Here is a 56,715-nt window from a genome sequence, read left to right as displayed (position 1 = left end):
GTGTCCTCGCGGCGGGCGAGGACCGCCTCGACGCGATCGCCCGCACGCGGATCCCCTACGTCGGCTCGTGCGGCGCGCTCGACATGGTCAACTTCGGTGCGCCCGACACCGTGCCCGACCGCTACTCCGACCGGCTGTTCTACCCGCACAACCCGCAGATCACGCTCATGCGCACCACCGCCGACGAGGTCCGGGCGATCGGCGAGTTCCTGGCGCGCAAACTCAACGCCTGCGACGGGCCGGTCCGCTTCCTGCTTCCCGAAGGTGGCGTGTCGGCGCTGGACGCCCCCGGTCAGGCGTTCCACGACCCCGACGTCGACGCCGTGCTCTTCGACACGCTCGAACGCGAGGTCCGGCAGACCGGAAACCGGCGGCTGATCCGCTCGCCGCACCACCTCAACGACCCCGAGTTCGCCGACGAGCTCGTGGCCGCGTTCACCGACGCGACGAACCCGACATCGGCACAGAGCACGAACGCAGCAAGGAGTTGACGTGCCCCGGATCGACAGGCAGGAACTGCTCACCACGTTCACCGCGATGGCACGGCGCGGCGAGCCGATCGTGGGCGGCGGCGCCGGAACGGGCCTGTCCGCCAAGTGCGAGGAGGCGGGCGGCATCGACCTCATCGTCATCTACAACTCCGGTCGTTTCCGCATGGCGGGCCGCGGTTCCCTCGCCGGTCTGCTCGCCTACGGCAACGCCAACGACATCGTCGTGGAGATGGCCGACGAGGTGCTGCCGGTGGTGAAGCGGACGCCCGTGCTGGCGGGCGTCAACGCGACCGATCCGTTCCTCGACACCGACCGTTTCCTCCGCAGGCTCGCCGACCTCGGCTTCTCGGGGGTGCAGAACTTCCCCACCGTCGGCCTCATCGACGGCACCTTCCGCGCCAATCTCGAGGAAACCGGCATGGGATACCAGCACGAGGTCGACATGGTCGCCGCCGCCCGCCGCGCCGACCTGCTCACCACGCCGTACGTGTTCTCCTCCGACGACGCCCGCGCCATGACCGAGGCCGGCGCCGACGTCCTCGTCTGCCACATGGGCCTGACCACCAGCGGGTCGATCGGTGCGGTGACCGCGAAGACGCTCGACGACTGTGTCGCGGCGATCGACGAGTGGTCCGCCGCGGCCCGCGAGATCCGCGACGACGTCCTCGTGCTGTGCCACGGCGGCCCCATCGCCACCCCGCAGGACGCGGCCTACGTCCTGTCGCGAACGCAGCACTGTCACGGGTTCTACGGCGCCAGCAGCATGGAACGGCTGCCCGTCGAAGAGGCGCTGACCGCGCGCACCCGCGAGTTCAAGGAGCTGGACACCGCAAAGGAGAAGTAGATGCCACGGCCCTATGCCAGCGGAATCGTGCCGGGTGACGTCGACGAGGTGTGGCGGCGCGTCCGCGACTTCAACGGCCTGCCCGCCTGGCACCCCGGGATCGACAGCAGCGAGATCGAACCGGGCCACAGCGCCACCGAGGTCGGCGCCGTGCGCAAACTGACGCTCGCCGACGGCGCCGTCGTACGGGAGCAGCTGCTCGTCCTCGACGACCCCGGCCGCAGTTACACCTACAACATCCTCGACGGCCCGTTCCCCATCCGCAGCTACATCAGCACCATTCGCCTCGCCCCGGTGACCGCCACCGGCGACACGTTCGTCGAATGGTGGACCGAGTACGACGCCGACGCCGCGGACGAGCCGACGCTCGACAAGACGTTCAGCCAGGGCGTCTTCGCGACGGGCATCGCCGGCCTCGCCGGCGGCTGACCTCCGGCGCCGCGTGAGGGAACCGCGCGGCCGGAGAGACGTTCCCCGGCCGCGCGGTGGAATCGTGTGGTGTGGCAGATCAGCTGCCGAACCCGTTGCAGTTGGCGACACCCGCGGCGCCCTCGGCCTCGGCGGTCTTGACCACCTCGCCGTCGACGGTCACCTTGCAGGTGACGCTGCCGCCGCCCGCACCGACGACGACCCGCAGGTCGCCGCCCTTGAAGAAGCCGCTCGTGGTGAGCTCCTCGTTCCAGGGCAGCTGGTTCACGGTCTCGGTGTTGGTCGAGTAGTTGCCACCGCCGAACGAGCTGTAGACCACCTCGGCGCTCGGCGCGTCACCGGTGACCTCGTACTGCACGGTGACCTCGCGGTTGGCCTCCTCGGTCACCTCGTTGACGGCCACGGTCGTCACGATGAACATGACGACCGCGACGCCGATCCCCAGAACGGACACCACGAGGCCCGCGATCGACATGCCCTTGTTGGTGGCCTGCCGGTTCTTCACCCGCACCAGACCGAGGATCGAGAAGATGAGCCCCAGCGCCACCAGCGGCCACGAGATCACACCGATGAACGGCATCCACGAGAACACCAGGCCGATGAGGCCCAGCACGAAGCCCGTGATGCCGAGACCGTTCCTGGCTTCCCGGGGCGGCTCCCCCATCGGAGCCTGCGGCATCTGCGGCGATTGGGTAGCGGACATTCCGCGGTACTTCCTTTCGTAGACGAGACATGTGTCCGCGGTTACCCACAGTTCCCCCGTTTGGGTGACCCGCGTGACTGTGCGGGCGACCGTACGAATTCCGTGTGGCGAAAAAGTGGCAGGTGGGTTGTCCGATTGGGGTAAAAGATCACGTCGGTGCCGGACGCGAACCACTGTGAGCCACGACCCCCACCGAAATATCGGGTCCGGCGCAGTGGTTGTCCTTGACGGGACACCCCGTGTCCCACGTGGATCCCCGACGAAAGGTGCACGCGATCATGACCCCTCCGCTGTCCATCCTCGATCTCGCCACGGTCGGCAGCGGAGAGTCCGTGGGTGACGGGCTCCGCAACAGCGTCGCCCTGGCCCGCCACGCGGAGCAGCTCGGTTATCGCCGGGTCTGGTACGCCGAGCACCACAACATGTCGACGATCGCGTCCTCGGCCACGAGCGTGCTGATCGCGCACGTCGCCTCGCAGACGGAGACGATCCGCCTCGGCTCCGGCGGCATCATGCTGCCCAACCACGCGCCGCTGACGATCGCCGAGCAGTTCGGCACGCTCGAGACCCTGCATCCCGGCCGTATCGATCTCGGCCTGGGACGCGCACCGGGCACGGACCAGAACACGCTGCGCGCACTGCGCCGCGACCCGAGCTCGGCGGAAGCGTTCCCACGGGACGTGCAGGAGCTGCAGGGCTACTTGGGCGAGCAGTCCCTCGTCTCCGGGGTCAAGGCGACTCCGGGCAAGGGCACGCACGTGCCGCTCCACATCCTCGGCTCCTCGCTGTTCGGCGCCAAGCTGGCCGCCGCATTGGGACTGCCGTACGCGTTCGCGTCGCACTTCGCGCCGGACGCACTCGAAGCCGCGGTCGCCGCCTACCGGAGCGAGTTCCAGCCGTCCGACCAGCTCGACGAGCCGTACGTGATCGCGGGCGCCAACGTCATCGCCGCCGACACGGTGGAGCAGGCCGAATCCGACTCCCAGGTCGTCAAGCGCTCGCGACTGCGGCTGCTCGCAGGCCGGGGCCGCACGTTCACCGACGCGGAAGCCGACGCCGTCCTCGACTCGCCGCAGGGCAAGCCGATCATGGACATGGTCCGCTACTCGGCGGTCGGCACGGCCGACCAGGTCGCCGACTACCTCGACTGGTTCGGCAAGCACGCCGATGCCGACGAGCTGATCGTCACTCACCCGTCGCCGACGCTCGAGAATCGGCTGCGGTCCGCCGAGCTGACCGCCAAGGCCACCGGACTGCACCCGCAGTGATCGCCCACGCGGCGTCGCGCTCTGCGACGTCGCGATCCGGGCCGTCGCGATCCGGGCCGTCGCGATCCGAGGCGTCGCGGTCCAGGGCGTCGCGATCGGGGGCGTCTGCCGTGTCGCCGCACACCCCGATCGGTGACCGCTCCTTCGACACCTGCGCCACCGGGTCGCCCTGACCCGGCCGCCTCATCACCCGGGCCGCCGCGGCCGTCATTCCCCGCGGGACACGTTTCCTTGTCGTCGATACGGAAACATGTTCTACTTTTGACGATCCGCGCCCTGTGCGGCCGGTGTTCGAGCACGCTCTCGGAAGGAGCCCCATGCGACGCCCTCTCGCCCGGACGATCGCCGTGCTGAGCGCCGTGAGCGCGCTCCTGTCGACCTCCGTCGCGGCCGCCGACGACACCTCCGGCGCAGCACTGCGGGAGGTGCTGTTCGTGGGGAACAACTGGGAGGGAACGGTCGACGTCCTCGAATCCACCGAGGACTACGCCAAGCTCGGCCGGATCGACATGGTCCCCGACGAACAGGAGCGACTCCGCGAGATCTACACCAACCCCGTCCGGCTGGGCTACTTCCTCGGCATCCGGCATCTCGTCGGCGAGGGCCACGACCAGCTCGTCGACGACATGTACTCGACACCCGACGGGTCGGCGGTGGTGGCCTCACGCCCGAGCTTCGCCGACGTCGTCTCGGTGGACGTCGCCACCGGGGAGGTCAACTGGCGGTTCCCGGTGTCGGGCCACCGCGCGGACCACATGGCGGTCTCCCCCGACGGCGAACGCGTCGCCGTGTCGGCGTCGACGAGCAACACGGTGCACGTCCTGGACATCCGCACCGGCCGAGAACTCGGCTCCTTCACGACCGGCGACAAACCGCACGAGAACGTCTACACCGACGGTGGCCGGTACCTGTGGAACATGTCCATCGGCGATGTCCAGACACCGCTGGACGACCCGGCGATGGACTTCACCAAGGGCGACCGCAAGATCACGGTCGTGGACACCAGGACCTTCGAGGTGGTCCGGGTGATCGACATGCGCGAGCGGCTCGACGCCGCGGGACTGGAGAAGTTCTCGGACGCGGTACGCCCGGCGGTGTTCGGTCCCGACGAGTCGACGTTGTACTTCCAGGTCTCGTTCTTCAACGGCTTCCTCGAGTACGACGTGGCCGAGGACCGGATCACCCGCGTCAAGACGCTGCCGAAGAACCCGGACACCACCGAGAACCGCACGAAGTGGGTCAACGACTCCCGGCACCACGGGATATCGATGAGCCCGGACGGCGGGAAGCTGTGCGTCGCGGGGACCATGGACGACTACGCCACCGTCGTCGACCGGGACACCCTGCGGGAGGGTCCGCTCGTCCCGGCGGGAAAGCCGTACTGGGCCACCGTCAACGGCGACGGCAGTCACTGCGTGATCTCCGAGAGCGCCGACGACAGGGTGACCGCGATCGATTTCGCCACCGGGGAGAAGGTCGCGTCCGTACCGGTCGGCGACCATCCGCAACGGGTCCGTATCGGTCACGTCCCCCGCAACTGGACAAGTCCCGGCCCCGCCTGACCCGTATCTCACCGCGCGGCGAGCTCCGCGTAGACGATCACGTTGGCGCGGTAGCTCTCCGCCTCCTCGTCGTACTCCCCGCCGCAGGTGATCAGCCGCAGCTCGGGACTCGCCGTGTCGCCGTACACCCGATCCGACGGGAACCGCTCCTTCGGCACTTGCGAGACGCGGGTCACCCTGAACCGCACGACCGTGCCGTCGTCGTGGCCGACGCGGATCTCGTCCCCGCTCTCCAGTTCATGCAACCGCGCGAAGATGCCGTCCCTGCCGTCACCGTTGACGTGGCCGAGAACGACAGCGGGGCCCACCTCACCCGGTACGGGACCGTAGCGATACCAGCCGGCCTGCATCGGCCGGTGCAGCGCAGGCACCGCGACCGTTCCGTCGTCGTTGAGTCCGAGCGGGATCAGCGACGAGTGCACGTCGATCACCGGCACGTCCACCCAATCCGGAACCGGCTCCACGGAATCGTCCGGCGCGCCCCGGCCTCCCTGTGCCGACGTCGACGTGGAAACTTCGGAACCGTTGCTGACGCCGACCGGGTGATCCGGTGCCGTACACCCCGCGACCGCGAGAACCAGCGCCAGCACCGGGGAGACCGTGAACCGGCCTCCCCGCGTGCCATGACACCCGTGCACCGACGGACGCCTACCGTTCGCCGGCACTGCGACGACGCAGCAGGACAACGGTGCCGGCACCGATGACCGCGGCCGCCGCACCGCCGACGTAGACCGGTGCGCCATCCCACCCGGCCGGATCGCCTCCGGTCTCAGGGGCGCCCACGGGCCGTTCGGTCACCTGCCGTTCGCCCGCCGGGGCGGTCGCAGTCGGCGTCGGTCGCTCCTGTGGTTCGCGGGTCGGCCGCTCGGTCGATCGCTCCTGCGGTTCGCGGGTCGGCCGCTCGGTCGGTCGCTGCGTCGGCCGCTCCTGCGGTTCGCCGGTCGAGGGAGCGGATCGCGACGGTTCCGCGGTCGGGGCCTCGGCGGTGTCCGCCCAGCCGACGGCGGCCGTCATCGGCAGCGCCAATGCACCGAGCACCGCGGTCGCGGCGAGGGTTCGCCCAAGCTTCATCGATCGTGTCCTTTCTTCCTGTTTCGGGAGGGGTGAGACACACCCTGACTCCGAGTTGTCAAGATCCCGTCCGGCGAATGTGAAGATCCTGTTCGAATCGCGGGAGGAGTTGCCCGAACCAGGCCGCTGCAGCCCTTCGACCGGCGACAATGCCGACAATGTGCGCACAGGTACTGGTCGCGGAAGACGACCCCATGCAGGCCGAGCTGATCCGGCGCTATCTGCACCGCGACGGCCACACCGTGGCGGTCGTCCAGGACGGGCGGTCGGCGATCGACGAGGCACGGCGGCAGCGCCCGGACCTGGCCGTGCTCGACGTGATGATGCCGAAGGTCGACGGCCTCGACGTCTGCCGCGTACTGCGCGCCGAGTCCGACCTGCCGATCGTGCTGCTCACCGCCCGCACAACCGAGGACGACGTGCTGCTCGGCCTCGACCTCGGCGCCGACGACTACGTCACCAAGCCCTACAGTCCTCGGCAGCTCGCGGCGCGGGTACGGGCGATCCTGCGCCGCGCCGGACGTGGGTCCCCTCAGCAGGACGGGGTTCTCGAAGTCGACGACCTCGTCGTCGACAGGCAGCGGCACAAGGTGGTACTGGCGGGGGTGCCGCTGGACTGCACGCCCGCCGAGTTCGGCCTGCTCGCCACGCTCGCCGCCGAGCCCGGACGCGTGTTCACGCGCGGCCAGCTACTCGACCAGGCCCTCGGAATGGACCGGTTCGTCACCGAACGAACCGTCGACGTGCACGTCATGAACCTGCGCCGCAAACTCGAAGCCGACCCGCGGAAGCCGGCACGCCTGATCACGGTGTACGGCGTCGGCTACAAACTGCAGGACGGCGCGGTCGATGCGGCGTCGTAACGACAGCGACGGGCTTTCGGACGGTCGCCGCAAGCTCGGCAGGCACAGTCTGCTCACGCGCCTGCTCGCGCTCGCCGCAGTCGTGGCATGCGCATCGATCGGCGCGACCGCGTGGCTCGCCGCGCAGAGCACGAGCGGCGCGATCAACCGCGAACTCCGCACATCGCTGGCCCACGACGCCACCATCTACGATTCCCTCCTCGGCTACGCCGCGACACATGCCCGGTGGCGGGGAGTACAGGACACGGTCGACCGACTCGCCGACGAGACGGGCCGCAGGATCACGCTGACGACGCCTGCCCGGGTCCCGATTGCCGACTCGGGCGGCCACGACCGGGACGCGCTCCCCCGCACACCGTCCGCGGTGGTCGACCCGCTCGCCGTCGACACCGTGCTCAAGCCGGACGCCACGGCCTCCGGCATCGACCCCCGAGCCGTCGGCCCCTACCGGCTGACCGCGGGCGAACGGCGCAAGCTCCGCGAGGCAGCACGGTCGCGGTTGGCGTGCCTGCGGCGCCACGGCGTGGACGGCACCATCGTCGAACGCCCGAACGGCCGCTCCACCGTCGAACCCGTCACCGCGACATCGCCGCCACCGACGGCGGAGACAAGGGCGCCGGAACGGCCGTCCCGCGACGGCACGCGGTCGCCGGCCTCGATCGCGCAGCTACCGAGGCCGGCGACCGGTTCGCGAACCGAACCACCGACACCGTCACCCAAGTCGGTCTGCGGGCCCGAAGCCGCGGCCACCCGTACCGAGCGCACCGCGAACGAGGCGCTGCTGACGCTCGTCGATGCCTGCCTCGAACGGCAGGGGCGCGGACCGCTCCCGGTCGACGCCTCGGACATCACCTCGGCCGGCGAACTCACCACCACGGGCAGCCACACGAAGCGATGTGTCGACTCGGCGCGGCGGGAACAGCTCGCCTCCCACGTGTCCCCTGCGGCGCAACTGTTCATCACCGCGCCCAACGGGGACGGCGCCGGGCCCGATCTGTCCACTGTGGGCGTCGACAGCATCGTGTGGACCGCGGCGACTGTGCTCGCCGTCACCATCGGCGTCGCAGCGCTGGCCGCGAGCAGGCTCGTCCGCCCGATCCGTGCGATCACCGCCGCGGCGAAGAGGATGGGCGACGGAGACCGGTCCGCCCGCGCCGAAACGTCCGCACGCGGCGAGATCGGCGAGCTCGCGACGGCGTTCAACAGCATGTCGGAGCGCATCGAACGCTCGGAACGGCAGCGCAGAACCCTGGTCAGTGACGTCGCACACGAACTCCGGACACCGTTGGGCAACGTGCGGGGTTGGCTCGAAGCCGCCCAGGACGGTGTCGCCGACCTCGATCCGCAGCTGGTCGCCTCGCTGCACGAGGAGACATTGCTGCTGCAGCACCTCATCGACGATCTGCAGGACCTGGCGCTCGCCGACGCGGGAAAGCTGCACGTGCACCTCGAGCCGGTCGACCTGCGAGCCCTCGTCGAGCAGGTCGTCGCCGCGCACCGGGCGGCGGCCGACAACGGCGGCGTCGAACTCTCCGTGCACGCCGACGACGATGCCGAGCTGTCGGCGGATCCGACCCGGCTGCGCCAGTCGCTGGGCAATCTGGTGTCGAACGCCGTCCGCCACACGCCACGAGGCGGACGGGTCGAACTGCGGGCGCAGGCCATCGACGACGAGTTGCGCATCGACGTCACCGACACCGGCACCGGCATCGACGCCGAATCGCTCCCGCACGTCTTCGACCGCTTCTGGCGGGCCGAGAAGTCGCGCAGCCGCAGCAGCGGCGGCAGCGGGCTCGGCCTGGCGATCACGCACCACCTCATCACCGCACACGGGGGCCGGATCGCGGTGCGAAGCACCGTCGGCGTCGGGACGGTATTCACCGTCCACCTGCCCATACGTCACACCGCGGAGGACTGACCCCGGCCCGTCGCCGTGGCAGGTCCCTGGCACGGCCACCGGAGCCGGGCGTCAGTCGGTGAGCGCCGCGTCGTCGGTGAAGTCCAGGACCAGCCTGCCGCGCACGCCGCCCGCTTCCAGCACCCGGTGTGCCTCCGCCGCCCGGCTTGCCGGGAAGACCCCCGCCACGCGCAGGCCGAGGACGCCCTGTTCGGCCTGGCGGGCGAGCCGGTCCAGCCGGCCGGTGTCGGTCGCACCGTGCACGACCAGCACCGGATGCACCGTGATGCCGCGTTCGGCCTGGTCCTGCCAGCCGCGCAGGGTCACCAGGGTGCCCCCGTCGGCGACGGCCGGCAGTGCACGCTCGTTGAGCAGCGCACCGTCGGCCAGGCCCGGCACCCCGTCCGGGGCGAGCTCCCGGATGCGTGCCGCGACGTCGTCGCCGCGCGTCACGATCTCGTCGGCCCCGAGGCCGCGTACCAGATCCACATCGGACTCCTTGGCGTCCGCGATCACCCGCAGCCCGTCGGCCTTGGCGAGCTGGACCACATAGCCGCCGAACGCGCCCGCCGCGCCGGTGACGGCGATCGTGTCGCCGTGCGAGAGCCCGCAGGCGTCGATCGCCAGCCGTGCCGTCATCGCGTTCATCAGCAGCGTCGACGCGGCGGCGACGTCCGCGCCCTCCGGCGCAGCGACCACCGACTCCGCCGGGACGACGATCCGCTCGGCGTACGCGCCGTGCGAGCCGGACGGCACCACCAGTGCGACGACGGCCTGCCCGAGCGTGAGGCGGTCACCGACGCCGGGGCCCAGTTGGTCGATCACGCCGGCGGCGTCCATCCCGGGCACCTGCGGCGACGCCGCATCCGGCCCCGCCCTCATACCCGTGCGCACCCCCGTGTCCGTCGGGTTCACGGCCGCCGCGTGCACGCGGATCCGTACCTGCCCCGCGCCGGCCTCCGGCTCGGGCAGTTCGAGTGTGTGCAACGCGTCCGGACCGCCGAACTCGGTCACTCCCACAGCCTTCATGTCCGGCACAACAATGATCGACTCGGCGGATATTTCCGCGCGGGCGAACACGGCCACACTGCCACCGCCGCTGTCCTGTTCATCGGCATCGCCCGATTCGTACGTTCCCGGGGTGGCGCTCCCCACCTGCGGGTCCGACCCGATGTCCCGTGATCAGGCCTGCCGGTGCCGGCTCACCGTGTTCGTCATCGCACGCCTTCCGGCCTGACCCACATCTCACCGGTGTGATCGCGCCGTGAGCTTGCGAGTAAAACCGTTGTGAGCCAACGGAAAACGCGGTCGACAGCGTGGTCGGCACCATTGACAGCCGGACTCGGGCGAGGCAGCTTTTGCGGTGACCCGCCCGCGGCGAACCGCGTCTCGATCCGCGCCGACACGGCCGACGCAACCGCTCGCCGTGCCCACGCGGGACCACGACATCGACCGAGAGGTTCCACCACTGTGCGTTCGCTGCCGCGGCCAGGGCCCTCGCCGTCACGCCACGGGGATTCGCCGGCGCAGACGACCGCACCGTCGCCGGAAACCGCACCGACCGCGACCCTTCCGGGGGACGCCGGGTCCGTGAGCGCCGACGCGGCCCGCCGGTTCCGGCCCGACATCGAGGGCCTGCGTGCGGTCGCCATCCTCGCCGTTCTGCTGTACCACGCGGGGCTACCGGTCACCGGCGGCTACGTCGGCGTCGACGTGTTCTTCGTGCTGTCCGGGTTCCTCATGACCCGGCTGATCGCCGACGAGATCGAACGCACCGGTTCGCTGTCGCTCGGCCGCTTCTACGCCCGCCGCGCCCGGCGGCTGCTGCCCGCGGTCGCCGTCGTACTGGCAGCGGTGGCCCTGCTGTCCTGGCTGCTGCTGTCCCCCGTCGACCGCGACTCGGTCGCCGCCGACCTCGTCGCCTCCGCCCTGTACGCGCTCAACTGGTGGCTGTCCGGGCAGGCGGTCGACTACTTCGCGGCCGGCATGCAGGCCAGTCCCGTGCAGCACTTCTGGTCACTGGCCGTCGAGGAGCAGTTCTACGTCGTGTGGCCGCTGCTGCTCCTCGGAGTGGTGTGGCTGGTGCGGCGCTTCGCCGGTGCCCACGGCCCGCGGCGGACACTGCTCGCCGTCGTCGCCGTCGTGGGCACGGTGTCGCTGGTGTACTCGGTGGTCGGCACGCTGCGCTCGGCCGACACGGCGTACTTCGACACGCTGGGCCGCGGCTGGGAGTTCGCCGTCGGCGGCGCGATCGCACTCCTGCCGGTCACCCGGCTCGCCCCGAGGGCGGCGACGGTGCTGGCGTGGACGGGTCTCGCCGCGATCGGCGGGGCGGTCGTGCTGTTCGACGAGGCGACGCTGTTCCCGGCCCCGTGGGCGATGCTGCCGGCACTGGGCACGGCTGCGGTCATCGCCGCGGGCACGGCACTGCCGTCGGCCCGGCCGCAGCAGCTCCTCGCCACACCGGTCATGCGGCACCTCGGACGGGTGTCGTACTCGTGGTACCTGTGGCACTGGCCGGCACTGGTGTTCGCGGCCGCCGCGTTCGGCGAGTTGTCGGCCGTCGAAGGACTGGCCGTCGTCGCGGGCGCCTACGTCCTCGCCGTGGCCACGTACCACCTGGTCGAACAGCCCTTCCGGCTGTCGCCGCTGCTGCGCCGGTCGCGGCGCGCGCTGACACTGGGAGCGGCGTGCACCGTGTTCGCCGTCGTCTGCGGACTGGTGCTGGCGCTGACGATCCCGTCACTTCCCACCAAGGCTCCCGACGAGGCCACCGGCGCGCCCGCGCTCGGCCACGGCGACGCCGTGCAGCGTTCCGTCGACGCGGTGCGCCCCGAACCACGGCTCGCCCCGCAGGACTGGCCACGCAACTACGACGACGGCTGTCACGCCGACCGGCCGGAGACGACCTCTCCCGCGTGCGCCTACGGCGATCCGGAGTCCGACCGCACCGTCGTGCTGTTCGGCGACTCCCATGCCATGCAGTACTTCCCCGCGCTGGAACGCATCGCGAAGGACCGCGGCTGGCGCCTCGTGTCGCTGACCAAGTCCGGATGCCCGCCGCCGCAGGTCGGCCTCTACAACGACGCACTGCGGCGGTACTACTCCGAATGCGACGCCTGGCGGTCGGACATGCTGACCCGCATCACCGAGAAGGAGAAGCCCGACCTCGTCCTGACCGGCGGCCGCGACACGTACACGGCGATGGACGGTGAGCGCCGCCTCGATCCCACGGCGAGCGCGAGGAAGCTCCGCGACGGGTACGCCGACACGCTGTCCGAGCTTCGCGGCTCCGGCGCGCAGGTCGTCACGATCAAGGACAATCCGCACCCGGACAAGGACGTGCCCAGCTGCGTCTCGCGGGCCCCGAACCGGCTGGACGACTGCGCCGTCCCGCAGGACGTCGCCTTCGACTACCCGCACGTCGCCGACCACGCCGCGAAGCGGGTCGACGGCGCGCAGCTGCTCGACTCGACGCCGGCGTTCTGCCGCGACGGCACGTGCCCGGCGGTCATCGGCGACGTCGTCGTCTACGGCGTGACGACCCACCTGACCGCGACCTATGCGCGCACGCTCGCGCCGTGGCTCGACGAGCAGCTGTCGTCGCTCGACGTCCTGGGCTGATCCCACCTCACCTCGTTATTCAACCTTCAGGTTGACAATTGGGCGGATGCAGTCCTAGCCTTTATTCAACCGACAAGTTGAGGAAAGAACGGTGGACGACAGGACCGAACGGCTCAACCGTGCCTTCGCCGCACTCGCCGATCCGACCCGCCGCGACCTGGTCGCCCGGTTGGCCGTCGACGACGCGACCGTGGGCGAGCTCGCCGAGCACTACGACATGAGCCTCCAGGCCGTGTCGAAGCACCTGAAGGTGCTGGGCGACGCCGGACTGGTTACCCGCAGCAAGGAGGCCCAGCGCCGGCCGGTCCATCTGGACGCGGAGGTGTTCGACCTGATGTCGACCTGGATCGAGCGCTACCGCAGGCGAGCCGAAGAGCGTTACCGCAGGCTCGACGCCCTCCTGGCAGAGGAGAGCGATCGAGCACGACCGTCCGAAACGGAGGCATCATGACCACGACCACCCACGACACCGAGATCACGGCCGACGAACGGGTCCCGACGATCGAGATCGTCCGCGAGTTCGACGCCGAACCGGACCGCGTGTTCCGTGCCCACGTCGACCCCGAGCTGTACCGCCGGTGGATCGGGCCGCACTCGCTCACGACGAGGATCGTCAAGTGGGACGCCCGCACCGGCGGCGAATGGGCGTTCGCCAACGACAGGGACGGCGAGGAGATCGCCTCCTTCTACGGCAGCTTCCACGAGGTGCGGCCGGACGAACGGATCGTGTGGACGTTCACCTACGAGGGCATGCCGGACGGCGTCTCGCTCGAGACCCTGACGTTCGAGCGACTCGACGGCGGACGCACGCGCCTGCGGGTGCTGAGCCTGGTCAAGGACTTCGAGACCCGCGACGGCATCCTGGCCAGCGGCATGGACACCGGGGTCCGCGAGGGCTACGAGAAGCTCGACCGGCTGCTGACGACCGGCACCGAGCGATGACGACCGCGCCCGCCCAGGACAGGCTGATGGCCTTCCTCGGCCGCGACCCGGCCTGGCGACCCTGACACGACGAGCGCGGCGCCGCACCGGGGTGCCGGTCACGACCGACCGGCACCCCGGTGCGGGTCGCCCTTCCGAGGGCGGGGACGGCCCGGTCAGCGTGCGCCGCGCTGCGCCGCCTTGACCAGACCACCGCCGATGATCAGCCGTTGGATCTCGCTCGTGCCCTCGTAGAGGCGCAGCAGCCGCACCTCGCGGTAGATCCGTTCGACCGGCACCTCGCGCATGTACCCGGTGCCGCCGTGCACCTGGACGGCGAGGTCGGCGACCCTGCCGACCATCTCCGTGCAGTGCAGCTTCGCCACCGACGGGGCGATCCGCCGGTCCTCTCCGGTGTGATATTTCCTCGCCGCGTCGCGTACGAGGGCCTCACCGGACATCACACCCGTCTGCATGTCCGCCAGCATGGCCTGGACCAACTGGAACTCGCCGATCGGCGTGCCCGCCTGCGTCGCTCCCGTCGCGTAGGCCACCGACTCGTCCAGCGCCCGCCGCGCGGCGCCGACCGCGAGCGCGGCGATGTGCACGCGGCCGCGGGCCAGCGACATCATCGCGGCCTTGTAGCCGACCTCCTCGGACCCGCCGACGAGCGCGTCGGCCGGGACCCGCACGCCGTCGAACGTGACGTCGGCCGTCCAGGCGCCCTCCTGCCCCATCTTGCGGTCCTTCGGCCCCACCTGGACGCCGGGTGCGTCGGCGGGGACCAGGAACACCGCGATGCCGGGATCCCTGCCCTCGGCCTCGCGCGTGCGGGCGAACGTGACGAACAGGTCCGCGATCGGGGCGTTCGTGATGAACCGCTTGCCGCCGGTGATCACCCAGTCGTCGCCGTCGGCCACGGCCTTCGTGCGCAGTCCCGCGGGGCTCGATCCGGCCCCCGGTTCGGTCAGCGCGAACGAGGCGACCACGGCTCCCGAGGCGATCCGTTCGAGCCATGCCGCCTTCTGCGTGTCGGTGCCGTAGTTGACCAGCACCTGGCCCGCGATGCCGTTGTTGGTGCCGAACAGCGACCGCAGTGCCAACGACGTGTAGCCCAGTTCCATGGCCAGCTCGACGTCCTGCGTCAGGTTCAGCCCGAGACCGCCCCATTCCTGCGGAATGGCGTAGCCGAACAGGCCCATGTCGGCGACCTGCGCCCGCAGGTCGTCCGGGATCGCGTCGGCCTCGGCGATCTCGTTCTCCCGCGGAACCACCCTGCTGCGCACGAAGTCCCGCGTGGCGGCGAGGATCGCGGCGAAGTCCTCGTCGTCGACCTGCTGCGGTCCGGGTGTCGACACCGGGTCGGGCGTGGTGGTCATGGCGGTGGCCTCCCTGTCGGTCACTGGATCACGCCGTCGGCGCGCAGGTCGTCGAGCTCCCCGGCCTGCACACCGAGGGCGGTGAGCGTCTCGTCGGTGTGCTCGCCGAGCGCGGGCACGTCGCCCATGACGAGGTCGACGTCGCGAAACGTCATCGGCGGCAGCAGCGCCCGCACGGGGCCGTTCTCGGTGCGGACCTCCCGCCAGCGGTCGCGTTCGGACAGTTGTGGATGGTCGACGAGTCCGGCCATGTCGTTGACCTGCGCCGCCGCCACGCCGACGTCGGCGAGCCGCGCCTCCAGGGTGGCGGTGTCGAACCGTGCGGTGCGCACGCCGACCTCCGCGTCGCACGCACCGCGATGGTCGACCCGCAGCACGTTCGTCACGAACCGGGAGTCGGCCGCGAGCGCGTCGTCGGCGAAGACCTCGCGGCACAGCGCCTGCCACCCGCGGTCGTTCTGCACGCCGATCAGCACCCGGCCGTCGCTCGTCGGATAAGCGTCGTACGGCGCGATCGCCGCGTGGCTGAGCCCGAGCCGGGGCAACTGCCTGCCCGCGTACATCGCGACGTACATGGGGTGGCCGAGCCATTCGGCCGTGGCGTCGAACATCGACACGTCCAGGCTCGCACCCACGCCCGTGCGTTCCCGCCGCAGCAGCGCACTGAGCACGGCCGTGAGGACGTACATGCCCGCCGCGATGTCGGAGGTGGGGATGCCGGTCTTGGTGGCCTGCTCGGGCGTGCCGGTGATCGACACGAGCCCGCTCTCGGCCTGCACCAGCATGTCGTAGGCCTTGCGATCGGCGTACCGGCCACGGTCGCCGTACCCGCTGAGATCCACGGTCACCAGCCGCGGATCGCGACTCCGCAGCGTGTCGGCGTCGAGGCCGAGCCGGGCGGCGGCGCCGGGTGCCAGGTTCTGCACGAACACGTCCGCGGTGCCGAGAAGGCCGGTGAGCAGCCGCCCGCCGCGGGGCGATTTGACGTCGAGTGCCACCGATTTCTTCCCGCGGCCGAGCCACACGAAGTGCGAGGCGATCCCGTTCACCGTGTCGTCGTAGGCCCTCGCGAAATCGCCCTCGCCGACGCGCTCGATCTTGATCACCTCGGCGCCCAGGTCGGCCAGGTGGCGCGTGGCCAGCGGCGCCGCCACCGCCTGTTCCAGTGCGACCACGCGGACTCCCTCGAGCGGCAGGGCTCGGGGGACGTCGGCGGCGGTGTCGACCATGTCCCCGATCCTGCCAACGCAATCGATACCCGACAATGGCGCAATCGGTATGGTATCGATCGTGTGCACGTATCAATCGGCACAGGGTCGGTGCCCGCGCACGACCGTGCGCCGGTACGACCGAGGGCCTGCCGCGACCCGGCAGGGCCGGAGCCAGGAGCCGCCGGATGGACCTCCACCACGTCACGGCGTTCCTCGCCGTCGCCGAGGAACTGCACTTCGGCAGGGCCGCCGCACGACTGCACATCGCCCAGCCACCGCTGAGCCGCACCGTCCAGCAACTCGAACGCCACCTCGGCGCGCCGCTGTTCGACCGCACCACGCGGCGCGTCAGCCTGACCCCGCAGGGCGAGGCGCTCGTACCCGCCGCCTACGACATCGTCCGCGCCTTCGACGCGGCCGAACGCGCGGTCGCGTACGCGGGCGAAGGGGCGGTCGGCACCGTTTCGATCGGCTTCGCAGGCCCGTCGTCGCACCCGCTGATCAGTGCGCTCGCCCAGCGCGTCCGGCAAGACCAGCCGGGTATCGAGCTGGCGCTCAGCAGCACCACCTACGGTTCCGAGGCCATCGGCCAGCTCGCCGACGGCACGCTCGACATGGCGATCGTGCGATGGGACGCCACGCCGCCCGGCATGTGCTCCCGCGTCGTCCGCGTCGACCACTTCGTCATCGTCGTGCCCGAATCGCACCCGCTCGCCGGACGGGAATCGGTCGGCATGGAGGAGCTCGTCGACGAGTCGTGGGTGTTCCTCGAGGCCGCGACCGGGTCGTCGCTGCGTGACACGGCGATGCGCAAGGCCGAGCAGGCCGGGTTCACCCCGCGGATCGTCCAGCAGGGTCCCGACACCTGGACGCTCATGGCACTCGTCGCCGCCGGAGTGGGGCTCACGCTCACCGTGGACACCGCGTTCCGCAACGTGATCACCACAGGCCTGTCGGTCATCCCGCTCGAAGGCGGCAGGGAGGAGGCGCTGGCCCGGCTGATCTGGCGCACCGAGACCACGCCGGCCGTCGACCGTGTCCTCGAACTGTCCGAGATCGCCCTTCCCACTCCCGAGGGCTATGCCGGACTGTGACACACCCGCCGTCACCGCAGGTACAGCCGCACCGTGTCGATCTCCTCCCGCAGCAGCCGGACGTCCTCGGCACGGGGACGCGGCGTCTCGGCCACGTCGGCCCGCACCCGCAGGTCCCAGCCCACGTCGCCGGTCGCCTCGGCCACGGTGACGCCGGGGTGGACCGCCGCCAGCTCCAGTTCGCCGTAGCGATCCGGTCTGCGCAGGATGCCGAGCGGGGTGATGACCGTGGTGACACCGGCGCCCGCAGGCTGGTGGAACCCCTCCCGCCTGCGCGCGCGGGCGGGGCTCGGCGAGGTGCAGAAGTCGACCTCCGCGGGCAGCGCGTGCGGGTCGTGGCGGCGCAGCACGACCACGATCTCGCGGGCGGAGGCGATGATGTCGCTCGCCCCGCCCGATCCGGGCAGTCGCACCTCCGGGCGCTGCCAGTCACCGATCACGGACGTGTTGATGTTGCCGATCCGGTCCACCTGGGCGGCGCCGAGGAATCCCACGTCGACGTGCCCACCCTGCAGCACGTAGCCGAAGAGTGCGTCCATGCTCAGCATCGCCTCGGCGCCCGAGACGAGCACCGAGTCGGCGATCCCCTCGGCCATCGCCTCCGGATGCGCGCCCACGACACCGGACTCGTAGACCAGCTCCACACCCGGGTCGACGGTGCGCCTGGCCAGGTCCACGGCCAGCGTCGGCAGTCCCACCCCGGCGAAGACCCGCCTCCGCCCGGCCAGCTCGCGGGCGGCCACGGTGGCGAGGAACTCCGCGCTGTGCGGCGGAACGTCGGACAGCGGCGCGGCCCGGTCCGTGGCCCCGTCCGTGGCGGTCGCGTCCCCTGTGGACGGCTCGGCAGTGGACGGCTCTGCCGTGGACGCCGCACCGTCCGGTGAGGGCGAGTCGGCCGTCATTCCTTCCTCCGTCCGTAGGAGACCGAACCGGACGGCGCCGGTGCGACCCGGAGTCCCTCCCAGCGCGCCTGTCCGAGCTCGGCGAGATACGCGGCGTGGTCGGCGGTGCCGTGGATCCACTCGTCGATCCAGGCGAGCGCGGCCTCCCTGTCCCTGCTGATCGGCGTCCACTCCCGGTAGAAGGCGCTGTCGCGGTCGTAGCAGCCCTGCGCGTACGACGGGTGAGCCCCGCCGGGCACCTCGACGACCGCGTCGACCGCGTGCGCCGGGATCAGCGTGCGGTTCGGATCGGCGCGCACGACCTCGGGAGCGACGACCTCCTCGACGGTCACGATCACGGCCGACGCGGCGTAGGCGGCAGGCGCCTGCGCACCGGTGATGCCCCACAGCTGCGTGTTTCCGCTCGCGTCGGCGCGCTGGGCGTGCACGACCGTCACGTCCGGATTGAGAGGCGGCACGACGTACACCTTGCCCTCGCCGTAGGGACTCTCGACGGCGCGGATCCGCGGGTTCAGCTCCGGCAGGTCGCTGCCGACGTACGACAGCAACGGCTGGAACGGCAACCGTTTCGCACCGGCCTCGTACCGGCAGTACATGCCGTAGTGCGAGTACTCCTCGGTCTCCAGCGGCGCCGGATCGTGATGTTCGACCCGGCGCCGGATCTCGTACAGCGACCCGGCCGAACCGCTGGCGAAGAACGACGCCACGAGCCTGCTCACGCACCCCGCGACGAGGAGCTGGTCGGTGAGGATGTCCGGGGTCATGCGGCACACCGTCAGGTCGCGCCTGCGCTGCCGGATGATCTCGTGTCCGGCGGCGAACGGAATGAGGTGTCCGAAGCCTTCCAGCGCCACGGTCATGCCGTCCCGCACGTGCTCGGTGACGGCCTCGCGCAGCGTCGTCACCTTCGACCCGCTCACGCGTGAACCTCCGGATCGCCGTCCCGCCGGGGGCCGGGTGCGGAGCCGTCCGGCTCGTGCACCGTCTGCTCGGCCGGCACCCCGTCGCCGACACGGGGCTCGCGTCCCCGGACCATCCGGATCCCGCCGAACAGCGCGACCACCACCAGCAGGCCCGTCAACGACGACACGGTCTCCGGGAGCAGCAACGCCACACCCGCGGCCAGCGCCACGAGCCGCGTCCACCCCGGCATCCGTACCTCGACCAGCGGCGCGTATCCCTCGAACGCCGCCCCCATCGCGAACACGCCGACGATCGCCAGTCCGACGGCCTGCAGCACCGAACCGACGTCGCCCTGCGCGACGAGCGCCGGGTTGAGCGCGAAACAGAACGGCACGATGTACTTCGCCGCGCCCAGTCGCATCGCCGTGACCGCCGTCGCCATCGGTGACGTACGGGCAATCCCCGCCGCCGCGAACGCGGCCAGCGCCACCGGTGGCGTGATGTAGGAGGCCGCCGCCCAGTAGATGACGAACAGGTGCGCCGCCACCGGGTTCACGCCGAGTTCGACGAGCGCGGGGGCCATCACGATCGCGAGGAAGACGTACACCGCGGACACCGTCATCCCCATGCCCAGCACGAAACAGGTGATCGCGCCGGCGACGAGGATCAGCAACACGTTGTCGCCGACGGCCGCGACGAGTTCGCGGGCCAGCGACAGCGACGCACCCGACATCGACAGCGCACCGACGATCAACCCGACGCCGGCGATGATGCCGACGATCTCCGCGATCGACCGTCCCGCGTCCACCACCACGGCGAACAACCCGCGAACACCGAGCCGGTTGCGCGGCCGCACCACACCGATGATCAGCAGTGCGGCGGCGGCGATGAACGGTGCCTGCGCCTCGTCGTTACGCCACACCAACAGGAAGATCAGCGCACCGAGCGCGAACAGGTACGGCCAGCCCGTACGCAGCGTCGCCAGTGCCTTCGGCAGCACCGACCGCGGTTCACCACGCAGCCCTGTGCGCGCGGCGTACGCGTCCACCTGCGTGAACACCCCCACGTAGTACAGCAGCGCAGGGGCCGCCGCCGCCAACGCCACCTCCGAGTACGGAATGCCGAGGAACGACACCATCAGGAACGCGGCCGTACCCATGATCGGCGGGGTGACCGACCCGCCCGTGGCTGCGGTGGCCTCGATGCCCGCCGCGTACCTGCCGGGATATCCGGCCCGTCTCATCGCCGGGATCGTCATCGGCCCGGTGGTGAGCACATTGGACACCGCCGACCCGCTCATCATGCCCATCGACGCCGAACTGGTCACCGCGACCTTGGCCGAACCGCCGCGGGCGTGGCCGAACACGCTGCGCGCGAGGTCGATGAAGAACTCGGCGCCACCCGTGCGCTGCAGCACGACACCGAACACCAGGAATCCGATCAGGATCGCTCCCGCCGTCTGCAGCGGCAGCCCGAGGATCGAGTCCGGCCCGAGCGCGTGGACCGTCGCCGCACGCTCGATCGGGAACGGCACACCTTGTAGGAACCCGATGGGCATGCGCTCGGCGATCAGCGGGTACAGCGAGAACGCCCCCGCGATGACCGTGACGGCGAGCCCTGCCGTCCGCCGCAGTGCCTCGAGCACCAACAGCCACAGCACGAACGATCCGGCGACCGCGAGCGGCGGGGCCGCGTAGTCCCAGCCCTCCAGCGAGATCTGCTCGGCATGCACTGCGAAGTACAGGTTGACCGTGACGCACACCGCGGCCAGCACCGCGTCGTACCAGGGCACGGCGAACCGGGAACGCCGGTCGGACCTCCGTGCTCCGACCAGGACGAAGACCTGCGACAGGAAGCACGCCAACACCACGTACAGGAACGCGTTCAGCAGCAGGGTGAACCCGCCCGGGTTCCAGAAGAAGATCTGGTTCAGCACCACCAGGACCCCGCCGACCGTCAACGTCACGGCGACCGCCGCCCAGAACCACTCCGCTCCGGTGAGCCGGGCAGGACCCGGCACGTCGTCGGCCTGCGGCGGGTCGTCGTCGGTCGCGTCACGCATCGCCGGCCTCCTCGAGGTGCTGCTTCTTCCAGGCGGCCCAGTCCCGCGCGAGGTTCTCCGACCCCTTCACCTGCTGCCAACCGCGGTGGAGCCGCTTCTCCTGTGCCAGCAACTCCTCCTGCCGTCGCTGCGCCTTCGCGGTCCACACGCCCTCCTCCTCGAGGACGTCGATCAGTCCGGGGTGGAACGGCACCTCGACCGGCTCGATCATCGCGTGGTCGGTCGACCACAGGTCCGTGGTCGACGTCGCGTCCCGGTAGGTGTCGTAACTATCCACGATGGATCGTGCGAGTTGGGACGCGACGACGTCGGAGGTGTCGGCGTAGGTGATGATCGGCACCGCGTACCAGAACGCGGTGTTCGACTCGCCCTCCTTTTGGCCGGGCGCGCCGCTGAACGGGCGCAGCTCCACCGAGGGCACGTTCTCCTCGACGGCCCGCTGCGTACGCGGGTCGTCGGCGTCGAAGTCCAGCCAGTGCACCGGGGTCGTCGACTCCAGCTCGGCCAGCGACGAGCCGTACACCTGCTGGAACAGCACGTCGAGCTTGCCCGCCTTGAGCGCGTCGGGCTGCTCGCCGTAGCCGATGTCGACAGGGCGGACGTCGTCCCAGGTCAGACCGGCCGTGGCGAGCATCGCCTCCGTCTTCTGGTTGACCGAGGGGTTGGCCGTGATCCGCGGGACCCGTGCGCCCGCGAGATCGGCCGCCTCCTCGATACCGGACCCGTCACGGGCCATCCAGCTGTGCGGTGCGGTCGGTCCCCAGACGACGCGAGTCCGCTGCGGGCCCCAGTCCTCGTCGGCGAACTCGTGCTCGGCGCGGAAGCCGAAGATGTATTCGTCGCCGACGCGCGCGAACTGGGTCTGACCGTCCTTGAGCGGCAGCATCCGGCCGATCGCCGTGCCGGAGGTGATGATCCGGAAGCGCGTCCCGTCCTCCGCGGTGACGGCGTCGGCGACGGCCGCGACGTCGGCGAACGTCGCGGTGCCCGTGCCGTAGGTGGACAGGGCCACCACGTCGAGCGGGGTGTCGCTGCGGGCCGGGTCCTCACCCCCTCCGCAGCCGGAGAGGACGAGCAGGGCGGCGGCCACGAGCGCGACCGGCGTGTGACGTCGAGTGTGCATCCATTCGTCCCGTCGTTGGGAGAAGCGCCACCCGCAACGGTGATGGACGGCACACGGTCGACGCCAATACTTCTTGCCGGAGCGATTGATACCCACACGGTTTCGCCGCTGCGCCCGATATTGCCGCCGATGACCGTAATCGTGTCGGTCCCCGGACCGCGGCGAGGACACCGGCGACGGGGACGTCCCCGGCCGGCGCCGCGGCCGCCGGAGTGGCGACCGCGGCGCGACTCCGGCGGCCCACCCGCGGTGGTCGAGCCCTCTGGGTCAGCGAGCCGCGAAGCGGTGTGCGCGTTCGACGAGTTCGAGGACCTCGACCGCGTCGTTCGGGTCCACGGGAACCTCGCCGGTGCCGTTGATCGCCTCGGCGAGCCGCGCGTAGAACCCGCCGTAGTCGCCGCGGCGCGGTTCGACCCGCCGTTGCTCGTCCCGTGTGCCGACGGTGGCCCACTGCTCCTGCCCGCGCACGCCCACCCCGGCATCGCCCGGCTTGGCGCCCCCGCGCAGCGCGTTCTCCTGCGGGTCCAGACCCCAGATCGTGAACGCACCCCGCGACCCGAGCACGTGGAACCGCGGCGCGGGCAACGCCGCGAACCCCGACATGATCAACCGCGACCGCGTACCACCCGCGTGCCGCAGCACCACCACCGAATCGTCGTCGGCGTTGTCGCTGCCCCGCGTGGTCACGTCGGCCCACAGATCCTCGACAGGGCCGAACAACTGCACCGCCTGATCGATCAGGTGCGTACCCAGATCGAACAGGATCCCGCCGCCCTCGGCGACACTCGCGCTGGCCTTCCAGCCACGTCCACCCTCGGGCCGCCACCACTCGAACCGCGACTCGAAGCTGTGCACCTCGCCCAGCTCGCCGGACTCGACGAGTTCCCGCAACGTCAGGAAATCCCCGTCCCACCGGCGGTTCTGATACACCGTCAACACGCGACCGGCCCGGCGCGCACGCTCGATCAACGCCCGCCCCTGCTCACTCGTCGTCGCGAACGGCTTGTCCACCACCACGTGCAGACCCGCATCCAACGCCGCGCCCGCGATCTCGGCGTGCGTCACCGGTGGCGTCCCCACCACCACCAGATCCACATCGGACGATCGCGCCACCAACGCCGCCATGTCCGGCAGCACCGTCACACCCGGATACGACTCCCGCGCCTCCCGGGCCCGCTCCTCATTGCCCGTGACGACGAAGTCCAGCGAGTACGCCTCGTCGTGATCCACGAACGGGGCGTGAAAAACCCGCCCCGCGAGTCCGAAACCGATGACGGCCGTACGTACGGTCATGTGCCCACCTTGCTGTGCTCGGGTACCGCTGGTGCGGGTACTCGTGTTCTCGGCCGTGAAGGGTGTTCTCGACTGTGAATGGCCCCCGGCCGGCGTCGCCCGGCGCGACGCCGGCGATCGATCGTACGCGGCCGCCCGCCGACGACGGCCCCTGCGGAGCAGGCCACGCGGGCGTCAGGCGAAGACGTTGACGCCGTAGACGGCGAGCACGCCGCACACCACGCCCCACAGGACGATCGAGACGACCTGCCACGCGATCACCCGGTCACGGGAGGCCCCGAACGACACGATGAGTGCCGACGTGATCTGACTGGGCAGCACCAGCTGCCCGAGCAGGCTCACGCCGGCCACGCCGTACCTGTCGAACCGTTCCTTGACCTTCTGCCGCCGCGGCGACAGCGGCGGCTGTTCCCTGTCGCGCATCACCCGCCCCCGCACCGCGTGCGCGCCGAACACGAACGCCAGCATCGACACGACGTTGCCGCCGATCGCCACCGGGATCGCCACGAACGGCGACAGGCCCGACAGCACGCCGATGACCGAGCCGAAGTACGACTCGACGAACGGAATCGCGCCGAGCACGAGGATCCCGACCCAGTGAAGGAACCACGGCAGGGACAACGCCCATTCCTGCACACTGCTGATCATGTCGCCCCTCGGTCCCCTTCCCCGCAGAATGCGCGACCACCGCCGCAGCATTAGTACACTGTACTAGTGTTGATGGCACGGTAACACGAACCGGACATTCGTCACGACGACGACCGGCACATGCGAGGAGCGACATGGGCAGGCGCAGGGACGCCATCGTGGCCGCCGCGCGGGACATCGCCACCGAGCGAGGTATGGCCGCACTGAGCGTGCGCGCCGTCGCCGCACGTGCCGGCGTCGGGGCCAGCACACTGCGCCACTACTTCCCCACCCAACGCGAGCTGTACGACGCCGTGACCGAGGCGGCCTTCGACGATCGGCTCGGCGATCTGCGGATCCGTGACCACGGCGTTCCGGCCTCCGACCGGCTCGTCGAATGCCTCCGGCAGTTCGTGACCCCGGCCGACGGGCTCGAGCGGTGGGCCGCCACCGTCGCTGCGGTGGCGGGCCCGGACGCGACACCCGAACGCCGGTCCCGGTGGACGTCGGCGGTACGCCGCGCCCACGAGCGGGTACGCGGGTGGCTCGACGTCCTGGCCGAGGAGGGATCACTCAGGGACGGCGACCCGGCCAGGCAGGCCCGGCAGCTGCTGCTCGGCATCGACGGCGCGGCACTGTGGCTGCTGACCTCGGACGCGGCGGACCGGGACCGGGAGACCGACGAGATCCTGCGCGATCTCGCGGCCACCGTCCTGCGCTGAGGTCTCGCGAACCGAACCGCCCGCCGGACGGCCCGGTCAGCCCTCCGCGGCGTCGAACCGATCGCGAGCCCGCTGTACCTCCGGCAGCTGCGCGGCACTCCACTGCAGCAGCGCGTCGATGAGGTCCTGCAGCGTCTTGCCGAGCGGCGCGATCCGGTACTCGACGCCGACCGGCCTGCTGCTCACGATGTCCCGGTCGATCATGCCGTTGCGCTCCAGCCGCCGCAGAGTCGCCGTCAGCGACTTCTGCGTCACCTCCGGAATCGCCCGCCGCAGCTCGTTGAACCGGCGCGGGCGTTCACAGAGCCGGTCCAGCACCTCGAGCGACCACTTGTCCAGCACCTGCCCCAACAACTCGCGGTGCTCGGGGCCGAGCCTGCCGGGCTCGGTGGTTTCGTCCATGACACCTGGTCTCGTTGAAGTTCCCTTCGGATACAAGGTAGCCATTGGATACCTGCTCGGCAACATTCGAGCAGCGGCGAAACCGTCCGCGGGCGACGCCCGCTCACCGCGAAAGGTGTCCCATGACCGTGCAGACCTTCAGCCCCGAGGGCATGTTCCAGCCGGTGCCGTACCACCACGTCTCCGTCGCGACGGGCACCACGCACGTCCACGTCGCCGGGCAGATCGCCCGGGACGCGGCGGGCACTCCGGTCGCGACCGGCGACCTCGCCGGCCAGGTCGCGCAAGCGCTCCGCAACACCGCGCGCGGCCTCGCGGGAGCGGGCGCCTACTTCTCCGACGTCGTCCGGCTGCGTTTCTTCACCACGGGCTGGCGTTCCGAGCTGATGGATCCGTTCCTGGCCGGGATCGACCGGGTCACCGGCGAACTCGGCATCCCCACGCCGCTGCCGCCGCTGTCCGTCATCGACGTGGCGCAGCTGTTCGAGCCCGACGTCCTCGTCGAGGTCGAGGCGTACGCCGTGCTGGACTGACACGTGTGCCGGGTGCCCGCCGCGCGGGCACCCGGCACCGGTCACCTCCTGCGGCCGAGCGTCACCCGGTCTCGTCCTCCTTGCGCGGCGACCATCCCGCGACATCGGGATCGTCGTCGGCGGGCGGCTCCGGGTCGCGCGCCTCGTCGGTCCGCGACGGCCGGTCGCCGCGCAACGCGCCGTCGAGCTCGTGTTCCAGCTCGTCGTCGACCCACGGCGCGTGCTGATCACTCTCGCGTTTCATTCGGATCCCTCCACATCTCCGGCGGCTCGATCGGCGGGCCGCCGGGCGGTGCGCGTCTCGGCGCTTCCCGCCGCGCCTCCTCGGCCGACGCCTCAGTAACGCAACAGCGCACCGACCCCGTCCGGGAGTTCGGCACCGTCGACCACCAGCACGTCCGCTCCGGCGGCGATCGCCGCCGCCGGCAACGCTTCGTCGGCGCGGTGCTCGGTGACGTTCTGCTCGGACAACCCGTCGTCGCCCGTGGCGACGCGGAGCACGTCCGCACCCCACAGCACGGCGGAGTCACCGAGCGCCCCGCGGTCCACGAGCAGCGTGGAGACCCGGCCGTCCCGCAGCGCGGACGTCACCTCGCGCAGTCCGGACGAGGCCTCGCCGTCCCTGCCTGCGGCGGCGCGGTACCGCTGCACGACCGCGTCGCGGTCCTCGGCCTGCTGCCGCTCGACGACCTCGGCGATCCACGTGTCGTACTCGTCCATGTCCGGTTCACCCTCGGCGGGGCCCGCGTTCAGCTCGACCGCGATCTCCTGGCACCGCGGGGAGAGCTCCTCGCGCAGCGCCGACCGGGTCTGCGCCTCGCCGCCGATCGCCAGCAGGCGCGCGCTCACCTTCTGCGCGAGCAGGTCGGCCTCGTCGGCGATGTCACGGGCGTTGCGCTTCACCGACTCCTCGGCGTACTGCTGGATCCGGCGGTGCGACCAGCCGCCGCCGCGCGGCTTGTGGACGTGGTAATCCTCACCGCTGACGTCCTCCGTCGCCACCGGTTCGCCGCTGTGGTCCACGGCCTTGAGCCGCGCCTCGGTACGGTCGGCGACCACCGCCACGTACGGCACCGGCCTGTCCATCGACGCCAGCAGCGGCAGCAGCTGCGGCACGTCGGACCATGCGGCGACGGTCTGCGGCGGCGACGGCAACCACTCGTCGACCAGCACGTCCCCGCCCGCGGCGATCAGCGCCCGGCCCGCGCTGCCGACCGGCGGAGCCGCGTCCTCGACCGCCCGGTCCATCGCGTCCACTGTGGATTGATCCGCACCCTGTTCGGTCAGCTGTTCCCGTACCGAACGCCACTGCAACCGGATGCGGTCGGCCGCGTCCTCGGTGTCGTGCGACGCGTCGAAGTACGCGCACGCGAACGGGCCCTCCGCGGCCAGTACGTCCTGCAGTTCGTCCCTGCGCATGGTCCCTCCTGGCGGTCACTCGGGTGGGCGCGGTGTGCGGATCGCATCCGCCACCGACCCGCCGGCCTTGTCGGCCTCTTCGCTCCGTTCGTCGTCGAGGCCCCGCGGCAGATCCGGTTCCCGCTCGGGCGAGGGCGGCACGGGTGTGTCGGGCTGCTCCTCGGCGAGTCGCTCCTCCAGCGGCTCACCCTCACGTTCCTCAGCCGGTGTGGTCCCCCAGCGGTCGACGCCCGACCACTGTTCGGGCGGATCGACCCCGCCTTCCAGTGGGTCCTGTTGCAACCGGTCCTCGTCGAGATCCTCGGCGCTGCCCAGTGCGGCGGGATCCTCCTCGACGCTGTCCGGCGCGCCCGTGTCCTGCGGCGGTGTCACCGCATCGAACTCCTCCTGCTGCATCAGGCGCTCCTTTCCGGCCGCTGCGAGAGGGCACCCCAGAGCGTTGCCCGACCGCCGTCGGGATAAACGCGTTGCACGGGTCACAGGGCCGCGCCGTCACGGCGTTTTCCGGCTTCCCGGCCCGGGCATCCGTGCGGCATGTCGGACACCGAACCCCTGCGCGCGGAAGGTCCCGCCGTCACCGTGCACGGACACGGAGGTGACCGGCGGGTACTCGTCCTCGACCCCGCCGGGGCGGGCAAACACGACGAACTGCCCGCCACCTGGCGACCGCTGACCGACCGGCACGAGATCGTCTGGGTCAGGCTTCCGGCGAGCGACAACGGCGAGTGCGACGGGCTGCTGTCGGCGGCCGACCCCGCCCGTCCGCGCACGGACGTCGTCACGTCCGGGCCCTACGGCGAGTTCGCGATCGACCTGGCACGGCGGCACACGTCCGCGGTGCGCTCGGTCCTGCTCGTCGACCCCGCGGCGGACCAGGTCTCCGACTCCGATCGCCCGACCGACTCCGATCACGCGAGCGAGGCCGACGACGCGTGGCTGCGCCGCCACGGCTCCGAGATCGACGAGGCCGAGCGGGCGGGTGTCACCGTCGAGGTGATCGCCCACAGCACCGACGACGACCAGGACCGGGTGCCGCCTCCCCTGCCCCTCGGCCACCCGCGCGTGGTCGAGACGGTGCAGCGCGCGCTGGCCGACCTGCCGGAGGTGCGCAGCCCATGACGACGCCGGACCCCGCAGGCGCGGCCACCACCGTGACCTCTGCGGCACCGCGGCTGCGCGTCCTGCTCTGGCACGTCCACGGATCGTGGACCGACGCGTTCGTCCGCGGCCGGCACCACTACCTGCTGCCCGTCGACGAGGAGCGCGGGCCGTGGGGTCGCGGGACGGCGGGACGGGAGTGGCCCGCGGCCGAGGAGGTTCCCACGGCCGAGGTGGGGCACGCGGAACCCGACGTGGTGGTGTTGCAGCGGCCCGAGGAGGTCGCACAGGCGGAGCGGCTCACCGGGCTGCGTCCGGGCCGCGACGTGCCCGCCGTGTACGTCGAGCACAACGCGCCCCGGCCGAACCCCGCGGAGAGCAGGCATCCACTGGCCGACCGCGACGACATCCCGATCGTCCACGTCACGCACTACAACCGCGCCATGTCGGACAACGGGATCGCCCCGACCCAGGTCGTCGGACACGGCATCCCCGACCCCGGCCACCGCTACACCGGCGGGCTGGCCGCGGGTGTGTCGATGCTCAACGAGCCCGTGCGGCGCCGCCGCGTCGGGGGCTCCGACCTGCTCGCCGACCTGTCCGAGGTGGGGCCCGTCGACGTGTTCGGCATCGGCACCGGCGAACTCGGCGACACCGGACCGCTGCGCGGCCTCGGCGACGTGCCGCCGCCGCGTCTACCTGCACACGGCCCGCTGGACGTCGCTGGGTCTCTCACTGCTCGAGGCGATGCACCTCGGGATGCCCGTCGTCGTCTTCGCGAGTACCGCGGCGCCGACGTCGGTCCCGCCCGATGCGGGTGTCGTGTCGGCCGACGTCGAGGCGCTGCGACGGGGCTTTCGTGAGCTGCTCGCCGAACCGGATCTCGCCGCGCTGTGCGGAAAGTACGCGCGCGAGCACGCGCTGCGCCACTTCGGACTCGACGCGTTCCTGCGACGGTGGGAATCCCTGCTGGCCGAGGTGGTGCGCTGACTGGCCGCCGCGCCGGAGGACCCCGCTCCGGACGACCCTGAGCCCCGCCGAGCGTCAGCCTCAGCACACCAGCACATCGGGCCCACGACGCAGACGAGCGGCCCGGCACCCACCCTGCCGGGCCGCTCGTCGTGGCCTGCCGAGGAACCTGCGTGTCACCCCGTCAGTCCGCGAGACGCTTCCTGAGCAGTTCCTTGCCCTGCTCGGCACCCTTGCGGCTGTCGGCCTGCGCCTTGCGGAACAACTCGGCCAGCTCGTCGTCGCCGTCACGCTCGGCGTCACCGATGTAGGTCTCCAGCCGCAACGCGTTGCTCAGGCACGACTCGACGTACCAGATGATGTTGTAATTCTTGTCCTTCGTGCCGGTCACATGACCGCCTTCGGGCGTCGTCATCTCCCACTCCTTTCCTGGTCGGGCCGTTCGCGGCCACCCGCTCGGCTCAGCGGTTCCTCCAGTCGCGAACGGCGTCCCTGATCCGGTCGAACACGGCCAACGGCGGTCCGGCGAGCATGTTCGCCGGTGCCGATTCGCCGATTCCCGGATGAGGCCTGGTCGGTGCGACGTCCTCGGCCGCTTTCACAGCGCCGCGCATGCCTTCCAGCTGTGCGGCGCCCAGACGTTGCCGGAGAACCCGGAACTCGCGGCTCTCCTCCTGTTCGGCGTGCCTGGTGACCGAATGGGCCAGTCTCGCGAAGCGTTCGTCGAACTCGGCATGGTCGACGCCCATCTCGTGGAGCTCGGCGAGGGCGTGCTTGGCCTCGTCCTCCTCCGCGAGCCGGTCGTCGACGATCGCCGTACCGTTGTCGATCGCATCGCGCGCCACCGGGTGCACGACCTCCTCCTCTGCCACCTCGTGCACCGCGAGCAGCCGCACCAGGTCGTCGAACGCGCGGCGTCTCGCGTCGCCCGAGGCTTCGCGCACCTCGGCCAGCAGTGTCTTGACCTGCCGATGCTGATCGAGCAGGACGTCCACCACATCGGCCTGTGCCCACGTCATGGTCGCCGATTCACCTCCGGCGGCTCGTGGTCCTTCCTTCTCCGGTTTCCCGCAGCCGCCGCGAAGTAACGGACGGATTCGCGCTGCGCCTCAACCGAGTTCCACCTCGTCCCAACCGAGTTCCACGTCGCGTCGGCCGAGCTCCGCGTCCAGGGCCGCACACACGGCGTGCACCACCGCCAGGTGCACCTCCTGGACCGTGGCGGTATCGGGTGCGTCCACCGGGAGCGCGTCGTCACAGATCGACTCGAGAGAGTTCGGTGCCGGACCGGTCAGCGCCCAGGTCACGAGCCCCGCCGACCGGGCGGCCTTCGCCGCCGCGCACACGTTCTCACTGCTGCCGCTCGTCGACAGGCCGACGAACACGTCACCCGCACGCCCGTGCGCACGCACCTGACGTGCGTAGATCTCGGCCGCCCCGTAGTCGTTGCCGATCGCCGTGGCCGCCGAGGTGTCGGCGTGCAGCGCGATCGCCGACAGCGGCGTCCGGTCGTCACGGAACTTGCCCACCAGCTCGCCGGTGAGGTGCTGTGCCTCCGCGGCGCTTCCGCCGTTACCGCACGCCAACAGTCTCCCGCCCGAGCCCAGTACCTGTGCGAGCGTGTGGCCCCACCGGTCGATCGTCGCGGTCCGGCCCCGCGTCCGCTGCAACGCGTGGCTGAGCCGTTCGAGATGGCCCACCGTCTCGGTGCCGCCGAGGGTGGATCGATCGTTCCGTGACACGGCATCCTCCTCGTTCACATCGCGGGTTCGGACACGGCTGCGCCCGTGAGTGCGCGGACCGCGTGCACCACGTCGGCAGGGTCGATCCGGTCCAGACAATGCCGGTCGGGAACGGGGCACTCCCGCGCCCTGGTGTCCCGGCACGGTGCCCACGGGTCGCCCAGGACCACCGCGGGAACGCCGTACGGGGCCCAGCGCTCGGCCCGCACGACCGGTGCGAACAACGACACGACCGGGGTCCCGACCGCCGCGGCCAGGTGTGCGGGACCGGTGTTCGGCACGACCGCGGCGGCTGCTCCGTCCAATACGGACGCCAGCTCGGTGAAACCCAGCACCCCTCCGAGGTCGAGGGCGTCACAGCCGGCGACCTCGCGGGCGAGGGCCCGTTCCTCCGGCGCTCCGGTGACGACCACCCGGTTGCCCGCCCGGGTGAGCTCCCGCACGATCCGGCGCGCCGTCGCCGCCGACGGACTCCGTGCGGGCACCGACGCGGCGGGATGCACGACCACGTAGCCCGGCGGCCCCGTCAGACCGGACACGTCGGGGAGCGGCCTGCGCACCGCGAGCCCGCGGGAGTCGTCGTCCGGCAGGTGGAACCCCGCCGCCTCCGCCAACGACAACGCGCGCTCCGGTTCGGGGACGTCCCCCGTCGAACGGTGCCGGAGATCCAGCAGCGACCCCGGGTAGTCCTCGCTGATCGCGCCGATCCACGGCACGCCGGCCTCCCGGAGTACGAGCGCGAGCGGCAGCGGCGACTGGTGGAAGGACGTCAGGACCAGCGCCGCGTCGAAGCCCCTGCCCCGGACCTGCGCGCGCAACCGCGCGAGGTCGCCCGCGTCCACGGGGTCGGGGTCCGGGTCGATCCAGGGCGCCGACCACTCGACGACCTCGTCCACCCCGGGCAGCAGGTGCGCCGCGGCCGTCCCCTGCGGCCCGGTGAGCATCGTCACCGACTCCGCCGCGGCGGCGACGGCGCGGACGCACGGCCCGGCCAGCAGCACGTCACCGAGACTGTCCTGTCGCGCCACCAGCACACGGCGCGGAGTGACCGGGTCGTCCCGGGTCGCCGACGTCGCGGTCATGCCAACGCCTCCAGTCCGAGCCGGACGGCCGAGGCCAGGTCACCGGCCACGAGGGGCGTGCGGGCCCGTTCGGCCTCGCGGGTGCGCGCGGTCGGGACGAGTGCGCCGACCGCACCCGCCGCCCTGCCCGCGTCCACATCGGCTCCGGTGTCCCCGACGACGACGCACCGATGCACGGGCACGCCCACCGCCCGCGCCGCCCGGTGCACCAGTTCGGGACGCGGCTTGCGGCACGCGCAACCGTCGTCCTCACCGTGCGGGCAGACCTGCCACGTGTCGAACGGGCCCAGGAGACGCTCCACCGTGGCGTTCACCGCGGCGAGCTGGTCCGGTGAGATCAGGCCGCGTGCGACCCCCGACTGGTTCGACACCACCCCGACGGCGATGCCCCGCCTGCGGAGCTCGTCGAGCACCGCGCCGGCACCGGGCACCGGCCGGACACCGTCCGGATCGGACAGATACGGCCCGTCCTCGATGAGCGTGTCGTCCCGGTCGAACAGCACCGCGGCGGGGCGGGGGCGTTCCCGGCGGACACGACACCACCCTGCGACGGCGTGCGCGCACGCGACAGGAGGGATCAGCACACTGGTGGCGAGCATCCGCACCAGCTCGGCGGGATCGCGGGGCCCCGGCCGGATCCGTTCGACCGCGAAACGCCCGGTCAGCCACGTCCACGCCGCCAGGGACGCCAGCGCGGACCGTCGCCTCCGCGCGAGCCCGCACACCGCCGCGGCCACGGCGGCCGCCGTCGTCGCGGCGTGGGTACGCCGGCGCCCGGGACCCTCGCCGATCAGCTCGCGCCACCCCGGCCCGTACTTGGCCCGCAGGAGTGCGTCGTCGGCATTGCCCGCCTGCCTGCGCACCGACGCCAGGAACGCGGGCCGGTGCGGAGGATGCGTCGTCCTGCGGTGCCCGCGGACGAGCCGGTACCCCAGGTGCTGCATCCGCACGGCCAGGTCCGCGTCCTCCCGGTAGGCGCGTGGGAACCGCTCGTCGAACCCGCCGACCGCGGCGAGCGCGCTCCGGCGGTAGGCCATGTCGGCGGTGATCCATCGCGCCTCGGTGAGCGCGTACGTACTGCGTTCGTCGTCGGTGGGCCTGCGGCCACCCGGCAGTGGCACCGTGATGTTGCCCTGCGAACCGGCCACCTCCGGACCGAGCGAGGCCAGATCGTCCATCAGGTCGCCGCACCAGGTGTGGCCGGGAACGACGTCGTCGTCCAGGAACGCCACCCACTCGGTCTCCGCGAGCCGCCAGCCGATGTTGCGGGCGCGCGCGGGACCGCCCCCGCCGCTGCGGACCACGCGCACACTCGTCGTCAGCTCGGGAATCGGGAGCGGCGATCCGGGATCACCACGGTCGTCCACGACGACGATCTCGACCGGCGCAGCGCCCTCCGCCGCGTCGACGGCCGTCAACGTCGTCCCGAGCGACGGCCTGCCGCCGGTGGGGACGACCACCGTGCACCGCACTCCGGTCATCGCGCGCTCCCGCGTTCCACGACGTACGGTCCGATCGCCAGGACGTCGACGGGGCCGGAGCCGAAGCATTCGAGGGCGTCCCGCGGAGTGTCCACGATCGGCCGACCGGCGGTGTTCAAGCTGGTGTTGACCACCGCGGGCAGTCCCGTCCGGCGTTCGAACCCGGCGAGCACGCGGGCGGTCAACGGGTCGTCGTCGGGGTCGACGGTCTGGATGCGTGCGGTGCCGTCGACGTGGGTCACCGCGGGCAGACGTTCCCGCCAGTCCGGGCGGACGTCGTGGACGAACAGCATGTACGGGCTCGGCAACGGCCCCCGCTCGAACACGTCGGCGGCCCGCTGCGCAGCCACCATCGGCGCCACGGGCCGGAACTGTTCCCTGCCCTTGACGTCGTTGAGCCTGCGCAGGTTCTCCTCCCGGCCGGGGTGCGCGAGCAGCGACCGGTGGCCGAGCGCGCGTGGCCCGAACTCGGCGCGGCCCTGGAACCATGCGACGAGCCGGTCCTCGGCGAGCGCCTCGGCGACCGTCGCGGCGACGTCGTCGCACCGCCGGTAGGGCACGTCGGCACGCTCGAGAGTCTCCTCGATCTCCTCGTCGGTGAACCCTCGTCCCAGGTCGGCTCCCGGCATGGGCGCGATGTCCTCACCGAGTTCGGCGGCGACGTGGAGCGCGGCGCCGTGCCCGCGTCACCCGCGGCGGGCTGGACCCACACCCGCTCGAACGGCCCCTCGGCGTGGAGCCGGCTGTTGGCCACACAGTTCAGGCCGATGCCTCCCGCGAGCGTCAGCGCCCGCTGCCCCGTTCGGTCGTGCAGCCAGTGCGCGCGGTCGAGCAGCATGTCCTCGAGCCGCAGTTGGACACTCGCCGCGAGGTCGGCGTGCTCGCGGCGCCACGGTTCGTCGGGGCCGCGGCGTGGCGCGTAGGCGGTCCAGTCCACCGGCGGAGCGCGGAACCCGCCGTCACCGGTCGTGTGCAACGCCTCGGCGAGGGCGTCGGCGAACCGCGGCGTGCCGTACGAGGCCAGCGCCATGACCTTGTATTCGTCGCTCGACCAGGAGAATCCCAGGTGCTCGGTCAGGTCCTCGTAGCGCAGTCCGAGCGAGTGGGGCAGCTCCTGCGTGGCCAGTTCGACGAGCTTGCCGTCCCGGTACTCGCCCGCGAGATACGAACCGCGTTCGCCGCGTCCGTCGGCCACCAGGACGGCCGACTCGTCGAACGGTGCGGCGAGTCCCGCGGAGGCGGCGTGCGCGACGTGGTGGCGCACGAACCGGACCCGGCCGGCTTCCAGTCCCGGCAACGCCGTGCGGAGGAACTGCGGGACGCGCGCGGCGTACGTCGTGCGCAGGCTCTCCCACGACGGGTCAGTGCCCTCCGCGTCGTCGTCGACGACCGACGGATCGTACGAGTAGGCCACGGCGTCGACGTCCTCCGCGCCGATGCCCGCGTGCTCGAGACACCACGCCATCGCCTGTTCCGGCAGCTCCCACGCGGCGAACGGCACGGGGCGTTTCGCGTGCTTGCGGCGCGTGAACCGCTCTTCCTCCGCGGCCGCGACCGTCCGCCCGTCGACGACCAGAGCGGCCGCCGAGTCGTGGAAGACCGCGTTGACACCGAGGACGATCACCGCTCCACCTCCGCAGGAATGTCGGTTTCCACCGCCCGCTGCCGCGAGTCCGGGTTCGACGCCGCGGCGGCAGGCACGTCCGTTCTGCCCGCGAACCAGCGGACGGTCCGCTCGATGCCCTCGTCGAGGGAGACCTCGGGGGACCAGCCCAGTGCCGAGCGCGCCAGCGTGATCTCGGGACGCCGCCGGCGCGGATCGTCCGGTGACGCGCCGACGGTGTGAATCGCCGAGCGGCCGCCCGTCGCGGCCACGACCCGTTCGGCCACCGCACGCACCGTCAGTTCCTCGGGACCACCGATGTTCACCGGTCCGGCCACATCGGACCGGGCAAGCAGGTCCAGACCCCGTACCGTGTCGTCGACGTAGCACAGCGATCGCGTCTGCATCCCGTCCCCGGCGACCGTCACGGGCGCGCCGTGCAACGCCTGGCGGACGAACGTCGGAATCATCCGGCCGTCGCCGGCCCGCATACCCGGGCCGTAGGTGTTGAAGATGCGGGCGATCGCCGTGGGCACGCCGTGACCGCGTCGGTACGCGACGGTGAGCGCCTCCGCGTACCGCTTCGCCTCGTCGTACATGCTGCGCGGCCCCGTCGGGTCGACGTTGCCCCGGTAACTCTCCGGCTGCGGATGCTGCAGCGGGTCGCCGTAGACCTCGCTCGTCGACGCGAGTACGAACCGGGCGCCGCGGGCAGCGGCCAGCTCGAGGGCGTGCTCGGTGCCCGCCGAACCGGTACGCAGTGTGTGCAACGGCATCGCGGTGTAGTCGGCGGGCGAGGCCGGCGAAGCCAGATGGAACACGGCGTCGATGTCCACTCCGACCGGAATGCCCCGGGAGACGTCCGCTTCGACGACGTGAAAGCCGGGCCTGCCCGCCAGCTCCCGCAGACCTCGCGGTTGCGCATCGTCCGCTGTGGACAGATCGTCGACGCAGACCACCTCGACACCGGCGCCGAGCATTCTCGCGCACAGGTGCCGTCCCAGGAAGCCGGCGCCGCCGGTGATCACTACTCGTTCGAACTCTCGCACGGCAGTCGACTACCCGACGCCACGAGTCGCAAACAGGGTGCTCCCGGCCGCTGCTGGGTAGCCGCACGACGTCGACCGGGGAGCACCACGAAGGGAGCCGCGGATGCGAACGACCGTCGTCATCGCCACGAGGAACCGTTGCGACAGCCTGCTGCGCACCCTGCGCCGGCTACGCGGACTCGACCCGCGGCCCGCGGTCGTCGTGGTCGACAACGCCTCGAGCGACGACACCGTGCGCCGGGTCCGCGACACACATCCGGAGGTGGACGTGTTGTCGTTGTCACACAACGAAGGCGCTGTGGCGCGGAACCATGGGGTGCGGCAGGCCCGGACACCGTACGTGGCCTTCAGCGACGACGATTCGTGGTGGGAGCCCGGAGCGCTCCCGCGCGCCGAACGGGTCCTCGACGCTTACCCGGACGTGGGACTGCTGGCCGCCCGGCCGCTCGTCGGCGCCACTCGTGAGCCCGATCCGGTCGCCGGCCTGATGGCTCACTCCCCTCTCGACGGAGCCGGAGACCTTCCGGGGCCGCGTGTCCTCGGATTCCTGGCCTGTGCGGCGGTGGTGCGCCGCGACGCCTTCCTCGGCGTGGGCGGGTTCCACCCGCTGTTGTGGTTCGCGGCCGAGGAGAAGCTGCTCGCCTACGACCTCGCCGCCGCCGGCTGGTCGCTGGCGCACGCCCCGGACGTCCTCGCGCGGCACGATCCCGCCGCGCACGCACCGGACCACGGCAGACGAACCCTGGAGCAGCGCAACACCCTACTCATCGCATGGCTCCGGCGCGACCCAGCGCACGCCGCCCGTGCGACGGCGGCCACGGCGCGTCGCGCCCTGTCCGATCCCGCAGCGCGCGACGGCCTGCGCGGTGCCGTGAGCCGGCTTCCCGCAGCCGTACGCGAACGGCGCCGCCTGCCCGGTTCCGTCGAGAAGGACATTCGCCTGCTCGAGAAAGGACACGGCCACTGATGACCGCGCACCGGGTCGCCGTCGTGATGATCACCCACAACCGCAGGGACGAGGCACTGTCCACGCTCGACCGGATGGCGCGGCACTCCGACGCGGCGCCGACGATCGTGGTGGACAACGCCTCCGCGGACGGCACCGCCGACGCCGTCGCACGACGCCACCCGGAGGTGACCGTGATGGCGCTCCGGGAGAACCGGGGCGCGGCAGCACGGAACCTGGCGGTCGAGCGGGCCGGGACACCGTACGTCGCCTTCTGCGACGACGACACGGTCTGGGAGGACGGCTCGCTCGCCGCGGCAGCCGACGTGCTCGACAGGTATCCCTCGATCGGCGCCGTCATGGGCCGCGGCCTCGTCGAGCCGGAACTGGCCGAGGACCCGATCACACCGGAACTGCGGCATTCACCGGTACCCGCGCCCGACTGGCTCCCTGGCCCCGCGCTCCTGGGAGTGCTGGCGGGCTTCACCATGGTGCGCCGGCGGGCCTTCCTCGACGTCGGCGGATTCTGTCCGCGCATCTGGCTCGGCGGTGAGGAGGAACTGCTGTCGTGGGACCTCGCAGCACGCGGCTGGTGGCTCTGCTGGGCCGAGAACGTCACCGTGCGGCACCGTCCGTCCGCGGGCAGGGATTCCCGTCACCGCAGGCAGCTCGGCATCCGTAACACGCTCTGGACACTGTGGTTGCGCCGCCCGTGGCGACGGGCATTGCTCCGCTCCGCGGACCTCGTCGCGTCCGCACCCCGCGACCGCGCGACGCTCACGGCGGTCGGCGAAGCACTACGCGGCCTGCCGTGGGCGCTTCGCCGGCGCCGGGTCGTCCCGGACGGACTCGAGCGGAACCTGCGCCTCCTCGAGGCGGACAGAGCGCACCGGACTGCACGCAGCTACACGGACTGACGCGCGCAGGCCGACGCTCGGCCGCGACGAGCAGCGCAGTGCAGAAAGGCCCGGCCACGCGGACTGTCACCGTGGCCGGGCCTTCCGCTCACTGCGACGTGGCGACCGCTGTCGGCGTCCGTGCTCCCGGGGCGACGCGCTGATAGGCACGCACACAGTCGTGGGCCACGCGATGCCAGGAGTACCGAGTCACGGCACGGTTCCGGCCGGCCATGCCACACGACTCACGTACCGACTCGTCGGCAAGCAACGGCCCGACCGCATCGGCCAGTCCCCGCGGATCGCGCGGCGGCGCCAGCCCACCGGTCGTGCCTTCGACGACGGTGTCGGTCAGCCCGCCCACAGCGCTCGCCACGACGGGCACGCCGCACGCCACCGCCTCGAGCGGCACCATGCCGAACGGCTCGTACCAGGGTGTGCAGAGCACCATGTCGGCCGAGCGCAGCAGCCCGGGCATGTCGCTGCGCGACACCTGGCCGATCAGGCGCACGCGGTCGGCGACACCCGCCGCCTCGGCGGCCTCGCGGAGTCGCCGGGCCTCGGGGTCGTCGGCCAACGCGACGTCCTTCGGCCCGCCCGCGACGACCAGTTCCGTGTCGGGAAGCTCCGCGAGCGCTTCGATCGCGGTGGCGAACCCCTTGCGCGGGACCAGCCGCCCGACGGCGACAAGGCGGTGCTTCCGCGTCCGCTCCGGGCCCGCACGGGCTCCTCGGGGCGAGAATCGTTCGACGTCGACGCCGCAGGGAACGATCGAGATCCGCTCCCGCGGCACACCCAGCCGCACGAGCTCGAAGACCTCGTCCGAGCGCGTCGCCAGCACCCGGTCGACGGCGTGGCCGATCGACTTCTCGATCTTGACCCGCTCCGCGGGACTGGTGTCCGCGGAGCCCTGGAAACGCCGCTTCACCGAACCGAGCGCATGGAAGGTCTGGACCACCGGCACGTCCAACGTCCTCGTGGCGAGTACGGAGGCCAGCCCGACATCCAGAAATGCGCATGCACCAGGTCCGGCGGGTCCGTGTCCCAGATGTCCCGCAGGCGGGTGCCGAACTCCCCCATGTGCGGGAGGAGCTCGTCCTTCGGCAACGCGTGCGGAGGTCCGGCCGAAACATGGACCACGCGGTATCCGCCCGGTGCACGCACCTCGTCGGCGAGCTCGTGCGAATCCCTGCGGGTGTACACCGTGACGTCGTGACCCTGCCCGGCGAGTGCGGTCGACAGCTCGGCCACATGGACGTTCTGTCCGCCCGCGTCCTCCTCACCCAGCGCCGCCAGAGGGCTGGCATGCTCGGTGACCATCGCGATCTTCACCGGCCACCTCCCGTGCTACTCGACTCCCGCTTGAAGCGGTCAATGACGTACCGTGGTCGTTTCCCTTCGTGGTACGGCCTAAACGCTGCACAGGTCGAATCGCCGTTGTGGACGGTTCTGTGGTCACTGTGGACGGACCGCGGGGTCGGGCGACGTCAGGCGCCGCAGGCCGCGGACGTCGCTTCCGGCGCGGTCGCGTCGCCGGGAGCGCCGCCCGAGATCACTGCCCGGGATCGACGCCGGGATCACTGCCCGGGATCACTGTCCGGGCGACACGACGTCGCGTACGCGGTACCGCGTGATCGCGACGGTGAATCCCACGAGTGCTGTCGCGAGGTGCAGCACGTTGTCCGCCCATGAGATCGGGAAGACGTGGTCCACGTCGATCCTGTCCGTGGCGATGGCCGCGGGCACCCCGTAGGCGACGAGCGCGGTGAATCCCACGGTGAGGAACCAGCCGATCGCGGTGGCCGACGCACGGGGGTGCAGTGCGGTGAGGCACAGCAGACCGACACCCGTGCGCACCAGGTCGAGCAGCAGCCCCGAGCTGAAGACCAGCACTCGGCCGGGGCCGCTCGCCATCCCGGCGACGCCGAGCGCGACGTAACAGGCACCGACGACACAGAGGATCGCCCGCGCCCGGAATCCCGTGTGCGGACGACTCCTGTCCCACCTTGCGTTGCTGCCCGACATGTCCGAGGTGTTCCCGAGGTGACACAGCCGAAACGGGGACGGTCGTCACCGACTCGCGTCGATTCACCCGCCGCCGCGCGGGGTACCAGGACGACATGACCACACCCGACCGAGCCATGCCCGACCGGGCGGCGGGAGGATCGGCCACGACAGCACGGGCGATCCCCACCACGGCGACCCTCCGCGCCGACGAACCGCATCCGGCCGCCGACACGGCGACCCTCGGCGAGACGACGCGGGTCGCCGCGACGGTGTTGCTGCCGGCCGTGGCGACGGGTCTGATCAGACGACGGCCCGCGGCGATGCAAATGGTCGAACGCTACGACGTGGACCGGCTCGCCGTCACGACACTGCGCAAGCTCCGGCGCGACCACCGCGGCCGGCCCGTTCGGCTCCGGCGGCCGGGACGATCGGTCACGGTCCTGTTGGACCACGCGGACGTCGGCCACCTGCTCGCGGAGGCACCGACCCCGTTCAGCCCCGCGACGCTGGAGAAGCGTGCCGCGCTGAGCCGGTTCCAACCGCACGGCGTGCTCATCTCGGAGGGCGACGAGCGGGCCGAGCGCCGCGACCTGAACGAGGATGTGCTCGAACCCGCCCGCGAGGTGCACCACCTCGCGGGCGACTGGGCGGCGACGATCGCCTCCCACGTCGCCGAGCTCCCGAACGTCGTCGACTGGGCGCAGTTCGCCGACACCTGGTGGCGGCTGGTCAGGGAGATCACTCTCGGCGGCGACACGGTCGACGACCGGGAGATCACCGCGCTGCTCACCACGCTGCGACAACGCGCGAACTGGGCCTACCTCGTTCCGAAACTCCGGCGGCAGCGGACACGGCTGCTCGAACTCGTCCAACAGCAGGTCGCCTCGCACCGGCCGGGCAGTCTCGCGTCCGTCCTCGCCGCCTCGGCCGCGGAGGACGGGAACGCGGGCCGGTCGCACGGCTCGGGCGGCACCGGGGCCGGTTCGGTGTCCGACGCCGTCGCGAGTCAGCTGCTGCACTGGTTGTTCGCCTTCGACGCCGCCGGCATCGCGACGTTCCGGACGCTGGCGCTGCTCGCCGCGCAGCCGGACATGCTCCGCCGTGCCCGCGAGGAAGCGCGGGACGGAGCGGCGGACACCGCGCGACAGCTGCCGTTCCTGCGCGCCTGCGTACTCGAATCGCTGCGACTGTGGCCCACCACACCGGCACTTCTGCGCGAGGCGCGTACCGACACCGCGTGGGCCCGGAACGGCGCGACCCTCCTCGCCTTCGCACCGTTGTTCCACCGGGACTCCGCCCGCCTGCCCTACGCCGACCGGTTCGCCCCCGACGTCTGGCTGGACGGGCGAGCCGCGGCACAGCCCGCACTCGTGCCGTTCAGCGCGGGCCCCGCGGCGTGTCCCGGCAGGGATGTCGTCCTGTTCACCACGGCCACGTTCCTCGCCGCCGTTCTCCGGGAGCGCGAGCCGCGGTTGGACGCGACCGGGGGTGCCCGACTCGACGGCGGCCGGGTCCCCGCGAGCCTGAATCACTTCGCGCTGAGGGTGTCCGGCTGAGACCGCGCGTCACGCGATCTCGGCGAGCAACCGTCCGGTCGGCACGCACGCGCGCGCCGACCGGACGGCCTCGGTGACCCGGGTCCGCGCCCCGTCCGACAGGCACCACTCCAGTGCCCGTGACAGCCCGGCGTGGTCGTGGACATCACCCGCGCCGACGACGGGCCACCCCAGCACCCGCGCCTGCGCGGTGACCTTCCCGCCGCCCGCGACGGGGTCGACGGCGAGCACCGGGACGCCCGCCGCGAGCCCGAGCACGAGCCTGTGCAGCCGCGTCGACACGACGGCGTCCATGGCCGCCGGCACCGACCCGAACTGGTCCGGCGTCGCGCAGTGACGCCAGTCGTCGGTCGCCAGGCGGGTGTCGAGCGGGACTCTGTCCACGTCGGTCCGGCGCAGCCACGCGGTCAACGCCTCGTGGACGACGTCGTGCCGCCCCGCTCTCCCGTACTCGGGCTGGCCGAGAGCGAGCGTCACACCGACCACGGGCCTGCGTTCGCAGGGCGCCGCCAGCGACAGGTCGGCACCGGCGGCCACCGCCCTTCTGGACGCGGCATCTCCCGACACCGCACCTCCGGACACGGCACCTCCGGACGCCGCGTCGTCCCGCGGCAGGACCCGGTGGAACCCGGTCGCCGCCGGGTCGTTCGGGTCGGGCACCGAGACGCCCACCGCGATCCGGCGGCACGCGGAGTATCGCTCGTGGAGTTCCCGGATCTGCCACCCGTGCACGGGGCCGCACGCGAACACCAGGTGCGAGTACCTCGACGGCGGCGCATCGTCCACATGCAACTCTCCGGGCAGGAATCCGGGACTCCACGCGGTGTCGTGGCACACGCCCGATTCGGACAACGCGTCGGAGACGGCACGTACCGCCCGTACGTCACCCGCCGTGGCCTCGCCGCGGGCGAAACTCGCCCAGCTCGTCAGGAGCACCCGCATAGCGGGCGGCTACCCACTCTCGGGACGACGCAGGGCGCGAACTGTCCACACTGCTCGGTCGGGACGTCGAGGTGATCTCCGTGCCGTGCGGCTCCGCCCGCCGGTCGGATGGTGGACGCGTGCGGCGCAGGCGACCGGTTCGCGGCCGCCGCGGCGGCCGCGCTGGCGGGCGGTGCTCCGGTCGGGCGTGTCCCGAGGACGCGCGCCTCGACGACCCGGCCGACGTCGCGCGCACCGTGGTCTTCGCGCTCCAACAGCCTGCCGGGTGTGAGGTCCGCGAGATGGTGGTGTGCTCCTCGGAGGAGGGATCATGGCCGTGAGCGGCGGCGTTCTCGTGCTGCGCGCGCTCGGCATCGGCGATCTGCTGACCGCCGTGCCGGCGTTGCGCGGCCTGCGGCGTCACCTGCCCGACGAGCGGCTCGTCCTCGCCGCACCCGGCGAGCTCGCCGACCTCGTCGAGCTGATCGACGCCGTGGACGAGTTGTTGCCGACGCCCGGCCTCGGCACGCTGTCCTGGCCGGGCGAACCGCCCCGGCTGGCCGTGAACCTCCACGGACGGGGCCGGAGAGCATCCGCAACCTGCTCGACAAGCGCTCCGTCGAACGTGCCGGATGCCACTACCGCGGGACGGGCGTTCCCTTCGCCTGACGGGGCGACCGCCACGGTGGTCCCCGGCCGTGCTCGACCGGGGACCGCCGTCGCGGGTGGTCAGTCCGACGCGGCCGACCACGCGCGGGACAGCTTGACCTTGCCACCGGTCTGCAGCACCGAGCCCGCGTAGATCCGGGTGGCGGCAGCGGTGATCAGCACGATCATGACGACCATCAGGCCGAGCGACAGGAACGGCTCCCACAGCTGGGCGTCACCGATGAACAGGCGCACCGGCATCGCGATGGCGGCCGAGAACGGCACGTACGACAGCACCGACATGGCCGTCTCGTTGTCGGACAGGAGGATGACGGCCATGTACGGGCCGAACACCAGCATCATGACCAGGCCCATCGTCGAGCCGAGGTCCTCCTGCCTGCTCACCAGCGACCCGGCGACCGCCCACATCGACGACAGCAGCAGGAACCCGAGGATCAGGAACGGCACGTACCAGCCGAGCGCGGGCAGGATGATCTGGAGCAACTCCTCGTTGCCCCCTGCCTGCAACGCGATCGGTGCCGCGATGGCCAGCACGACGACCTGTCCGATGGTGAGCAGTGCGTGGCCCACGATCTTGCCTGCCAGCAACGACTTCACCGGCAGGGTCGACACCAGGATCTCGACGACCCGGGTCTGCTTCTCGGTGACCGCGCTCTGCGCGATCGCCGTACCGCCCATGGCGAACATCATGAACACGAGCGCGAACACCATGATGACGAGCTGTTTCTCACCCTCGCCGACGTCGCCCGGGTCGAGCAGGTTCACCGGTGGCGGCGCGCCCAGCGACGCCATGAGATCGCTCGGCGGGTTCTCGAGCGCGACGACCTCGACGCCCGTCGGCGACTGCCCCGTCGTGTCCGGTACGACCGCAGCCTCGACCTCTTCGCTGCGGACCAGCTCCTCCGCACCGGCGGCGTCGTCGGTGCGCTCGACGTCGAACGGGCCCGCCTCGAGCGTCTGCGCCACCTCGGCACTCGTGACGGCGACCTTCGTGTCCCCGCCGCCCAGCACGTTCGGCAGGATCGACGCGGCGAAGAGCCCGATCACGATCGTCGCCAGCCCGATCCAGAAGCCCTTCATCTGCAGGAACGCCTTGATCTCACGTTCCGCGACGAGCCAGGTGGCCTGCATGAACGTCAGGCCGCCCGCGTTGCCGGAGTCCACGGAGGTCCGCTCCTCGACGCTGGTCATCAGATCGCCTCCTTGAAGATCTCGTTGAGTGACGGCACGACCGGCGTGAACGCACGGACCTCGCCGCGGCGCATCGCCTCCTGCAGGATCCGCTGGTCCAGCGCCTGGCCGCCGGTGCGGAATCCGTCGGCCGACGCGGGTTCGATCACCGCGCGCGGACCGTCCACACTGGTCACCTTGATGCCCGGCACGTCGCGCAACCATCCGGCGTCCGAGCCGACGACGATCTCGTAGCGCGGCGTGCCGTAACGCTCCTTGATCTCGTCCCGCTCACCGCTGGCCTTGATGTCACCGCCGGAGATGATCACCAGGTCGTCGCACAGCTGCTCGACCACGCTGAGCTGGTGGCTCGAGAACAGCACCGGGGCGCCTTCGGCCGCGCGCCGGCGCAGCACCCGCAGCACGGTGTCGACCGCGATCGGATCCAGCCCCGAGAACGGCTCGTCGAGGATCAACAGCGCCGGATCGTGCACCAGCGACGCGGCGATCTGCGCGCGCTGCTGGTTGCCGAGCGACAGCGCTTCGAGCTTGTCGTTCGCGCGCGTGTGCAGGTCGAGCTCCTCGAGCAGTCGCTCGGTGTTCGCCGCCGCCTTGGCGGCCGACATGCCGTGCAGCCTGCCGAACCACTGGATCTGCTCCGCGACCTTCATCTTCGGGTACAGGCCACGTTCCTCCGGCATGTACCCGAACCGCTGCCGCACCGCCTGCGTGACCGGTTCCCCGTTCCACGTGACCGATCCCGCGTCCGCCTTGAGGACCCCCAGAATGATCCGCATCGCGGTGGTCTTGCCGGCGCCGTTGGCCCCCAGAAACCCCGTCATCCGGCCGGGCTTCACGTCGAACGACACCGAGTCGAGGACCCGGTGGTCTCCGAAGCTCCGGCTGACGCCATTCACCTTCAACATACGGACAGACTAGGAGCGCGGGCTCCGCCCCGCGTCAGGCGCGCGATGTATCCCCGGCGTCACCCTCGGGGATGACGCCGGTGTCCGCGCCGGTCACCGGCGGTCCCGAACCGGTGGTCACGGCGTTCCCGGCGCGACGATCCCGTTCTCGTAGGCGAACACCACGGCGTGGGTGCGGTCGCGCAGGTCGAGTTTCGTCAACACCCGCGACACGTGGGTCTTGACGGTGGCTTCGCTGACGACGAACCGCTCGGCGATCTCCCCGTTGGAGGCGCCCCTGGCCAGCATGACCAGCACCTCGTACTCCCGTTCGGTCAGGACGTCGGGTCTGGTCGCGGGCGCAGGGGCGGCGGCCGCACCGCTGAACCGCGCGATCACCCGCCTCGTCACCTCGGGCGACAGCAGCGCGTCCCCGCGGGCGACGATGCGCACCGACTCGACGAGATCCTCCGGCGACGCATTCTTCAACAGAAACCCGCTCGCCCCCGCCTGCAACGCCTCGAACAGGTAGTCCTCCCTGTCGAACGTCGTGAGGATGACGACCTTCGTCGGCGCGGTCGAGCCCGCCTGCTCACCGAGGATGCGGCGCGTCGCTTCGAGCCCGTCGATCTCCGGCATCTGCACGTCCATCAGCACGACGTCCGGGCACAGCTCGCCGACCAGCCGCACCGCCTCGAGCCCGTCACCGGCCTCTCCGACGACCGTCACGTCGGGCTCGGCACCCAGGATGACGCGGAAGCCCGCCCGCACCAGATCCTGGTCGTCCACCAGCACGACCCGCAACGACTCGGTCACGAGCTCTCCTCCCGCGTCGTGGCCGACACCGGCCGCGGGCCGAGCGGCATGCTCGCCCACACCCGGTATCCCCGCCCGCTCTCGCGCGGGCCCGTTTCGATCTCGCCGCCGTGCACCGCGACACGCTCCCGCATGCCCGCCTGGCCGAGCCCGCTGCCACCGGCCGACGACCGGCCGTACCCGTCGTCGACGACCTCGACCTCGAGCGCACTCGTCAGGTACCGCAGGCGCACGTCGACCTGTTCGGCGCCGGAGTGTTTCGAGACGTTGGTCAGCGCCTCCTGCACGATGCGGTAGGCCGACAGCGCCACCGCGTCCGGAACGGGCCGTTCCTGGCCGTACGCGCCGTACCTCGCCTCGACCCCGGCCGCGTCCATTCTGGACACGAGGTCGGGAATGTCGTCGAGCCCCGGCGAGGCCGCACGGGCGTTCTGCTCCCCCGAGCCACCGGCCCCCGAACCGCCGGCCCCCGAGCCGCTGCCTGCAAGGCTGTTGTCCGTCGAGCCGGCCGGATCCGTGGCCCCGTCCCCGGTCGCCCGGCCGTCCCCACTCGCGTCCCCACCCGCACCGGCGCCTCGGACGGCGGCCGGGTCCGGGTCCGAGCGCAGCACACCCAGCAGACCGCGCAGCTCGCCGATCGCCGACCGGGCGGTCTCCTCCACCGTCTGGAGCGCCTCGCCCGCGAGCACGGGGTCACGGTCCAGCGTGCGCCGCGCGGCCCCCGCCTGGATACCCATCACCGACACGCTGTGCGCCACGACGTCGTGCAGGTCGCGCGCGATCCGGATCCGTTCCGCCACCAGCGCACCGCGGAGGTTCTCCTCCTGCGAGCGCTGCAGCTCGTCGTTGCGCTGTTCCAGTTCGGCCCTGCGGCGCGCCGTTTCCCACGCCATGTTCCCGTAGAAGTATGCGGCGGCGAAGAACACGCCGTTGAAGAGCGTGCTGTAGACCACCGAGGCCAGCACCGGGTCGAACGGCCCCTGCGCACCGGGGAACTCGGGAACGTCCCCCGCCATGGCCTGGACGAACGAGTAGGCCAGCCACAGGAACATCACGATGATCACCGCGAGCCGCGACCAGCGTGCGAGCATGCGGTTGCGCTCCCACGCGCCGACGCTGTAGCTCGCGAGGAACACGCACACCGATGGCACGGTGTTGTCCCCGATCTGGCGCGCCTGCGCGGCGATGAACACGGCGCCGACGAACAGCAGCACCGCGGACGGGAACCGCCGCCTCGCCACGAGCGGCAACGACAGCGCCGTGCCCCAGACCAGCTGTTCGGCCAGCGACGGCGCCGTTCCGAAGACCTGGGCGCCCATGCCGTTGATGGCCAGCACGGCCAGCACCATGCCGGCGAACACCCCTGCGGTGATCAGCACGTCCGAACGCTGGATCGCGGGATCCGGCCGGGGTCTGCGCCAGTCGCTCCACACCGCTGTGCGTGCGGCGCCGAGACCGGTACGGGACGTCATGTCCGGTACCGTATCCCGCCGCGCGCGAGTCACGTGGCGGTACGAGTCAACGGCCCCGTCGGCCGAACACCGCGCAACCGAGCGACCACACCGTGTCGCAGGCGAACACGACCGTCCGGATCCGGTCGGCGGTGAGCCCCCTTTCCCCGGCGACGCGACGGGGGCAGACTGGAACCCGTACCTACTCGGCAGTAGATAACGGGAGGCCAAGGGTGTCCGTCGCGAAGAAGGCCGTGCGCTGGGGCGTGACCCATGCGATCCCCCGCGCCGCGCTCCGCAGCGCCGCGGGCAAGGGAGATCTGCAGGCGAGACTGTTCACCGAGTCCGCCGAGACGCCGACCCTGGGGCTGACCCGGCTGTTCGACGAGATCCACGACCGCGGGCCGATCATCCGCGGCAAATACTCCTACCTCGTCTCACACCACTCGGTCGTCCGCGACGTGCTGACCTCGCAGGACGTGCGCGCCGGGATCGACCGGGTCGACGGTGTCCTCGGCAGGTTGAGCACGTGGTCGGCCTCGGACCACCTGCACCCGATCGAACCACCGTCGCTGCTGGCCACCGAACCACCCGAGCACACGCGCTACCGCAAGCTCGTCACCCGGGTCTTCACCGCCCGCGCGGTGGAGAACCTGCGCACCCGGACCGAGGAGATCGCCGCCGAACTACTGGACGCCTTGGAGGCCCGCGCGCGAGCGGGCGAGGACGTCGACCTGGTCGAGGCCTACTGCAGCCTGCTGCCGGTGACCGTGATCGCCGAGATCCTCGGCGTCCCCGACCACGAGCGGCACAAGGTCCTCACCCTCGGCACCGCGGCGGCGCCCAGTCTCGACATGGGCATGCCGTGGCGGCAGTTCCGCGAGACGGATCGCGCCCTGGCCGAGTTCGACACCTGGCTGGGCGGCCACCTCGCCGCGCTGAAGGAGAACCCCGGCGACAACCTGCTGAGCAAGCTGGTCGCGGCACGAGAGGACGGCGTCGGCCTCAACGACAAGGAGCTCCGCGCCACGGCGGGTCTCGTGCTGGCCGCCGGGTTCGAGACCACCGTCAACCTGCTGGGCAACGGCATCGCCCTGCTGCGCGAGCATCCGCAGCAACTCGAGAAGGTGCGTCAGGATCCGTCGCTGTGGCCGGGCGCCGTCGACGAGATCCTGCGGTTCGACCCACCCGTGCTGCTCACCGGCAGGACGACCGTGCGCGACACGGAGATCGCGGGCAAGCCCGTGCGCGCCGGGGCCCCCGTGACGACGCTGCTGGCGGGTGCGAACCGCGACCCCGAGGTGTTCGACGACCCCCACACGTTCGACGTCACGCGGCCGAACGCCCGCGAGCACATCGCCTTCTCCTCCGGCAGGCACTACTGCCTCGGCGCGGCGCTGGCCCGCATGGAGGGCGAAGTCGGCCTGCGCGCGTTGTTCGACCGCTTCCCGGACCTGTCGCTGCGGCCCGGCGCCGCGCACCGGCCGACGCGCATCCTGCGGGGCTACGAGCGGCTCCCGGCCCGCCTGACCTGAGGTTTTCCCGCCCACCACCCGTTCGGTCGATATTGACATGCAGGGTTGTCAGTTGGATGCTGGCGCTCGCCGGTCAAGATCGGGTCCGGCATTCCCCGGTCAGCGCAAGGAGGCGCGGATGGGACAGCAGCGCGGGCGACGCGGACGGTTCGGCCGCAGGCAGCGGGACGTCACGGGCAGGGTCGTCACGATCACCGGTGGCGCGCGCGGCATCGGCGCGGCCACGGCGACGATGCTCGTCGAGGCGGGTGCGACGGTCGCCGTCGCGGACCTCGACCCGTCGGCGCTGCCCCAGCGGCTCCGCGATCATCCGCGGGTGCACGCGTGGCGCGTCGACGTCACCGACGCGGCCGCGTACACGCGCTTCCTCGACTCGGTGGAAGGCACCCTCGGCCCGGTCGACGTGGTGATCAACAACGCCGGGATCATGCCGCTCGGCCGCATCGACGACGAACCGGACGAGGTCACGGCGAAACAGCTGGCGATCAACCTGCACGCGGTCATCCACGGAACCCGGGAGGCCGTGCGGCGCATGCGCCCCCGCGGGCGTGGCCACATCGTCAACGTCGCGTCGGAGGCGGGCAGGATCGGCTTCGAGGGCGCCGCCACCTACTGCGCCACGAAACACGGCGTGGTCGGCTTCTCCGGTGCCGTGCGCGCGGAGCTGCACCGCACCGGTGTCGACATGTCGGTCGTGATGCCGTCGGTCGTGCGGACCGAACTGGCCACCGGTCTGGGCGAGTCGCGCGCCATCCGTCCGGTGACACCGGAGGACGTCGCGGCCGCCGTGCTGGCGACGGTGCGCAGGCCGCGATTCGATGTCTACGTGCCGCGCGACCTGGTGGTGGCGAACACGCTCGGCGCACTGCTGCCCCGGAAGGCCTCCGACGCGCTGCTGCGCGCCAGTGGTGCCCATCGGGTGCTCGGCGCCGCCGACCACACGGCCCGCAAGGAGTACGAGTCCCGTGCGGTCGGCACGGCCGGGGACGCGGGTCACTGACCCCGGCCACCCTCGGGCACCACCTCATCCACTGTGGACCTCGCCGCGGCGGGAGTGCCACGGATCCGTTCTGCGACGGGGAGTCGACATGGTTTCACTGCTGGAACACGCCAACCGGGCGGCGCGCGAACGCCTGTCGTCCGTACTGGCCGCACCCGCGCCGAAGGCGGTCGACGACGCGTGGCTGCGCGCGACCCACGGTCGGGTCACCACGCTCGCGCCCCCTCCGAGCGGCAGCGACCTCGAACCGGTCCGCGGTGACCAGGGTGCGCCGCTGCTCGGGCACACGCTGAGCTACATCCGGTTCGGCAACGAGTTCCTGCGCGACCGTTACGAGCGCTTCGGCCCGGTGTCGTGGATGGGATCGCTCGGGCAGAAAGTGGTGACCGTCGGCGGGCCCGACGCCACCCAGCAGGTGCTCGTCAACAAGGACAAGGCCTTCTCGCAGGAAGGCTGGACCCGGATGATCGACGAGTTCTTCCACCGCGGCCTGATGCTCCTGGACTTCGACGAGCACCGCATGCACCGCCGGATCATGCAGTCCGCGTTCACCCGCGACCGGCTGACCGGCTACGTCGACCAGCTGGGCCCCTCGGTGCGAGCCAACGTTCCACAGTGGAACGCCGATCGTCCGGTGCGCATCTACTGGCTGCTCAAACAGCTCACACTCGACGTCGCCACGCAGGTGTTCATGGGCGGCCGCGGCGGCGACGAGAACCTCGACGAGATCAACCGGGCGTTCGTCGCCGCCGTGCGCGCGGCGACGTCGATCGTGCGGTACCCGCTGCCCGGCACCCGGTTCCGCGCGGGCGTGCAAGGCCGGAAGACCCTCGAGCGCTACTTCCGCAGGCACCTGCCCGCGGCACGTGAGTCCGACGGGTCGGACCTGTTCGCCGGGCTGTGTCAAGCCGCCACCGACGACGGCGAGCGCTTCAGCGACGACGATGTCGTCAACCACATGATCTTCCTGATGATGGCCGCGCACGACACGTCGACCATCACCACCAGCGCCACGGCGCACTACCTCGGCAGGCATCCGGAGTGGCAGCAGCGCGCCCGCGAGGAGTCGCTCGCGCTCGGCGACGACGTCCCCGACATCCACGCGCTGGAGAGCCTCACCACGCTGGACCTGATCATCAAGGAGTCGCTGCGGCTGGTGGCGCCGGTGCCGACGCTGATGCGGATGACCGTGAAGCCCACGGAGATCGCGGGGCACCACATCCCGGCCGAAACGGCCGTCGTCGCGGCGCCGGGCGTGAACCACTTCGACGCCGACATCTGGACCGACCCGGACCGTTTCGACCCGGACCGCTTCTCCGAATCCCGTCGCGAGGACGCCGGGCACCGGTTCGCCTGGATCCCGTTCGGCGGCGGGGTGCACAAGTGCATCGGGCTGCACTTCGGCACGCTCGAGGTGAAGGCGATCCTCCACGAGATGCTGCGCAGCTACACCTGGACCGTGCCGGACGGGGTGCACCCGCGCTGGGACAACACCTCGCTGCCGGTGCCCGCCGACGGCCTGCCGGTGCGGCTGCACCGCCGCTGACGGCCGGCGGACCGAGGAGCGACGGACCGCCGGGCGTTGTCATGCCTCCCTGGACGGACACCGAACTCGACGGAATCACCCGGAAGGCCCTACCCCAGAAGGCCCCACGCCGATATCGCCAGGCCGGCGACGACCACGACGACCAGGCTCGCGACAGCCACGGCAAGGAGCCCGACGAAGCCCAGGAACTCGGTGTGCCGGCCACCCATCGTCCGCACCTCCACGTCCGGGACACGCAACCAGGACCGCTCGCCATTGTCCGCCCGAGACCGACCCGGCGCAGTGCGGCAACCCACCCAGGCGACACGACCGACACCCCGGCACCGGCGACGCCGCGGTGTAGCCGCGAGCCCGTCAGTCCGGGATGACCTTGCCCGGGTTGAGGATGCCGTGCGGGTCGAGCGCGGTCTTGACGGCCCGGTGCATGGCGACGACCTCGCCGTCCAGCTCCGCACCGAGGCCGTCCTTCTTGAGCAGGCCGACGCCGTGCTCACCGGTGACGGTCCCGCCGAGTTCGAGGGCGTCGCGGATGATGTCGTGGAACGCCTCCTGGGCACGCTCGCGGGCTGCGTCGTCGCCGGGCGGTGTGCTCAGCAGCGGGTGGAGGTTGCCGTCACCGGCGTGCGCGATGTTGGCGATGCGGGTGTCGTGCCGCTGTGCAGCCGCCTCGATGCGGGCCAGCATCTCCGGCACGGCCGCCTTCGGGACGCACACGTCCTCGGTGAGCAGCGGGCCGAGCCGTTCCAGCGCCGGGTAGGCGAGGCGGCGGGCGGAGAAGAGCGCGTCCGCCTCCTCCTGGTCCGTCGACCGGACAGCCCAGGTGGCACCGCCTTCCTCGAAACAGGCGAGCATACGGTCGGCCTCCTGCTCCCCTGCCGCGCCCGGCGCGTCCGTCCGGCCGAGCAGGACGACGTCGGCCTCGACCGACAGTCCCATGTTCTTCCACGCGTCGACGGCGGCGAGGCAGTGCCGGTCGACCAGTTCCAGCGCTGACGGCGTGATACCCGCGTCGGCGACCGCCGCGACGGCACGTCCGGCGTCGACGATCGAGGAGAAGTACCCGGCCACGGTGTGCTCGGGGTCGCGTAGCGGCCGCAGCTTCACCGTCACCTCGGTCACGACGCCGAGCGTGCCCTCCGAACCGACCATCAGCCCGGCCAGGTCGTACCCGGCGACGCCCTTCGCGGTGCGCCTGCCGAGCCGCACCAGCTCGCCGGTTCCGGTGACGACCTGCAACCCGAGCACGTAGTCGCGGGTCACCCCGTACTTGACGCAGCACAGGCCGCCCGCGTTGGTGGCGACGTTGCCGCCGATCGTCGACCACGGCGCGCTCGCCGGGTCCGGCGGATACCACAGACCGCGTTCTGCGCACGCCGCGCGCAGGTCGTCGTTGACCACGCCCGGTTCGACGACGGCCAGGCGTTCGGACTCGTCGATCTCCCGCACCGCCGTCATCAGCTCCGTGGACAGCAGGACGCACCCGTCGACGGCGTTCGCCCCGCCGGACAGGCCCGTACCCGCACCACGCGTGACCAGCGGTGTCCCGTGCGCGAGGCAGGCGCGGACCACGGTCTGGACCTCTTCGGCGCTGCGCGGCCGGACGACCACGTCCGGCTTTCCGTGCGGCGCCCATTCGGCCTCGTCGTGGACGTAACCGGCGACGACGTCGGGGTCGTCGACGAGCCGGTCGGCGGGCAGGTCACGGCGCAGGTCCTCGAGCAGCATGATCCCCACGATAGTGCGACATCCGCGGATCGACGTCGCACTGTGACGACCCTGCTCCGCCGCGCCGAGTATCACCAGTCGAGCAGCCGCACCGACACCTCGCCTGCCTCGTCGATCCGCACCTCGCCCGTGACGAAGAAGTCCGTCGACCGCTCACGACCGTCGGCGAAGCGGACATCCACTTGGCCGTCTTCGCTGCTGCGCAGCCACAGGAACGGAGGCGCATCGCCGATGGACTGGGCCAGTCCCAGCCGCACCTCGGGCAAGCGGTCGAGGGTCGCGGCGGTCACATCACTGTTGCCCGAGATGCCGTTCGGACAGCCTGTCAGGACGTCGGGAACCGCCTCGGCACACGCCCGGAGCGCCCGCTCCATCTCGTCGGCCACCTTCGCCCGCAGCTGCGCGGTGTCGTCGTAGCCGACCCGAGCCAGCCCGGCGGGCGGCGTGTGGTCGCTCGGTTCCCAGAACTCGTCGGCGTCCCACGACACCTGCGTCGCGACCAGGGTCTCCGGCTCGGCCGTGAAGTACGGCGATTCCACGCCGCGCACGGTGTAGACACCCGGATAGAGCAGAAAGTAGGTGCGGCTGAAGGCATCGATGCCACTCCGGTTGGCGGGCACGGCCACGCCGCCGATCGTGGCTCCCTCCATCCCGGCCACGCCGACGACCTGGTGCATCGATGTCTCGACGTACGCGGGGACGACCAGCGGATCGATCACCGTCCAGTGTTCCCACAGGCCGAGCGTCGATCCGGTCAGCCGCGCGCGCAGGGTCGCATCGCCGCGGTGGTCCCCGATGCGGTGCTCCTGGATGCGATGGTTCTCGGCGCCGTCGATGACGTACTCGACGTGGACCTCGGCGACCGCGCCGTGCGGGCTGAACGTCACCGAGTCGGCAGGCTCGCCGTCGATCTCGCGGAGTTCGACCTCCTCGACACGCAGCCGGTTCGCGGAACCGAGCACCTCGTCGGTCAGGAGCGACGTGTCGATCGCCCTGCCGGGGAAGTCCGCCGGGTCCACCATGCGGTTCGCCGCCTCGGCGTCCCCGCGCGCGATCGTCCCGACGTAGTCACGCACCGCGTCGGCCGGTGCCGACGAGTTGTGCGTCGAGACGACGACGAATCCGGCGACGGCCGCCGCGAGCACGACGGCACCACCGAGCACCGCGACCAGCTGCCACCGCTTCGCCCGCTGCCACCACCGCCGGCGCTCCGGCCCGGCCACGGATGCCGGATCGGCGGTGCCGTCACCGTCGGTGACGTGCGCGGCCGTGGTGTCGTCGGCGGTGTCGCCTGCGGTGCCGGCGGCTCCTGCGTCGCCGGTTCCTGCGTCGCCGGTGCGGTCGCCACCGGTGCCGGCGTCGCCGGTGCCGATGTCGCTGTTCGGCCCGCTCATCCGCGTGTCCCTTCGCCCGTGCTGTGTCGTCGGACGGAACGCGGGCCGACCCGGTTCCGCGAGCGCAGTCCGGGTGTCACGGCGAACGCGACGACGACGGCCAGGACCAGGACGGCGGGCAGGCCCGCGACCGCCCATGCGGCGAACACGACGAGCCCTGCCAGTTCGGTGCCGACGCCGGCGATCGAGGTGACCGTCGCCCGCGTCCCGCTGGTGATGCGTTCCTGCAGCCGAGCCTCCGCGACGACGAGCACGCCGCGGTACACGGCGTAGAACACCGCGACGAGCGCCAGGCCCGCGGGTTGCGCCCACCATCCGGCGACGGCGAACAGCGCGACACCGGCCGGCAGCAGCGCGGTCGCCCACGTGTCGCGGAGGCGTGCCGCGACCAACGCACCGGCGGCACCGGCGAGAGGGATGCCGAGCACCGCGAGGGGCACCCACACCACCGGGACGTGCCAGTCCTCGGCGAGCAGGCCGAAGTACTCCTCGATGTTGTCGAGCGAGGTCAGGAGCGCCACGACGAGCAGGGCCACCGGAACCCCGGGGGTGCGGGCCGCGGCGACGACCCCGGCCCGCAGCGTGGCGACGTACCCGAGCTCGTCCTGCCCGTCCTCGGTGGCGGTGTCGTCAGTGGCGGTGCCGTCGGTGGCGGTGCCGCCGGTGGCCACGTCGCCCTGCTCCGCGTCCCCGCTGACGTCGTCGTCGGTGTTCGCCGGCGGGTCGTGGCGGGGCGGTTCGGGAAGCCGGGCGGCAACCGCCGCGGCGCCGAGACAGGTGGCGACGCTGGCCCAGCCGACGAGCTCGAACCCGCCGAGGGGCAGCACGGTCGCGCCGACGGCGGCGGGGATCTGTGCGAGCAGTTCACACGCGTCCAGCCGGCCGTAGCTGCGGCGGAACCGTTCCGGTTCGCCCAGTTCGACCAGGCTGTCGTACAGCCACGCCTCGACCGCACCGGAGACGAGCGTGCCGCCGACGCCCCACAGCACGAAACCGGCCGCGAACGCACCGAATCCGGGAAACGCCGTCCACAACACGTAGGCGAGCGCCTGGGCGAGGCCGCCAGCGGCCATGGAACCGGTGCGGGAGAAGCGGTCGGCGAGTGCGCCGGTGGGGACCTCGGCGACGACAGAGGTCAGCGACCAGATGGCCAACAGCGCGGAGATCTGCGCGTCGGAGAGACCGTGCGCACTGAACAACAGCGCGTACAGCGGATACAGCGGCACCGCGTCCGCGAGCAACGCCCAGGCGCACGCGCGCCGGGTCAGGCTCCGGACAGTGCGGGCGGGCCGATTCGACCGGCGATTCGTCGAGCGTCACGGTGGAGACATACCTGCACGATAGCGGTGACCGGACGGTACCGACAGGGTTTCCGGCCGCGATCTCGTTCCCGCGACACCGTCCGGCACCGTCCGGCGATGCGCCCGGGCCGGCTCCGTAGTTGTCGCGCTGGTGGTGTCCCCTCGGGCGAGCTTTCGATGCGCGGGCTGGATGATTCACCCTATTGCGTGTCTTGTATTCGACCATGAGTTCGATATATTGAGTTTGTGGATGACATGGGGGACGGCGTTGGAGACCGCGTTGCAAACACAGCCGACAACACAGTCGAGGACCGTTGGAGCCGCGTCCGACGACACGGTCGAGCAATTGGTTGGCGGCAAGATCGAGCGACTGCGGGAAATCCGTGCTCGGCGGGCGCGGCTCGACGCCGAGGAGTTGGCGCTGTTGGCCGAGATTGCAACTGCTGTGGATGACGACCGTGGTGTGGCGGAGGAATTGACGCCGGTACTGCGGGTCTCCACGCGTGAGGT

Annotated in this window: 53 protein-coding genes and 4 pseudogenes (1 of these 57 only partly in view); 24 read left to right on the top strand and 33 right to left on the bottom strand. The window is 71.5% G+C overall.

Annotated elements, in window-relative coordinates; genetic code table 11:
- The 3 genes in view from LY13_RS14715 to LY13_RS14705 are tightly spaced (at most 1 nt apart) and all read left to right on the top strand, a layout consistent with a single transcriptional unit that may run on beyond the window.
- Positions 1–491: the 3' portion of a Tm-1-like ATP-binding domain-containing protein gene (locus LY13_RS14715; protein ID WP_253828992.1), read on the top strand. 766 nt of this gene lie to the left of the window's left edge; 491 of the gene's 1,257 nt are visible here — the last part of the coding sequence; its start codon lies beyond the left edge, outside the window; the stop codon is at positions 489–491.
- A 1-nt stretch (position 492) separates the two neighbouring features.
- Positions 493–1,335 (top strand): phosphoenolpyruvate hydrolase family protein, encoded by an 843-nt coding sequence (locus LY13_RS14710; protein WP_253828991.1) that lies wholly within the window; start codon positions 493–495, stop codon positions 1,333–1,335.
- A complete protein-coding gene (locus tag LY13_RS14705; protein ID WP_253828990.1) occupies positions 1,336–1,764 on the top strand; it encodes an SRPBCC family protein in 429 nt (142 codons plus the stop codon). It begins immediately after the preceding gene.
- Between the two features lie 79 nt (positions 1,765–1,843).
- Here LY13_RS14705 and LY13_RS14700 read toward each other — a convergent pair whose 3' ends face one another.
- Positions 1,844–2,467, bottom strand: a complete 624-nt coding sequence (locus LY13_RS14700; RefSeq protein WP_253828989.1) for a DUF4190 domain-containing protein — start codon at positions 2,465–2,467, stop codon at positions 1,844–1,846.
- A gap of 278 nt (positions 2,468–2,745) precedes the next feature.
- On the opposite strand from LY13_RS14700, the gene LY13_RS14695 reads away from it, so the two are divergent.
- Together LY13_RS14695 and LY13_RS14690 are read left to right on the top strand one after the other, a co-directional pair.
- On the top strand, positions 2,746–3,735 hold the full coding sequence (locus LY13_RS14695) for an LLM class flavin-dependent oxidoreductase (protein ID WP_253828988.1): 990 nt from the start codon (positions 2,746–2,748) through the stop codon (positions 3,733–3,735).
- A gap of 317 nt (positions 3,736–4,052) precedes the next feature.
- On the top strand, positions 4,053–5,297 hold the full coding sequence (locus LY13_RS14690; RefSeq protein WP_253828987.1) for a YncE family protein: 1,245 nt from the start codon (positions 4,053–4,055) through the stop codon (positions 5,295–5,297).
- An 8-nt stretch (positions 5,298–5,305) separates the two neighbouring features.
- On the opposite strand, the gene LY13_RS14685 is transcribed toward LY13_RS14690, so the two are convergent.
- Together LY13_RS14685 and LY13_RS14680 are read right to left on the bottom strand one after the other, a co-directional pair.
- Positions 5,306–5,887 (bottom strand): class F sortase, encoded by a 582-nt coding sequence (locus tag LY13_RS14685; protein WP_253828986.1) that lies wholly within the window; start codon positions 5,885–5,887, stop codon positions 5,306–5,308.
- A gap of 58 nt (positions 5,888–5,945) precedes the next feature.
- Positions 5,946–6,368, bottom strand: a complete 423-nt coding sequence (locus tag LY13_RS14680; protein WP_253828985.1) for a hypothetical protein — start codon at positions 6,366–6,368, stop codon at positions 5,946–5,948.
- 158 nt (positions 6,369–6,526) lie between these two features.
- Here LY13_RS14680 and LY13_RS14675 point away from each other — a divergent pair, with 158 nt between their 5' ends.
- Both LY13_RS14675 and LY13_RS14670 read left to right on the top strand, forming a co-directional pair.
- On the top strand, positions 6,527–7,231 hold the full coding sequence (locus LY13_RS14675; RefSeq protein ID WP_253828984.1) for a response regulator transcription factor: 705 nt from the start codon (positions 6,527–6,529) through the stop codon (positions 7,229–7,231).
- On the top strand, positions 7,218–9,149 hold the full coding sequence (locus LY13_RS14670) for a sensor histidine kinase (RefSeq protein ID WP_253828983.1): 1,932 nt from the start codon (positions 7,218–7,220) through the stop codon (positions 9,147–9,149). The genes LY13_RS14675 and LY13_RS14670 overlap by 14 nt, the downstream gene beginning before the upstream one ends.
- Positions 9,150–9,200: 51 nt before the next feature.
- Here the strand turns inward: LY13_RS14670 and LY13_RS14665 are convergent, their stop codons facing one another.
- Positions 9,201–10,157: an NADP-dependent oxidoreductase gene (locus LY13_RS14665; protein WP_253828982.1), complete on the bottom strand. Its 957-nt coding sequence runs from the start codon at positions 10,155–10,157 to the stop codon at positions 9,201–9,203.
- A 561-nt stretch (positions 10,158–10,718) separates the two neighbouring features.
- Between LY13_RS14665 and LY13_RS14660 the strand changes: the two genes are divergently transcribed.
- The 3 genes from LY13_RS14660 to LY13_RS14650 all read left to right on the top strand — a co-directional run bounded on the left by LY13_RS14660 (position 10,719) and on the right by LY13_RS14650 (position 13,694).
- Positions 10,719–12,752 (top strand): acyltransferase family protein, encoded by a 2,034-nt coding sequence (locus LY13_RS14660; protein WP_253828981.1) that lies wholly within the window; start codon positions 10,719–10,721, stop codon positions 12,750–12,752.
- Between the two features lie 91 nt (positions 12,753–12,843).
- Positions 12,844–13,203 carry an ArsR/SmtB family transcription factor gene (locus LY13_RS14655; protein ID WP_253828980.1) on the top strand — a complete coding sequence of 120 codons (360 nt, stop codon included), beginning with the start codon at positions 12,844–12,846 and terminating at the stop codon, positions 13,201–13,203.
- Complete coding sequence (locus LY13_RS14650; RefSeq protein WP_253828979.1) at positions 13,200–13,694, top strand: SRPBCC family protein; 495 nt, start codon at positions 13,200–13,202, stop codon at positions 13,692–13,694. Before LY13_RS14655 ends, LY13_RS14650 begins: the two co-directional genes overlap by 4 nt.
- Before the next feature lie 155 nt (positions 13,695–13,849).
- Here LY13_RS14650 and LY13_RS14645 read toward each other — a convergent pair whose 3' ends face one another.
- Complete coding sequence (locus LY13_RS14645) at positions 13,850–15,052, bottom strand: acyl-CoA dehydrogenase family protein (protein ID WP_253828978.1); 1,203 nt, start codon at positions 15,050–15,052, stop codon at positions 13,850–13,852.
- A 20-nt stretch (positions 15,053–15,072) separates the two neighbouring features.
- On the bottom strand, positions 15,073–16,281 hold the full coding sequence (locus LY13_RS14640) for a CaiB/BaiF CoA transferase family protein (protein ID WP_253828977.1): 1,209 nt from the start codon (positions 16,279–16,281) through the stop codon (positions 15,073–15,075).
- 167 nt (positions 16,282–16,448) lie between these two features.
- Here LY13_RS14640 and LY13_RS14635 point away from each other — a divergent pair, with 167 nt between their 5' ends.
- Positions 16,449–17,357, top strand: coding sequence for a LysR family transcriptional regulator (locus LY13_RS14635; protein ID WP_253828976.1), 909 nt, complete (start codon positions 16,449–16,451; stop codon positions 17,355–17,357).
- 11 nt (positions 17,358–17,368) lie between these two features.
- Here the strand turns inward: LY13_RS14635 and LY13_RS14630 are convergent, their stop codons facing one another.
- From LY13_RS14630 to LY13_RS14605, 6 genes are all read right to left on the bottom strand, one after another.
- On the bottom strand, positions 17,369–18,259 hold the full coding sequence (locus tag LY13_RS14630) for a CoA-transferase subunit beta (RefSeq protein ID WP_253828975.1): 891 nt from the start codon (positions 18,257–18,259) through the stop codon (positions 17,369–17,371).
- Positions 18,256–19,179, bottom strand: coding sequence for a CoA transferase subunit A (locus LY13_RS14625; RefSeq protein WP_308216336.1), 924 nt, complete (start codon positions 19,177–19,179; stop codon positions 18,256–18,258). The genes LY13_RS14630 and LY13_RS14625 overlap by 4 nt, the downstream gene beginning before the upstream one ends.
- Positions 19,176–21,224: a TRAP transporter permease gene (locus tag LY13_RS14620; protein WP_253828974.1), complete on the bottom strand. Its 2,049-nt coding sequence runs from the start codon at positions 21,222–21,224 to the stop codon at positions 19,176–19,178. Before LY13_RS14620 ends, LY13_RS14625 begins: the two co-directional genes overlap by 4 nt.
- Positions 21,217–22,347, bottom strand: coding sequence for a TAXI family TRAP transporter solute-binding subunit (locus tag LY13_RS14615; RefSeq protein WP_253828973.1), 1,131 nt, complete (start codon positions 22,345–22,347; stop codon positions 21,217–21,219). The genes LY13_RS14620 and LY13_RS14615 overlap by 8 nt, the downstream gene beginning before the upstream one ends.
- 267 nt (positions 22,348–22,614) lie before the next feature.
- Entirely contained in the window at positions 22,615–23,640 is a 1,026-nt protein-coding gene (locus LY13_RS14610) for a Gfo/Idh/MocA family protein (protein ID WP_253828972.1), read from the bottom strand.
- Positions 23,641–23,814: 174 nt separating this feature from the next.
- Positions 23,815–24,288, bottom strand: a complete 474-nt coding sequence (locus tag LY13_RS14605; RefSeq protein WP_253828971.1) for a hypothetical protein — start codon at positions 24,286–24,288, stop codon at positions 23,815–23,817.
- Between the two features lie 134 nt (positions 24,289–24,422).
- Here LY13_RS14605 and LY13_RS14600 point away from each other — a divergent pair, with 134 nt between their 5' ends.
- On the top strand, positions 24,423–24,989 hold the full coding sequence (locus LY13_RS14600; RefSeq protein WP_253828970.1) for a TetR/AcrR family transcriptional regulator: 567 nt from the start codon (positions 24,423–24,425) through the stop codon (positions 24,987–24,989).
- Positions 24,990–25,025: 36 nt separating this feature from the next.
- Here LY13_RS14600 and LY13_RS14595 read toward each other — a convergent pair whose 3' ends face one another.
- Positions 25,026–25,391, bottom strand: coding sequence for a winged helix-turn-helix transcriptional regulator (locus LY13_RS14595; RefSeq protein WP_253828969.1), 366 nt, complete (start codon positions 25,389–25,391; stop codon positions 25,026–25,028).
- 122 nt (positions 25,392–25,513) lie between these two features.
- Here LY13_RS14595 and LY13_RS14590 point away from each other — a divergent pair, with 122 nt between their 5' ends.
- Entirely contained in the window at positions 25,514–25,924 is a 411-nt protein-coding gene (locus LY13_RS14590; RefSeq protein WP_253828968.1) for a RidA family protein, read from the top strand.
- A 61-nt stretch (positions 25,925–25,985) separates the two neighbouring features.
- Here the strand turns inward: LY13_RS14590 and LY13_RS14585 are convergent, their stop codons facing one another.
- The 3 genes from LY13_RS14585 to LY13_RS14575 form a co-directional block, all read right to left on the bottom strand.
- Positions 25,986–26,168 (bottom strand): hypothetical protein, encoded by a 183-nt coding sequence (locus tag LY13_RS14585; protein ID WP_253828967.1) that lies wholly within the window; start codon positions 26,166–26,168, stop codon positions 25,986–25,988.
- A gap of 92 nt (positions 26,169–26,260) precedes the next feature.
- Positions 26,261–27,343 carry an Rv2629 family ribosome hibernation factor gene (locus tag LY13_RS14580; protein WP_253828966.1) on the bottom strand — a complete coding sequence of 361 codons (1,083 nt, stop codon included), beginning with the start codon at positions 27,341–27,343 and terminating at the stop codon, positions 26,261–26,263.
- 15 nt (positions 27,344–27,358) lie between these two features.
- Complete coding sequence (locus tag LY13_RS14575; protein WP_253828965.1) at positions 27,359–27,739, bottom strand: hypothetical protein; 381 nt, start codon at positions 27,737–27,739, stop codon at positions 27,359–27,361.
- A gap of 138 nt (positions 27,740–27,877) precedes the next feature.
- Here LY13_RS14575 and LY13_RS14570 point away from each other — a divergent pair, with 138 nt between their 5' ends.
- Complete coding sequence (locus tag LY13_RS14570) at positions 27,878–28,462, top strand: hypothetical protein (protein WP_253828964.1); 585 nt, start codon at positions 27,878–27,880, stop codon at positions 28,460–28,462.
- Positions 28,459–29,431: pseudogene (locus tag LY13_RS14565) on the top strand (glycosyltransferase). The gene LY13_RS14570 and the pseudogene LY13_RS14565 overlap by 4 nt, the downstream one beginning before the upstream one ends.
- A gap of 163 nt (positions 29,432–29,594) precedes the next feature.
- Here LY13_RS14565 and LY13_RS14560 read toward each other — a convergent pair.
- The 7 genes and pseudogenes from LY13_RS14560 to LY13_RS14530 all read right to left on the bottom strand — a co-directional run bounded on the left by LY13_RS14560 (position 29,595) and on the right by LY13_RS14530 (position 36,367).
- Positions 29,595–29,825, bottom strand: coding sequence for a hypothetical protein (locus LY13_RS14560; protein ID WP_253828963.1), 231 nt, complete (start codon positions 29,823–29,825; stop codon positions 29,595–29,597).
- A 46-nt stretch (positions 29,826–29,871) separates the two neighbouring features.
- Positions 29,872–30,429, bottom strand: coding sequence for a hemerythrin domain-containing protein (locus tag LY13_RS14555; RefSeq protein ID WP_253828962.1), 558 nt, complete (start codon positions 30,427–30,429; stop codon positions 29,872–29,874).
- 90 nt (positions 30,430–30,519) lie between these two features.
- Positions 30,520–31,110 (bottom strand): D-sedoheptulose-7-phosphate isomerase, encoded by a 591-nt coding sequence (locus tag LY13_RS14550; RefSeq protein WP_372493833.1) that lies wholly within the window; start codon positions 31,108–31,110, stop codon positions 30,520–30,522.
- 56 nt (positions 31,111–31,166) lie between these two features.
- Positions 31,167–32,234 (bottom strand): glycosyltransferase family 9 protein, encoded by a 1,068-nt coding sequence (locus LY13_RS14545; RefSeq protein ID WP_253828961.1) that lies wholly within the window; start codon positions 32,232–32,234, stop codon positions 31,167–31,169.
- Entirely contained in the window at positions 32,231–33,715 is a 1,485-nt protein-coding gene (locus tag LY13_RS14540; RefSeq protein ID WP_253828960.1) for an HAD-IIIA family hydrolase, read from the bottom strand. Before LY13_RS14540 ends, LY13_RS14545 begins: the two co-directional genes overlap by 4 nt.
- Positions 33,712–35,339: pseudogene (locus tag LY13_RS14535) on the bottom strand (carbamoyltransferase family protein). The gene LY13_RS14540 and the pseudogene LY13_RS14535 overlap by 4 nt, the downstream one beginning before the upstream one ends.
- Positions 35,336–36,367, bottom strand: a complete 1,032-nt coding sequence (locus LY13_RS14530) for an NAD-dependent epimerase/dehydratase family protein (RefSeq protein ID WP_308216335.1) — start codon at positions 36,365–36,367, stop codon at positions 35,336–35,338. The pseudogene LY13_RS14535 and the gene LY13_RS14530 overlap by 4 nt, the downstream one beginning before the upstream one ends.
- A gap of 103 nt (positions 36,368–36,470) precedes the next feature.
- Here LY13_RS14530 and LY13_RS14525 point away from each other — a divergent pair, with 103 nt between their 5' ends.
- Both LY13_RS14525 and LY13_RS14520 read left to right on the top strand, forming a co-directional pair.
- On the top strand, positions 36,471–37,334 hold the full coding sequence (locus tag LY13_RS14525) for a glycosyltransferase family 2 protein (protein WP_253828959.1): 864 nt from the start codon (positions 36,471–36,473) through the stop codon (positions 37,332–37,334).
- On the top strand, positions 37,334–38,230 hold the full coding sequence (locus tag LY13_RS14520; RefSeq protein WP_253828958.1) for a glycosyltransferase family 2 protein: 897 nt from the start codon (positions 37,334–37,336) through the stop codon (positions 38,228–38,230). The genes LY13_RS14525 and LY13_RS14520 overlap by 1 nt, the downstream gene beginning before the upstream one ends.
- Before the next feature lie 88 nt (positions 38,231–38,318).
- Here the strand turns inward: LY13_RS14520 and LY13_RS14515 are convergent.
- Positions 38,319–39,541, bottom strand: a pseudogene (locus tag LY13_RS14515) (glycosyltransferase).
- A gap of 258 nt (positions 39,542–39,799) precedes the next feature.
- The gene (locus LY13_RS14510; protein ID WP_253828957.1) at positions 39,800–40,234 is read right to left on the bottom strand and encodes a DUF4383 domain-containing protein; all 435 of its coding nucleotides are present in this window, start codon (positions 40,232–40,234) and stop codon (positions 39,800–39,802) included.
- 95 nt (positions 40,235–40,329) lie between these two features.
- Between LY13_RS14510 and LY13_RS14505 the strand changes: the two genes are divergently transcribed.
- The gene (locus LY13_RS14505; RefSeq protein ID WP_253828956.1) at positions 40,330–41,772 is read left to right on the top strand and encodes a cytochrome P450; all 1,443 of its coding nucleotides are present in this window, start codon (positions 40,330–40,332) and stop codon (positions 41,770–41,772) included.
- Positions 41,773–41,781: 9 nt separating this feature from the next.
- Here the strand turns inward: LY13_RS14505 and LY13_RS14500 are convergent, their stop codons facing one another.
- Positions 41,782–42,714: a glycosyltransferase family protein gene (locus LY13_RS14500; RefSeq protein WP_253828955.1), complete on the bottom strand. Its 933-nt coding sequence runs from the start codon at positions 42,712–42,714 to the stop codon at positions 41,782–41,784.
- 191 nt (positions 42,715–42,905) lie between these two features.
- Between LY13_RS14500 and LY13_RS14495 the strand changes: the two are divergent.
- Together LY13_RS14495 and LY13_RS26195 are read left to right on the top strand one after the other, a co-directional pair.
- Positions 42,906–43,034 (top strand): annotated as a pseudogene (locus LY13_RS14495) (short-chain dehydrogenase); the annotation flags it as partial.
- Positions 43,025–43,495: a glycosyltransferase family protein gene (locus LY13_RS26195; RefSeq protein WP_372493832.1), complete on the top strand. Its 471-nt coding sequence runs from the start codon at positions 43,025–43,027 to the stop codon at positions 43,493–43,495. The pseudogene LY13_RS14495 and the gene LY13_RS26195, both read left to right, overlap by 10 nt.
- Here LY13_RS26195 and LY13_RS14485 read toward each other — a convergent pair.
- From LY13_RS14485 to LY13_RS14470, 4 genes are all read right to left on the bottom strand, one after another.
- Positions 43,423–44,553, bottom strand: a complete 1,131-nt coding sequence (locus tag LY13_RS14485; protein ID WP_253828954.1) for an ABC transporter permease — start codon at positions 44,551–44,553, stop codon at positions 43,423–43,425. The genes LY13_RS26195 and LY13_RS14485 overlap by 73 nt on opposite strands.
- Complete coding sequence (locus LY13_RS14480; RefSeq protein ID WP_253828953.1) at positions 44,553–45,458, bottom strand: ABC transporter ATP-binding protein; 906 nt, start codon at positions 45,456–45,458, stop codon at positions 44,553–44,555. The genes LY13_RS14485 and LY13_RS14480 overlap by 1 nt, the downstream gene beginning before the upstream one ends.
- Before the next feature lie 117 nt (positions 45,459–45,575).
- A complete protein-coding gene (locus LY13_RS14475; protein WP_253828952.1) occupies positions 45,576–46,253 on the bottom strand; it encodes a response regulator in 678 nt (225 codons plus the stop codon).
- A complete protein-coding gene (locus LY13_RS14470) occupies positions 46,250–47,725 on the bottom strand; it encodes a histidine kinase (protein WP_253828951.1) in 1,476 nt (491 codons plus the stop codon). The genes LY13_RS14475 and LY13_RS14470 overlap by 4 nt, the downstream gene beginning before the upstream one ends.
- Before the next feature lie 212 nt (positions 47,726–47,937).
- Between LY13_RS14470 and LY13_RS14465 the strand changes: the two genes are divergently transcribed.
- From LY13_RS14465 to LY13_RS14455, 3 genes are all read left to right on the top strand, one after another.
- Entirely contained in the window at positions 47,938–49,239 is a 1,302-nt protein-coding gene (locus LY13_RS14465) for a cytochrome P450 (RefSeq protein WP_253828950.1), read from the top strand.
- Positions 49,240–49,357: 118 nt separating this feature from the next.
- Positions 49,358–50,239, top strand: a complete 882-nt coding sequence (locus LY13_RS14460) for an SDR family oxidoreductase (RefSeq protein WP_253828949.1) — start codon at positions 49,358–49,360, stop codon at positions 50,237–50,239.
- An 88-nt stretch (positions 50,240–50,327) separates the two neighbouring features.
- A complete protein-coding gene (locus LY13_RS14455; RefSeq protein WP_253828948.1) occupies positions 50,328–51,785 on the top strand; it encodes a cytochrome P450 in 1,458 nt (485 codons plus the stop codon).
- Positions 51,786–52,139: 354 nt separating this feature from the next.
- On the opposite strand, the gene LY13_RS14450 is transcribed toward LY13_RS14455, so the two are convergent.
- From LY13_RS14450 to LY13_RS14440, 3 genes are all read right to left on the bottom strand, one after another.
- A complete protein-coding gene (locus tag LY13_RS14450) occupies positions 52,140–53,510 on the bottom strand; it encodes an FAD-binding oxidoreductase (protein WP_253828947.1) in 1,371 nt (456 codons plus the stop codon).
- Positions 53,511–53,581: 71 nt separating this feature from the next.
- A complete protein-coding gene (locus tag LY13_RS14445; protein WP_253828946.1) occupies positions 53,582–54,904 on the bottom strand; it encodes a hypothetical protein in 1,323 nt (440 codons plus the stop codon).
- Positions 54,901–56,145 (bottom strand): MFS transporter, encoded by a 1,245-nt coding sequence (locus LY13_RS14440; protein ID WP_253828945.1) that lies wholly within the window; start codon positions 56,143–56,145, stop codon positions 54,901–54,903. Before LY13_RS14440 ends, LY13_RS14445 begins: the two co-directional genes overlap by 4 nt.
- Before the next feature lie 310 nt (positions 56,146–56,455).
- Between LY13_RS14440 and LY13_RS14435 the strand changes: the two genes are divergently transcribed.
- Positions 56,456–56,715: hypothetical protein (locus LY13_RS14435; protein ID WP_253828944.1), on the top strand; the 260-nt coding region annotated here is incomplete at its 3' end.

Source organism: Prauserella aidingensis (assembly GCF_024171865.1).
GTDB lineage: Bacteria > Actinomycetota > Actinomycetes > Mycobacteriales > Pseudonocardiaceae > Prauserella > Prauserella aidingensis.
This window is presented reverse-complemented; position numbering and strand designations above follow the sequence as displayed.

Coding starts and splice junctions, on each gene's coding strand:
- LY13_RS14705 (WP_253828990.1), top strand. CDS start 1,336: ATGCCACGGCCCTATGCCAGCGGAATCGTGCCGGGTGACGTCGACGAG.
- LY13_RS14700 (WP_253828989.1), bottom strand. CDS start 2,467: ATGTCCGCTACCCAATCGCCGCAGATGCCGCAGGCTCCGATGGGGGAG.
- LY13_RS14695 (WP_253828988.1), top strand. CDS start 2,746: ATGACCCCTCCGCTGTCCATCCTCGATCTCGCCACGGTCGGCAGCGGA.
- LY13_RS14690 (WP_253828987.1), top strand. CDS start 4,053: ATGCGACGCCCTCTCGCCCGGACGATCGCCGTGCTGAGCGCCGTGAGC.
- LY13_RS14680 (WP_253828985.1), bottom strand. CDS start 6,368: ATGAAGCTTGGGCGAACCCTCGCCGCGACCGCGGTGCTCGGTGCATTG.
- LY13_RS14675 (WP_253828984.1), top strand. CDS start 6,527: ATGTGCGCACAGGTACTGGTCGCGGAAGACGACCCCATGCAGGCCGAG.
- LY13_RS14670 (WP_253828983.1), top strand. CDS start 7,218: ATGCGGCGTCGTAACGACAGCGACGGGCTTTCGGACGGTCGCCGCAAG.
- LY13_RS14665 (WP_253828982.1), bottom strand. CDS start 10,157: ATGAAGGCTGTGGGAGTGACCGAGTTCGGCGGTCCGGACGCGTTGCAC.
- LY13_RS14650 (WP_253828979.1), top strand. CDS start 13,200: ATGACCACGACCACCCACGACACCGAGATCACGGCCGACGAACGGGTC.
- LY13_RS14645 (WP_253828978.1), bottom strand. CDS start 15,052: ATGACCACCACGCCCGACCCGGTGTCGACACCCGGACCGCAGCAGGTC.
- LY13_RS14640 (WP_253828977.1), bottom strand. CDS start 16,281: ATGGTCGACACCGCCGCCGACGTCCCCCGAGCCCTGCCGCTCGAGGGA.
- LY13_RS14635 (WP_253828976.1), top strand. CDS start 16,449: ATGGACCTCCACCACGTCACGGCGTTCCTCGCCGTCGCCGAGGAACTG.
- LY13_RS14630 (WP_253828975.1), bottom strand. CDS start 18,259: ATGACGGCCGACTCGCCCTCACCGGACGGTGCGGCGTCCACGGCAGAG.
- LY13_RS14620 (WP_253828974.1), bottom strand. CDS start 21,224: ATGCGTGACGCGACCGACGACGACCCGCCGCAGGCCGACGACGTGCCG.
- LY13_RS14615 (WP_253828973.1), bottom strand. CDS start 22,347: ATGCACACTCGACGTCACACGCCGGTCGCGCTCGTGGCCGCCGCCCTG.
- LY13_RS14610 (WP_253828972.1), bottom strand. CDS start 23,640: ATGACCGTACGTACGGCCGTCATCGGTTTCGGACTCGCGGGGCGGGTT.
- LY13_RS14605 (WP_253828971.1), bottom strand. CDS start 24,288: ATGATCAGCAGTGTGCAGGAATGGGCGTTGTCCCTGCCGTGGTTCCTT.
- LY13_RS14600 (WP_253828970.1), top strand. CDS start 24,423: ATGGGCAGGCGCAGGGACGCCATCGTGGCCGCCGCGCGGGACATCGCC.
- LY13_RS14595 (WP_253828969.1), bottom strand. CDS start 25,391: ATGGACGAAACCACCGAGCCCGGCAGGCTCGGCCCCGAGCACCGCGAG.
- LY13_RS14590 (WP_253828968.1), top strand. CDS start 25,514: ATGACCGTGCAGACCTTCAGCCCCGAGGGCATGTTCCAGCCGGTGCCG.
- LY13_RS14585 (WP_253828967.1), bottom strand. CDS start 26,168: ATGAAACGCGAGAGTGATCAGCACGCGCCGTGGGTCGACGACGAGCTG.
- LY13_RS14580 (WP_253828966.1), bottom strand. CDS start 27,343: ATGCGCAGGGACGAACTGCAGGACGTACTGGCCGCGGAGGGCCCGTTC.
- LY13_RS14575 (WP_253828965.1), bottom strand. CDS start 27,739: ATGCAGCAGGAGGAGTTCGATGCGGTGACACCGCCGCAGGACACGGGC.
- LY13_RS14570 (WP_253828964.1), top strand. CDS start 27,878: ATGTCGGACACCGAACCCCTGCGCGCGGAAGGTCCCGCCGTCACCGTG.
- LY13_RS14560 (WP_253828963.1), bottom strand. CDS start 29,825: ATGACGACGCCCGAAGGCGGTCATGTGACCGGCACGAAGGACAAGAAT.
- LY13_RS14555 (WP_253828962.1), bottom strand. CDS start 30,429: ATGACGTGGGCACAGGCCGATGTGGTGGACGTCCTGCTCGATCAGCAT.
- LY13_RS14545 (WP_253828961.1), bottom strand. CDS start 32,234: ATGACCGCGACGTCGGCGACCCGGGACGACCCGGTCACTCCGCGCCGT.
- LY13_RS14540 (WP_253828960.1), bottom strand. CDS start 33,715: ATGACCGGAGTGCGGTGCACGGTGGTCGTCCCCACCGGCGGCAGGCCG.
- LY13_RS14525 (WP_253828959.1), top strand. CDS start 36,471: ATGCGAACGACCGTCGTCATCGCCACGAGGAACCGTTGCGACAGCCTG.
- LY13_RS14520 (WP_253828958.1), top strand. CDS start 37,334: ATGACCGCGCACCGGGTCGCCGTCGTGATGATCACCCACAACCGCAGG.
- LY13_RS14510 (WP_253828957.1), bottom strand. CDS start 40,234: ATGTCGGGCAGCAACGCAAGGTGGGACAGGAGTCGTCCGCACACGGGA.
- LY13_RS14505 (WP_253828956.1), top strand. CDS start 40,330: ATGACCACACCCGACCGAGCCATGCCCGACCGGGCGGCGGGAGGATCG.
- LY13_RS14500 (WP_253828955.1), bottom strand. CDS start 42,714: ATGCGGGTGCTCCTGACGAGCTGGGCGAGTTTCGCCCGCGGCGAGGCC.
- LY13_RS26195 (WP_372493832.1), top strand. CDS start 43,025: ATGGCCGTGAGCGGCGGCGTTCTCGTGCTGCGCGCGCTCGGCATCGGC.
- LY13_RS14485 (WP_253828954.1), bottom strand. CDS start 44,553: ATGACCAGCGTCGAGGAGCGGACCTCCGTGGACTCCGGCAACGCGGGC.
- LY13_RS14480 (WP_253828953.1), bottom strand. CDS start 45,458: ATGTTGAAGGTGAATGGCGTCAGCCGGAGCTTCGGAGACCACCGGGTC.
- LY13_RS14470 (WP_253828951.1), bottom strand. CDS start 47,725: ATGACGTCCCGTACCGGTCTCGGCGCCGCACGCACAGCGGTGTGGAGC.
- LY13_RS14460 (WP_253828949.1), top strand. CDS start 49,358: ATGGGACAGCAGCGCGGGCGACGCGGACGGTTCGGCCGCAGGCAGCGG.
- LY13_RS14455 (WP_253828948.1), top strand. CDS start 50,328: ATGGTTTCACTGCTGGAACACGCCAACCGGGCGGCGCGCGAACGCCTG.
- LY13_RS14450 (WP_253828947.1), bottom strand. CDS start 53,510: ATGCTGCTCGAGGACCTGCGCCGTGACCTGCCCGCCGACCGGCTCGTC.
- LY13_RS14445 (WP_253828946.1), bottom strand. CDS start 54,904: ATGAGCGGGCCGAACAGCGACATCGGCACCGGCGACGCCGGCACCGGT.